Here is a 55,750-nt window from a genome sequence, read left to right on the forward strand (position 1 = left end):
CGGCGAAGGCCGTGGCGGGGAAGGCGAGGACCAGGACGGCGGCACCGGCTGCCCCGGTGAGCCATCTCCTGCGCGATGCGAACGGGCGTGACGACACTGCGTCCTCCTCTTGGGCGCAGCCGAACGGCTGTGGGGGAAAGGGAGGTTCAGCTTCCAGGCTGAACGCGTCCATGCCAAGAGGGGCGGGAGGTCCCAACGGTGAATCGCAGCCCAATAGTTGGGGCTTCCGGCGGCGATTCAGACCAGGTCGTCCGGGATGTCGGCGGCCGCCTCCTCCGGGGCCAGATCCGGCCGCAGCCGCAGCCAGGACGGCTGGCGCAGCAGCCCTTCCCGGGTGCGGGTGCTGTAGCGGACCTCGCCGACCAGCCGGGGCACGACCCAGTGCGCGCCCGGAGCGCGCGGAGCCGGCTCGAAGGGGCAGACGCCGGTGGCGGCGGCCGCCAGCAGCCCGGCCAGCTCCGTGCGCTCGGCCTCGCTCCAGCCGGTGCCCACGCTCCCGACGTAGCGCAGCCGTCCCGCGGCGCGCTGTCCGACCAGGACGGCGCCCGGCAGTCCGGTGAGCCGCCCCTTGCCGGGCTGCCAGCCGCCGACCAGGACGTCCTCGGTGCGCATGTTGCGGATCTTGATCCACGCCCGGGAGCGCACGCCCGGTTCGTACACCGAGTCGAGCCGCTTGCAGACCAGTCCCTCCAGCCCGTGCTCCCGGGTGGCGCGCAGCGCCTCGGCGCCGTGGCCGACGATCGCCGCGGGGGTCGACCAGGACGGTCCGGTGAGGCCCAGGTCCTCCAGCGCCGCGCGGCGCCGCGTATAGGGCAGGCGCAGCAGCGACCGGCCGGCCAGGTGCAGCACGTCGAACAGCACCAGGTGGGCCGGCACCTCCACGGCCCGCCGCGCGGCCCGGGCGGGGGCGTGGGCGAGGCCCATGCGGGACTGCAGCAACTGGAAGGACGCGCGGCCCTGCGCGTCCAGGGCCAGGACCTCCCCGTCCAGCACGGCGGGCGTGGAGCCGAGGGCGGTGCCCAGCGGCCGCAGTTCGGGATAGGCGCCGGTGATCTCGTCACCGGAGCGCGCCCGCAGCAGCACACTGCCGTCGCCGGGGAGGTAGACCACCACCCGCTGCCCGTCCTGTTTGGTCTCGTAGGCCCAGCGCGTGTCCTGGGCGGGAGGCGGCAGGGAACCGGAGGTCGCGAGCATGGGCGGGATCAGCGGCAGGTCCACGGGTTGACTTGTCGACGGCCCGGAACGCGATCACGCGCGGATGCGGCGTCTTTCCCCTGAACGGCGCCGACCGCGATCTGCCCGGCGGGCGGGACGCGACGGTGAACCGGCGGTCACGTGCGAGGGCTTCGCGCCCGGCCTCGCCGCTAGCTCCCCCGGCCGCGGCGGTCCGGAGCCGGCGGGCGTGCGCCCGGTCCCGACGCCTGCACCGAGGGCGCCGGTCCGCGGTGGTGGGACATCAGCGGCGGGCCGCCGGGGACCGGGGATCCGCCCGCCGGCCGGTCACGCCCCGCGGCGGCTCCGGCTCGCGCAGCCCGCACAGCAGCAGCCGCCCCAGCGCGGGCAGGGCGATCAACGGCAGCAGGGCCGTGTACAGGGAGGTCGCGTCCGCCAGCGCCCCGATCGCGGGAGCCGCCAGTCCGCCCGCACTGACCGCGAGGCCCAGCGTGACCCCGCTCGCGGTGCCCGTCCGCCGCGGCAGGAAGTCCTGGGCCAGGGTGATGTGCAGCGAGAACGGCACGTACAGGGCCGCCGACGTCAGCGCGGCGAACAGGTACACGGGCGGCCCGGGGACCAGCACCAGCCCCGCCACGGCCGGGACCGTCAGAGCGTACGACCGGCGGACCACGGTCATCCGCCCGTACCGCTCGGCCAGCCGGCCCCCGGCGAGCGTTCCCGCCGCACCCCCGGCGTAGAGGACGCACAGTGCCGCCGTGCCGGCCGCCTCGCCGCCGCCGGTGCGCTGGCGCACGTACAGCGAGATGAACGCGCCGAGGCCGACGAACACCACCGACCGGCACACCACGGCCCCCGACAGCCGCAGGAAGGACGCCAGGTCGTCCCGGCCGGCGGCGGCCCGCGGCCCCGCACCCCCGCCGCCGGGGCCGGCCCCGCGCACCGCCACCGCGCAGCACACGGCGCCGAGCACCGCCGGCACGGCCAGCAGGGGAGAGGCGCGCAGCCCGCCCGCCGCCACGACGGCGAGGACCAGCAGGGGCGCCAGCGCGAAACCGGCGTTGCCACCGAAGGAGAACCAGCTCATCCCCGTGTGCCGGCCGCCCGCCACCGCACGCGCCACCCGGGCGGCCTCCGGATGGTAGGCGGCCACTCCCACCCCCGACACCGCGACCACCGCCAGGGTCAGCGCGTAGGAGCCGGTCACCCCGCTCAGCGCGCTGCCCGCCCCGGACGTGAGGACGCTCAGCGGCAGCAGCCACGGCATCGCCCACCGGTCGGCCAGCGCCCCGAACAGCGGCTGCACCAGCGACGACAACAGAGACGCCGCCAGGACGACACCGGAGGCGGCGGCGTAGGAGTAAGCGCGCTCGGCGACGAAACAGGGCACCAGGGCGGCCACCATCCCCTGGTAGACGTCCACGCAGCCGTGGCCCAGGGACATCCAGAGGACGGGCCGGCGCGGTCGGCGGTTCTGTCGTGAAGTGCTCACCCGGCGATCGTGCTCCGTGTGCACCGCGGCGCGCTTCCGATAATCTGCCCGACTGTGTCGCACATCCGCCACGCCCCGGCGGCGCCGACCCGCGCCCAGCGGCTCACTTCCGGCGACCGCATCGACGCCCACCGGCACGACGACCACCAGATCGTCTACGCGGGCTCCGGCGTCGTCGAGGTCACCACCGACGCGGGCACCTGGTTCGCTCCCGGCACCCGTGCCCTGTGGATCCCGGCCGGCACCGTGCACGCCCACCGCGCCCACGGCCGCCTCGACCTGCGCCTGGTCGGGCTGCCCGCCGCCGCCAACCCCCTCGGCCTGGACCGGCCGGCCGTCCTCACCGTCAGCCCTCTGCTGCGGGAACTGATCCTCGCCCACACCCGCGACCCGGGCGACGACAGCCCCGCGCGGCGGCGCCTGCGGGCCGTGCTCTGCGACCAGCTGCGCCTGTCCCCACAGCAGCCGCTGCGGCTGCCGGTCCCCACCGACCCCCGGCTGGCCGCCGTCTGCGCACTCGTGCACGCCGATCCGGCCGACGTGCGCACCCTGGCCGCGCTCGGCGCCGCGACCGGCGTGGGGGAGCGGACCCTCAGCCGGCTCTTCCGCGCCGAGTTCGGCATGACCTTCCCGCAGTGGCGCACCCAGTCGCGGCTCTACCACGCCCTGCGGATGCTGGCCGACGGCCTGCCCGTCACGACCGTCGCCCACCGCTGCGGCTGGTCCTCCGCCAGCGCGTTCATCGACGTCTACCGCCGCTCCTTCGGCACCACCCCGGGTGCTCGGCACCGGCGTGCGCGGGGCCGGGAGAACTGACGGGCCTACCGTCCAGTAATATCGCGCGGCAGGCCCCCAGAGGAGGAACCGTGTCCCGGTCCGAACGCTCGCCCCTGCTGCTCGCCGGCCTGCTGGCCACCGCGGGCGCCGCCCACTTCGCCGCACCGCGCCCGTTCGACGCGATCGTCCCGAGCGCTCTGCCGGGCAGGCCCCGGACCTGGACGTACGTCAGCGGCGCCGCCGAGCTCGCCCTGGCCGCCGGCCTCGCCCTGCCGCGGACCCGCAGGACGGCCGCGCTGGCCACGGCCGCGTTCTTCGTCGGGGTGTTCCCCGCCAACGTGAAGATGGCCGCCGACTGGCGCCACCGCCCCACCCCGCAGAAGGCCGCCGCCTTCGGCCGGCTGCCCCTGCAGGTGCCCCTGGTGCTGTGGGCCCGCGCGGTGGCACGGGGCGCGGAGGGCCGGTCGTGACCGCCCGCGTCGAGGCGGGGGACAAGGTCGCAGACTTCGCCCTGCCCGACGAGACCGGCACCGAACGCACCCTGTCCGGGCTGCTCGCCGACGGGCCGGTCGTGCTCTTCTTCTACCCGGCCGCCCTCACGCCCGGCTGCACCGCCCAGGCCTGCCACTTCCGGGACCTCGCCGCCGAGTTCGCCGCCGTGGGCGCGCGCCCCGTCGGCGTCAGCGGGGACGACGTGGAGCGGCAGCAGGAGTTCGCCGGGCGGCACGCCCTCGGCATGCCGCTGCTCTCCGACGCCGACGGCACGGTCCGCGAGCGGTTCGGAGTGCAGCGCGGCTTCTCCCTGGCCCCCACCAGACGCACCACGTTCGTCATAGCGCAGGACTTCACCGTCCTGGAGGTCGTCCGCAGCGAACTGCGCATGAACGCGCACGCCGACCGGGCGCTCGCCGCGCTCAGGGCTCTGCGGGACTGACACCGTCACGCGGCCCCCGCCGTGATCATCGCGGCGGACGGTGCCGCCCCGGCGCGTCCGGGCCGACAGCCCCGGCTCAGTGACGCGCCGCGTCCGAGGCGACCTGGGCGAGGGTGCGGCCGGTCTTCGCGGACCGGGCCCGGCGCGGGTCCGGGGCGCCCTGTCCGCTGCCGCCGCCGGCCCGCTTCACCAGCAGCCACGCCTCCTCGCCGTCACCGCGCCGCTCGCCGCGGAACCGGGTCAGGGCGTACGCGCCGCGCAGCTTCGATCCGTTCAGGCGGAACGTGGCGTGCCCGCGCTCCAGCGACTCCGCGAAGCCGACCGGCCGCCCCTCGCGATCGTGGCTGAGCGGCTCGTACGTGCCGTGGTCCCAGACGATGACGGTGCCGCCGCCGTACTCGCCGCGGGCGATCACGCCCTCGAACTCCTCGTACTCCAGCGGATGGTCCTCGGTGGGCACGGCCAGCCGCTTGTCCTTCGGGTCGGCCGACGGGCCCTTGGGGACCGACCAGGACTTCAGCACGTCCCCGACCTGGAGCCGGAAGTCGAAGTGCATCGTGCTCGCGTCGTGGATCTGCACCACGAACCGGGGCCGGTCGCCGGAGGCGCCGTCACCGCCCCGGGGCTCGCCGGTCCGCCCGAAGTCGCGCTTGCCGCGGTGCTCCCGCAGCGGGTCCCGTCCGGCCACCTGCGGCTCCTTCCCTCCTCGCGCGCCCCGGGTACCCGTCAGAACTCCTCGTGCACCTCGGGGTCGCCGCCCACCCGCCGCCGCTCCCGGTCCGCGATCGCGGCCATCTCCTGCGCGCTCAGCTCGAAGCCGAACACGTCGAGGTTGGCGCGCTGCCGCTCGGGACTCGCCGACTTCGGGATGGGCACCGCGCCCAGCTGCGTGTGCCAGCGCAGCACGACCTGACCGGCGCTCACCCCGTGCGCCTCGGCGATGCGTGTCACCGCCGGGTCCCGGAGCAGGGGCGTGCCCCGGCCCAGCGGGCTCCAGCTCTCGGTGACGATGCCCTTGCCCGCGTGGAAGGCGCGCAGCTCGTCCTGCGGCAGGAACGGGTGCAGCTCGATCTGGTTCACGGAGGGCAGCACCCCGGTCTCCTTCTCCAGCCGCTCGATGTGCGCGGCCGTGAAGTTCGAGACGCCGATCGACCGCACGAGCCCGTCCTCGCGCAGCTTGATCATGGCCTTCCAGGAGTCGACGTACCGGTCCACGCGGGGCAGCGGCCAGTGGATGAGGTACAGGTCGACGTACTCCAGGCCGAGGCGGGCCCGGGACTCCTCGAAGGACGCGAGGGTCTCCGCGTAGCCGTGGTGGCGGCCCGGGAGCTTCGTCGTCACGACGATCTCCTCGCGCGGTACCACGCCGGAGGCCACGGCCCGGCCGACCCCCGTCTCGTTGCGGTAGTTCGCCGCCGTGTCGATCAGGCGGTAGCCCGCCTCCAGGGCCGTGAGGACGGCCTGCTGCGCCTCGTCGTCGCCGAGCGGCCAGGTGCCCAGGCCCAGGGCGGGGAGCGTCGTACCGTCGTTCAGGGTGTGTGTCGGGATGCTGATCACCGTGGGACCTTCCCGTTGACTGTGTCGTCCCTCCAGCGTCACGGATAGGGTGAGCAATGATCAACCGGACGGCTGGGGGACGAGGGCGGCGGACGGCATGGGCGGTGCCGAGGAGAAGACGGCGGCGGGACCGGGACGACCCACCTCACGGGACGTCGCCCGGCTCGCCGGCGTGTCGCACACCGCGGTGTCGTTCGTGTTCAACGGCCGGGCCGACGGCAACCTCTCGCCCGCCACCCAGGAGCGCATCCGCCAGGCCGCCGCCCGGCTCGGCTACCGGCCCGACCCCGTCGCGCGTGGCCTGCGCAGCCGCCGTACGGCCGTGATCGGCCTGGTCACCGACGAGATCGCCTCCTCGCCCTTCGCCGGGCGCCTGCTGCGCGGCGCCATGGACACCGCCTGGGCCGGCGAGCACCTGGTCCTCACCGTCGACTCCGGCGGCGACCCGGCCAAGGAGGACGCCGCCGTCGCCGAGCTCCTCGACCGGCGGGTCGACGGCATCATCTACGCGGCCATGTCCCTGCGCCGCGTCCGCGTCCCCGAGGGCCTGCACCGCACCCATTCCGTGCTGGCCAACTGCCTGCCCGAGGACGACTCGCTGCCCGCCGTCGTCCCCGCCGAACGGGCCGGGGGCCGGACGGCGGCCCGGCTGCTGCTCGAACAGGGGCACCGGCGGGTGGCCCTCGTCGGCGGGCAGGACGACATCGCCTCCGTGGAGCGGCTGCGCGGCTTCCGCGACGCGCTGCGCGCCGAGGGCATCACCGTGCCGAGGGACTGGGTGGTCCGCACGGGCGGGGAGATCTCCAGCGGCCACGAGGGCGCCACACGGCTGCTCGACAGGGCACCCGCCGAGCGGCGGCCCACCGGGATCTTCGCGTACAACGACCGGGTCGCGGCGGGCGTCCTGCACGCCGCGACCCGGCTCGGGATCTCCGTCCCGGGCGAGCTGTCGGTGGTGGGCTACGACGACCAGGAGCACATGGCCGCCCACCTCGCGCCGCCCCTGACCACCGTCGCCCTGCCCCACCGGGCGATGGGGGAGACCGCGGCGCGGCTGCTGCTGGACGCGATCGGCACCGGCCGGACGCCGCCCGCGACCGTGCGGCGCCTGGCCTGCCCGGTGATCAGCCGCGCGTCGGTGGGACCAGCTCCCACCCGGTGACGGCCGCGCCGGGCCCCGTCACGCCCAACTGCCTGACATCGTCGGCCCGCTGGTAGACGCGCTCGGTGACCGTGGCCCGGTCGCCGAGGAACAGCTCGTACAGGGAGCCGTCGACCAGGACGCGTACCGTCAGCTCCTCGCCCCGCGGCACGGGGACGACGACCGGCGCTCCGGCCTCCTGGCGGGGCCAGGCGTCCCGGTCCAGCGTCACCGTGCCCGCGACCGGGTCCAGCCGCACCGTCAGCTCGGCGCCCGAGGCCGAGCGCAGCAGGCTCACGGTGGTCTCGCCGCGCGCCGTCACCGTCAGGTCGTACGCCGCGGGCAGCGCCGCCCGGCCCGGCGCGGTGACGAACGGCTCACCGGCGCGCAACCGGTCGAGTTCCGGGGCCGGGCTGACCCGCAGCGCCCCGTCGGCGTGGACACCGACGACCCGGGGGGCGGTGAGGACGCCGGCCCAGTCCGTGCCGTCCTGCTCCCGGGCCTCCCAGGACCACCCCCACATCAGGGCGCGGTCCGGCTCCTGGAGCACGGCCGGGGCGTAGAAGTCACGGCCGTGGTCGAGGCGGCCGCCCGCGCGTGCCGAGAAGCGCATCTCCGCGTCCAGACGGCCCGTCAGGTACCCGGTGGTCCACGGACGGCCGTCCCACAGCGACAGCACCAGCACCCACGCGCCGTCGCCCGCGGCGTACAGCTGCGGGCACTCCCAGCCGGTGGCCCGGTCCCCGAACGCCGCCCGGGCGACCGGGTCACGGCCGTCCAGGAGCACCCCGGTGAACCGCCAGTCGGTCAGGTCGTCGCAGTCGTACAGCAGCACCGACGGGGTGCCGTCGGCGTGTCCCGCGCCCACCAGCGCCCGGCGCCGCCCCGCGTGCCGGAAGACGAACGGGTCGCGGAACATCACCACGTCCAGGCCCTCCGGCGGGCCCGTGACCACCGGCGTGGGCAGCGGGACCCACTCGGTCAGCAGCGGGTCGTCCGGGTCGGCCGCCCGGGCCAGGCAGATCGTGCCGAGCCCGGTGTGGTGCCGGTCGACGCCGGTGTAGACGGCCGTCGGCACGCCCCCGTCGTCGACCGTGCAGCCCGACCAGCAGCCCGCCTCGTCCGGGCCGCCCGGGGTCGGGGTGAGCGCGATCGGGTGGTGCTCCCAGTGCGCGAGGTCGGAGCTGGAGGCATGACCCCAGTGGACGTTGGCGTGCACCGGGGCGTCCGGGTTGTGCTGGTAGAAGAGGTGGTAGCGGCCGCGCCAGCGGAACGGCCCGTTGGGGTCGTTCATCCAGTGGGCGGGCGGGCGGACCCGGAAGCGCGGGGCGTGCGGGTCCTGCGGGGGAGCGGCGAGGCTCAACGGTTGACTCCAGCGGAGGTGATGCCCTCACGCAGAGGGCGCTGGCCGACGACGAACACGGCGACGGCGGGGATCATGGACAGGACGACACCGGCGAGGACGACGGAGATGGAGCCGGTGCCGAGGTTGCCCTGGAGGGAGACCAGCCCCAGCGGCAACGTGTAGTTCTGGCCCGACGTCTCCAGGATCAGCGGCCGGAAGAACTCGTTCCAGTGGTAGTTGAAGGCCAGGACGCCGACGATCGCGAGGCCGGGCGCGGCCAGCGGGGCGTACACGGACCGGAAGGTCCGCCAGGGCCCGGCCCCGTCCAGCATCGCCGCCTCGCCCAGGTCCTTGGGCATGCCGAGGAAGTACTGCCGCATCAGGAACGTGCCGAAGGCGGTGGGGAACGCCGGGATGATCAGACCGAGCAGGGTGTCGGTCAGGCTCATCGACTTCAGCACCAGGAACACCGGCACGATGGTGACCTGCAACGGCACCATCATCGTGGCCAGGACGAGGCCGAACAGCGGCTTCTTGAAGCGGAACTCCAGCCGCGCGAAGGCATATCCGGCCAGGCCCGCGGTGACCATCTGGCCGGCCGCGATCAGGCCGGTGACCAGCGTGGAGTTCAGCGCGAGCAGCCAGACGTCGATCTGGTCGAACACCCCGCGGTAGGCCTCGGCGGAGGGGTTGGCCGGGATGAGCTGCGGCGGCAGGTCGAACGCCTCGGCCGGCGTGCGCAGCGAGGTGGAGACCGTCCACACCACCGGGCCGAGCGTGAGCAGGGCGCACACGGCCAGCCCGGCGATCCGCGCCCAGGGCGCCAGTCCGTGCCGCAGGCGTCCGGAGGACAGGGTTGCTTGACTCATGACAGGACTCACCCGGCTCACTGGTAGTGGACGAAACGCCGGCTGAGCCGGAACTGGAGGGCGGTGACCGCCATGATCAGGACGAACAGCAGCACACCCACCGCGGACGCCTCGCCGAAGCGCAGCTGCTCGAAGGCGGTCTCGTAGATGACCATCACGACCGTGCGGGTGGAGTCGCCCGGGCCGCCGTTGGTGAGGACGTAGGGCTGCTCGAAGACCTGGAGCGCGTTGATGATGCCGACGACGGAGGCGACCAGCAGGGTCGGCGACAGCAGCGGCAGGGTGACGCTGAGGTGCTTGCGCAGGCCGGTCGCGCCGTCCAGGGCGGCGGCCTCGTGGATCTCCTTCGGGATGTTGTTCAGGCCGCCGACGAACAGCAGGAACGAGAAGCCGAACTGCTGCCAGACGTAGACCAGGACCACGGTCGCCATGGCCGCGTGCTCCGAGGTCAGCCAGGGCACCGGGGTGATGCCGACGAAGCCGAGCAGCCAGTTGATCACTCCGAAGTCCTGGTTGAACAGGTACTTCATCACCACCGAGATCGACGCCGCGGACAGCACCAGCGGGAAGAAGAAGGCCGAGCGGAACACCGACCGCAGCCACACCGGCATGCGCCCGTTCACGGCCAGCGCGAGCGTGAGCGCGACGAGCAGTTGCAGCGCCACGGCGAGCACCATGAACACCAGCGTGTTGCGGAAGGACACCAGCACGGTCTCGTCGCCGAACACGTCGCCGTAGTGGGAGAATCCCGCGTACGACGGGGAGTCGATCACGTTCCAGTGGAAGAGGCTCAGCACCACCGAGCCGGCGATCGGCACGACCGTGAAGACGACGATGCCGACGATCGTCGGGGCCAGGAACAGCGTGGCGAGCAGCCGGGTGCCGCGGTCGCGGGCCGGGGGTCGCCCCGGCGCCGGGGACGGGGACGGCCCGGGGCGCGCGGCCCGGGCGGGCGGGATCCGAGTGTTCGTCATACCTCACGCTCCATGGCCTTCTCCAGGTCGCCCTGCATCCGGCGCAGCGCCGGGCGCACCGAGCGCGGCGAGGCCAGCGCCGTGCCCGTGTGCTTCAGCAGCACCTGCTCGACCTCGGCGACCTGCGGCGGCGCCGGGATCGGCCCGGTGTCGGGGAAGCGGTCGAGGGTGTCGTAGAAGACCGGCCAGTGCGCCGGGCCGGTCTTCTCGTACCGGTCGGCGGTGAGCAGCGAGCGGCGGGCCGGGGTCGTCTGGTTCGTGGCGAACAGCCGCTCCAGGGTGTCCTTGCGGGCGGCGTACTTGATGAACTCCCACGCCTCGTCCTGCATCGTCGAGGTGCGCAGCAGCGCGTAGCCGGCCGCCCCGTACTGCATGCGCTGGGTGCGCCAGCGCGGGAAGTACTGCACGTCGAAGCCGTCGCGTTCCATGCCGGCCAGGTGCAGGCCGCCCGCCCAGAAGCCGCCCGCGGGGGTGACGCCGACCCGGCCGGTGGAGAACACGCCGATGAGGTTCTGGCCGTTGCCGCCCTCGGGGCGGGTGCACAGACCGTCCTGGATGAGCGAGGCCAGATAGTCGTAGACCTCCTCCACCCGGTCGTGCGTGGCCTGCGGGGTCGTCCAGCGGAAGCCGCCGCCGCGGCCCGCGCGCTGCCCGGCCGGGTAGAAGCCGTCCCACAGCCATCGGCCGCCGGGCGCCTTGGACTCGGCGAGCAGGTTGGTGTCGTTGGCGAACAGCCAGGGCACCACGCCGCCCCAGAGCCGGTTGGTCCAGAAGTACGGCGTGAAGCGCGCGCCGCCCGTCCTCTTCATGTCCCGCAGCAGCGCCGTGAAGTCGTCGCGGGTCCAGTCGGCCGGCGGGAACGCGGCGCCCGCCCGCTGCAGGACCTGCCGGTTGAAGTACATGTCGGCCGCGTTGAACTCCACCGGGAGCTGGTACAGGCTGCCCTCGTACATCATCGACTCCACCAGCGAGGGGTGGACGTCGGCGAAGTACTCCGTCAGCTCGGCCGCGTCCCGCTTCACCCACCTGTCCAGGGCCACACCGAGGCGCCGGGCGAACAGCTGCACGCCCTCGGTGGCGACGTAGACGAGGTCGGGGGCGGTACCGGCGGCGACCTGGGTGAGGATCTTCGCGAAGAAGTCCGACCAGTCGACGGCCTGGACCGCGTTGATCCGCAGCCGGATGTCGGGGTGGAGCTCGGCGAAGCCCTCCTGGAGCGTGCGGATGGCCTCCGGCCCGTAGGCGGGGCCCAGCGTGGCGACGACGAGGGAGCCGTCGTCCCGGCCGGGGATGTCGGCTCCGGTGAGCCGGTCCCAGTTCGCGGCGGTGCCGGCCAGGGCGGCGGCCCCCGCGCCGTAGGCGCCGTACCGCAACAGGGCGCGGCGGGTGAGGTGCGAGTCGGTCATCGTGTCAGGGGCCTAACTCGTGTTAGCCGTGGGGTGATGCCCCAGATGATGTGAGCGCGGCGAGGTGCTGTCAAGGCGCGCGACCGCTTGACCTTTAACGAGTTAGGTTCGAAAGTTCTGAACCCGTGAGCCACCGTTTCCGACGCGAGGAACTGAGGTGTGAGATGGGCGGGATCACCAGGAGAGCGCTGTTCGCCGGGTCGGCCGTGGGGGCCGCCGGAGCCCTGCTGCCCACGGCGGGCCCGGCCGCGGCCAAGCCCCGTACGGCCGGCGCGAGCTACCGCGCCGCGTACCACTTCACCGTCCCCGGCCAGTGGAAGAACGATCCGCAGCGCCCGGTGTGGATCGACGGGGAGTACCACTACTACTACCTGCACAACGCCGACTACCTCGCCGGTGAGATCGGCACCGCCTGGCGGCTGGCCACCAGCCGTGACCTGGTCTCCTTCACCGACCGGGGGATCGCCGTGCCCAAGGACACGACCCCCAACGGCGACGTCTGGTCGGGCTCGGCGGTGGTCGACAGCGGCGACACGGCGGGCTTCGGGGCGGGCGCGGTGGTGGTCCTGGCGACCATGTCCCCGCACGACGGTCCGGCCGACCAGGCCCAGTACCTGTACTACTCCACCGACGGCGGCCGCACGTTCGCCCCGCACGGCACCGACCCGGTGCTGCCCAACCCCGGCGTGCGCGACTTCCGCGACCCGAAGGTGATCCGCGACGAGGAACGCGGCCGGTGGGTGATGACCCTCGCCGAGAACGACAAGGTGGGCTTCTACCACTCCACCGACCTCAGGTCCTGGACGTACGTGAGCGGATTCGTGCGGCAGGGCATCGGGGTGCTGGAGTGCCCCGACCTGTTCCGCATCCGCGCCGCGGACGGCACGGTGAAGTGGGTGCTGGGCGTGAGCGCCAACGGCAAGGGCGCCGGGCTGCCGAACACCTACGCCTACTGGACGGGCACCTTCGACGGCACCGCCTTCACCGCCGACGCGGCCGAGCCCCAGTGGCTCGACCACGGCTGGGACTGGTACGGGGCCGTCACCTTCGAGAAGCACGCCGCCGACGGCACGGTGGACGAAGCAACGCGGTACGCGATCGGCTGGCTCAACAACTGGGACTACGCCCACATCACGCCCACCATCGACAGCGACGGCTTCAACGGCACGGACTCGATCGTCCGGGAGGTGACCCTGAAGCGCGGAAGCGACGGCACGTACCACCTCGCTTCCCGGCCGGTCGCCGCGCTCGACCGGTACGTGACGCGCACGGTGCGGCTCGGCGACCTGGCGGTGGAGGGCACCCGGCTCCTCGACCACCGCGGCACCGCCTACGAAGTGAGCTGCGAGATCACCTGGGACGCACTCGCGGGAGCCGGGCTGCAACTGCGGCGCTCCCCGGACGGGGTGCGGCACATCGACGCGGGCATCCACCGGGACTACGCGTTCCTCAACCGCCGCCCCTCGGTGTCCCCCGACATGACCGGCCGCTTCCAGGAGAGCCGCAGCCCCTTCGACCCGGCCCGGCGCGCGGTGCGGCTGCGGATCCTGGTGGACCGCACGTCGGTGGAGATGTTCGTGGACGACGGCCGGTACACGCACTCGTCGGCGGTCTTCCCCTACCTGGTGGACACCGGGCTCGCGCTGTTCACCACGGAGGGCCGGGCGGTGTTCCGGGACGTCGTGATCCGGGAGTTCACCGTGTGAGGCGGTGTCGCCACCGGCGGGGAACGCTGTCACGATCTCCGGGACGGACCTGGCACACGAGCAGCGGAGTGCGCATGACGACGGACAGCCGGACGACGGACGAGGCGGCGCGGGAGGCCGGGGTGGAGGTGAAGCCCGTCGCCGGGTACATCGGCGCCGAGATCCACGGCGTCGACCTGGCCGGCGAGCTCGACGACACCGTCGTCGCCGCGATCAGGGCGGCGGTGCTGCGGTGGAAGGTCGTGTTCTTCCGCGGCCAGCGGCTGGACCACGCCGGGCACGTGGCGTTCGCGCGGCGGTTCGGGGAGCCGGTGGTGCTGCCGCGCCGGGGCACGGCCTCGCCGCCGGACTTCCCGGAGATCGAGACGACCGCCGACCGGCTGGAGCTGGGCGGACGGTTCGGCATGGAGCACGACGAGTGGCTGCGGCGCCGCCGCCACACCCTGCTGCGCGGCTGGCACTGCGACCACGGCGCCCGCGTCGACCCGCCCGCCGCGACGATCCTGCGCGCCGAGACCGTCCCGCCCTACGGCGGCGACACCACCTGGGCGAACCTGGCGGCCGCGTACGCCGGACTCTCCGCGCCCCTGCGTGCGTTCGTCGACGGGCTGCGGGCCGAGCACCGGCTCGGCGTCGGCTACCAGCCCCGGCCCGGCGACGACGCCTACGTCCGTCACCTGCTGGACCGCCAGGTCGCCTCGCTGCACCCCCTGGTGCGCGTCCACCCCGAGACGGGCGAGCGGATCCTGTACGTCAACGGCTACTACGTCGAGCAGATCGCCGGCCTCTCCCGGCCCGAGAGCGGCGCGATCCTGGAGCTGCTGCTGGAGCAGGCGGTCCGGCCCGAGTACACCGTCCGGTTCCGGTGGGAGCCGGGCAGTGTGGCCTTCTGGGACAACCGCGCCACCATGCACCTGGCCCCCGGCGACACCGCCCACCTCGGCCATCCGCGGATCATGCACCGCGTGATGCTCGCCGGGGACGTGCCGGCCGGGGTGGACGGCACCCCGTCGGAGGCGATCACCGGGAGCGCGCCCGGGCGGTGGTGACGCGTCAGGCGGCGGGCCGCCAGCCCAGCGCCGGGCCCAGCTTCGTCGCCATGTCGGTGAGGATCTGCACGTAGTCCTCGTGCGCGAAGGTGAACGGCAGCGCGAACGCCACCTCGTCCACCTCACGGAACCCGGCGTGCGCGCGCAGCCGCTCGGCGATCTCCGCCGAGGTGCCCACCAGGTCCGGCGCGAACAACAGGCGCGCCGGGCCCTGCGGCTCGGCGGTGCGCGGGGTGCGCCGCGCGGCGCACTCCTCGTACCGGGCCCGCTGCCCGGGCGAGGCGGAGTCCGTCGGGATCACGACCAGGCCCTGCGAGACCCGGGCGGCCTCGCCGTCGGGGTGAGCGGCCCGGAAGGCGCGGATCTGGGCCGCCTGGATCTCCGCGAAGTCGTAGGGCCCCTCGGGCTCCTCCGCCTTCACGACGCTGCTGGTGAGGAGGTTCATGCCGTGCTCGCCCGCCCACCGGGCCGAGCGCAGGCTGCCGCCTCCGTACCAGAGGCGGCGGCCGAGGCCCGGGGAGTGCGGCTGCACCCGGTCCGAGAAGGTCTCGAAACCCTCCACGCCGCTGAAGTCCGTCGCCGGCTCGCCCCGCACGAAGTCCAGCAGCCGTTCCACCCGCCTGTAACCGAAGTCCTCGGCGTCGGCCGTGTCCGGATAGAGGGCGCCCTTGACCTGCTCGAAGTGCATCGGCGGGCCCACGCTCACGCCCGGGTTGAGACGGCCGCCGGACAGCAGGTCGACGGTGGCCAGGTCCTCCGCAAGCCGCAGCGGGTTCTCCCAGCCGAGGGGGATGACCGCCGTGCCCAGCTCGATGCGGCGGGTGCGCTGCGTCGCCGCGGCCAGGACGGCGACGGGGGAGGAGATGCCGTACTGGAGGTGGCGGTGGCGCACCCACGCGCTGTCGAAGCCGAGTCGCTCGCCCAGCTCGACGATCTCCAGCGTGGACTCGTGTCCCCGGCGCGGATCCGCCTCGTCGAACAGCCCGATGGTGAGGAAACCCAGCTTGCGCAGCGGTCGTGGAGTCGGTGGCACGAGCCCTCCATCATTGAAGCTTCAATGGCCTATGGCTGTGCCAACCCGGTGGCGGTCCGGGCTGTTCCCGCCTGTCAGCGCAGCGGGATCGTCACCTCGTCCTCGACCGGCGGGTCGATCTCCTGGGGCCGGTTGCCGGTGGCCGCGTAGCAGCGCAGCCGGACCGACTCGGGTGAGACGTCCAGCCGCAGGAAGCACTTGAAGAAGGGCGGGCTGTACGTGGCCGAACCCGGCGAGAACACCGACGTGTAGATCTTGCGCACGGGCAGCCGCAACCGCCGCACCCTGCCGGGACGGCTGCCGGTGCCGAGCAGCGCCGCGACCAGCCGGGCCCGCCGGGTGACGCGGACCGGTGTGCCCGGAGCGCGCGCGGGCCGGATGCCGAGCCGCTCGGCGATCACGGCCGTCGCCTCCGCCTCGGTGAGCGTGAAGAAGCGGCGCAGCCGCAGCCGGCGGCCGTAGAGACGGCTGTAGAAGGCGAGGGAGTCGCCGCGCAGCGGATAGCAGGGGAAGTCGTCCTCGGTGACGCCGGCGACATCGACGCGCGGGATGGTGTGGGTGGCGTGCATGAACGCCCCGCCGCCGCCCGCGACGACGTACTGGAGCGTGCGCCCGTCGTCCAGCCGGACGGGATAGCGCTGGTAGTTGTGGATGTCGCCGCCGATCGCCGCCACGTAGTGGTGCGCCGGGTCGCGGACGATGCCGTCGACGGTGCCGCCGCCCTCGATCGGGCACGGCTCGTGCCGGCCGTCCACGTACAGGGGCGAACCGGTGACCAGGATCTTCGGGCGTGGCCCCGCGGAGACCTCGCGCAGCCAGGCGCCCTGCTCGGCGTCGAGGGTGCCGAGCAGGCCGGTGTCGATGCCGACGATCCGCACCGGCCCGGCGTCGATCGCCCAGTACGGGCCCGGCTGGACGGCCTGCTGCGCGGGGTCGGACCGCAGCGCCCGCGCCGCGGCGAGATGCCGTCCGTCGTCCGGGCGCGGCCGGTGCCACAGCAGGGACCGCAGCCACGCCCGGGTCAGCGGCCGGGGCCGCGGCTCGGGCGGCAGGGGCGGGGCGTCGCCGCAGAAGACGCGCATGAAGCCGCCCAGGTCCTCGTACCAGTCGTGGTTGCCGGGTATCGCGTACACGGGCGCCCGGTAGTCGCGGTACGGGCGGAAGAACTTGTCGCCGTAGTCGTCCGCGCTGCCCACCGGATAGATCACGTCACTGGCCAGCACCGCGAAGCTCGTGTCCTGACCCGCCGTCAGCAGGCCCGGCACGACGGCGTACTGGGGATCGTCGCCCTCGCCGGTGTCGCCGATGACCAGGAACGAGAACCGGTCCGGGTCGTCGCGGCGGACGACCTTGCCGGCCGGCGCGCCGGCGGCCTCGCGCTGCGCCACCCAGCGGGCCCGGGTCCGGCCGGTGGGATCCCCCAACCAGGAGGCCAGCACACCGTTGCGGGCCGCCCACAGCATCCGGGGATCCAGCCAGGAGATCTTCTCGGTCCGCGGCGGCATCAGCCGCTGGTACGCGCCGCGTTCGGCAGCGCCCCAGCCGGCGCCCTCCGGGGTGTCGCGTGAGGAGTCGGGCACCGGTGCACCGTAACAACCGGACCGTGCCTGCACGGCGGGCGGGTCCTCACCGCCCGCCGGGCCCAAAGACGGCGAACGAGGTCAGAAGGTGCGCTTGAGCAGGTCCAGCAGCGCCGCCCAGTGCCGCCGGTCGCCCTCCTCGTGGTACGCCGCCGTGTCGGCCTGCGTGAACCCGTGGGGCGCGCCGGTGTACACCTCGCAGCGGTGCCGGACGCCCGCCGCGGTCAGGGCCTCCTCCAGGCGGTCGATCTGCTCCGGCGGCAGGGACGGGTCCTGGTCGGCGTGGCCGAAGTACAGCTCGGCCGTGACGGCACCGGCCACCAGGTGGGGGCTGTCCGGCGTGTCCGTCGCCAGCCGCGCGCCGTGGAAGCCGGCCGCGGCCGCGACCCGCTCCGGATAGGTGCCGGCGGTGAGCAACGACAGCCGAGCTCCCATGCAGTAGCCGGTCAGCGCCACCGGGCCGTCGACCGCCAGGGGCGACTCGGCCAGCCAGCGCAGATACGCGCCGGCGTCCCGCATCGCCACATCGTTCGTCAGGGCCCGCATGACCGGCGTGATCCGTTCGAAGAGCTCCGGACGCGCCCCCGGGTCGATGAAGTCGGGCAGGTCGAACAGCGGGGCGCGTCCGGCCCGGTGGAAGACGTTGGGCACCAGCACGGTGTAGCCCTCGCCGGCCAGCCGGTCCGCCATAGACCGCAGCCGCGGACGCAGACCGAAGGCGTCCATGAAGAACAGGACCGCCGGACGGGCGGTCCCGTCCGCCGGATGGGCCAGATAGGCGTCGGCGGTGCCGTCCCCGGTGGGGATGTCGACGGTGGTTCCCTGTACGGCGGTCATGGCTGGGCTGCCTTCCTGCGGGGGTCGGGGCCAGGAACCCGTCCGCGTCACCGGGCGGATCATGGTCATCGTGGCACGGCCGTCGCGGGGCACCGCCCCCGCCCCCGGCCCCGTGGCCCCACCGTGAACGGCCCTTGGGGCGCCCTTTACTCGAACCGTGACGTGTCGCCCGCGCCCCGCCGGACGATCTCGGCCTCCCCGCCGGAGAAGTCGATGACCGTCGTGGGCTCGGTGCCGCACTCACCGGAGTCGACCACCGCGTCCAGGACGTGGTCCAGCTCGTCCTTGATCTGCCAGCCCTGGGTCATCGGCTCGTCCTCGCCGGGCAGCAGCAGGGTGCTGGACAGCAGCGGCTCGCCCAGCTCCGCGAGCAGGGCCTGCGTGACCACGTGGTCGGGGATGCGCACCCCGACCGTCTTCTTCTTGGGGTGCTGCAGCATGCGCGGCACCTCCCGCGTCGCCGGCAGGATGAACGTGTAACTGCCGGGCGTCGACGCCTTGATCGCGCGGAACACGTCGTTGTCGATGCGCACGAACTGGCCGAGCTGCGCGAAGTCCTGGCACACCAGGGTGAAGTGGTGCCGGTCGTCCAGCTTGCGGATCGTGCGGATCCGGTCGATGCCGTCCCGGCTGCCCAGGCGGCAGCCCAGTGCGTAACAGGAGTCCGTGGGGTAGGCGACAAGGGCGTCCGCGCGGATGCTGTCGGCGATCTGGCCGATGGTGCGCGGCTGGGGGTTGTCGGGGTGCACGTCGTAGTACTTCGCCATCCGCCGAGCTTATGCCGCCCGGGCGGGGCGATGACGCAGGGCCGGGCGCCGGGACCGGGGGCGGCTGCCGCGCAAGGGCTGGGGTAACGTCCCCGACCGGTGCGCCGAAGGCGGTGCGAACAGGGAGGAAGGCCCAGGTGGGTGGCCGAGAGGACGGGAACCGGCAGCGGTGGACGCGGGCCGAGGCGAGCCCGGCGTGGGCGCGGGAACTGCTGGAACACCTGCGTCCGGCCGGCCGCGACATCCGCAGGGTCGTCGCCTGGCTCGCCCGCGCCGTCGACGGGATGGTGGCCCTGCAGGACGCCGGCGGGAACCTCGTCGCCGGAACCCGGCTGGACCTGGACGAGGACCTCGTCGCGGACATCACCGCCGGCCGCATCGCCTCCGCCGCGTGGGAGAGCCGGGAGCACCACCTGCGCCTGGTCCGGGTGGAACACCCCTACGACACCTGCGTCCTGGCCGTCTCCCGGCCCGCCCCGTTCGACCGGCGGGCCTTCGACGTCGTCACACACACCGCACAGGTCATCGAACTGCTGCTGACCGCCCGCGAGTCGACCGAGGCCGGGCACCGGCTCCGGCGCGCCACCTCCGACCTGCGCCTGGCCATCCTGCAGCTGCTGATGGTCGAGGACACCATCGCCGCCCGCCGCGTCGCCGCCGGACTCTGGCCCGGACTCCTCGACACCGAGACCGCCTGCGTGTACGTCGTCGAGTCCGACCCCGCCGCCCGGGACCGCATCATCGCGGACTGCCTCGACCGCACCAGGGACGACGCCCTGGTGGTGCGCTGCCCGGCCATGGACGGGCACGTGATCGTCGTCAGTCCCCGGGAGACCACCGGCGACGCCCTGAAGTCCCTCGTCGGGCGGCACCGGGACACCTACCTCGGCGGCAGCGTCCGGCAGAGCCTGGCCCGGACCGCCACCGCCTACGGGCAGGCCGTCAGCGCCCTCGCCGTCGCGCACCACCGGCCCGACAAGACGGCCGTCTACGCCGAGCGCACACACCCCGAACGCCTGATGGACCCGGCGGCGCTGCGCGCCTGGACGGCCCGCCTGCTGCGTCCGCTGGACACCCTGCCGCACCACACCCGCGCCGAACTGCTGGCCACCACCCGCCTCGGTCTGGAGTTCACCGCCGTCGCCACCGCCAAGGTCCTCGGCGTCAGCCGCAACACCGTCCGCGCCCGCATGGAACGCGTCGAAAGCCTGCTCGGCACCGACTTCACCGACCTCACCGTCCGGGCCGTGGTCCAGCTCGCGCTCAACACCCAGGTCGGTCTCGCCGACGCCCCGGCCCCGAGCGACACCCGCGACCCGGGCCCGGACCTCGCCGACCTGCTGTCCGGGCCCGCCCTGCGCACCTGGGCCGAGGGACTGCTGGGCCGCCTGGACGCGGACGCCAGGAACCCCCGCCGGACGCTGCGGGCCTGGATCGCCGCCGGCGGCAACGCCGAGCGGGCCGCGCAGAGCCTGGGCGTGCACGCCCAGACCGTGCGCGAACACGTCCGTAGCGCCGAACCCCTCCTGGAGCGCCAGCTGCTGGCCACCGGCGGTGACCTGTACGAAGTCGTGCTGGCCCACCTCGCCGTGGGCGACCTCGGCCTGCCGGTGCTGCGGCCCCGCCGGTGACGGGTTCGCCTCCGGGACAAACGGCCGGCCGTCCTCCGGGGGACGAACCAGGGTCATCCGGACTCGGCTGTGCACGGGTGAGCCCTGGTGAGCGCGCAGCGGGCATCGACGCGGTTCACAAGCCCGCGACCCTGGACGTAGGTTCAGGACATCGCGGGGGCACGACCGGAACGGGGGACCGGTCGCGCTCCCGCGCCCTGCCCGGCGCCCGGCCGCCCCGGCGCCCTCGGCCGGCCTCGCACGATGGACGGCGACTTCTCTCCGCACGTGACCGGTGACCGCCCGCATCCGGGGTGGGTGCCGGAATCGCCGTGCGCGTCAGGCGAGTTGGCGGCGTGCGGAGATCCGTCCGCTCGCACGTGACCGGAAAACCACCGCATGTGACGACCCCGGGCCGTGTGCCCCGCCGGAGGCCGGGTACCCGTCCGGCGCCCGAAGAGGTCCGCTCCACAGAGAAGGAGGTCCGAATGAGCAGCGAGACGGAGACCGGCGGCGCCACCGGCACGCAGGACAAGGACTACAACCTGATCTGGTACGTCGAGGCGTGCCTGAGCAACGCCCTTCGCCTGGAGGGTTACATCCAGGACGCGGAGCGCGCCAAGGACACCGAGGTCGCGGATCTGTTCCGCAAGGCCCAGGCGGACAGCCGCAAGGGCGCCGAACTGGGCAAGAACCTGCTGCGCGCCCGCCTCAGCGAGGGCTGAGAGCGCGCGCACGGACGGCCCGGACCCCGGCGGGGCCCGGGCCGTCGGCATGCCGGGACGGTTCAGCCCGCGTACACCCTGCCGTCCCTCACCACGTAGTGCGCGGGCTCCGAGCAGCCCAGGGACGGCGTGAGCAGCAGGCTCACCGTCAGCGGAGCGGGCTCGGTGCTCGCCGCGGAGAACTCGCAGACGGCACCCTTGCCGGTGAGCGGGTACCAGAACCAGCCGTCCACGTCGCCCACGGTGACCCGGTCGGACTCCTTCCAGGCGCCGCCGGACTGCGTGTAGACCTGCAGGCGCACGGAGGCGGCGTACTCGTCCTCCGTGGAACGCAGCGCGGTCAGCGTGATCCGGTAGTCGGACCCCAGGGTGGACGAGGCGATCTGCCGCGTCTGGGGCGCGGTGGTGCCGGCGCTCGACGCCCCGGCACCGGCGGCGCCCAGGGCGGCGGCCATCGCGACGGTCAGGGCCGCGGTCGCGGCGCGGCGCGTGCGGTTGCGGTTCAGGCTCATGTGTTCCCCCCGTTGGAACGAGTCTGTCGGAGTGATGTGTTCACCACGGTGGAGAAGACACGTCACGCCCGGCGGGGGTTGTACGCCGTCACAGACCGAACACCCCACCGACCCGCTCGGTGAGCCGCTCCACCGTCAGCGTGCCGTCGACGGCGAGGGAAGGCAGCCCCAGCCGCGCGGTCTCCTCCCGCAGCCGCGCCGTGAAGAGATCGTCCCGTACGGCGAGGTTGTGCCCGGCCCGTGCCGGATCACTGGTCCGCTCGGTGAAGCTCCCCCCGGGCACCGCCCGGCTCCGGAACGCGGCCCGGCGGAACCGAGGCGTGGGAAGCAGCCAGACCGCGTGTCCCGGCCCCGGGAGCAGCGGCTCCACCAGGTGCGGCAGCAGCCGGAACCCCTCGACGAGGACGCACGGCTCGCGCGGCATGCGCAGCAGGTCCTCGACGATCAGGCCGAATCCCTCACCGGCGAACCAGTGGAACGTCTCCAGCATGACCTCGGGGGAGCGGCGCACCCACCGCTCGTCCATGTCCATGGCCAGGAACGCGTGCAGCAGCGGAGCCTCCTCGGCGGTGCTCCGGCGCGCGTGGTCCGCCATGGCGTCGTCGGTCGAGTAGAGCCGCCAGCCGTGCCGGTCGGCGAGGCGCCGGGCGACCGTCGACTTGCCCGCGCCGCTGCCGCCCCCGATCCAGTAGACGTGCCGCACGCCTGGTCCTCCCTGTCCTCACGGCCCGGTTGTCAGTGGCGGGTGCCACGATGCCGGACGTCATGGAGTCGTCACCATGGCATCCGGCGGAGCGGAAGGGGGCGATCGTGCGCAGGCCGGTCGTGGGAGAAGCGTTCGTGCATTACGGCCAGATCTACGTCGAGAGCGACCCCGAGTCCTTCGGGCCGGACTTCCTGGAGGCGTTCGCCGGCCAGTCCGCGGGGCTGTGCGGGGCGGCCGTCCCGGGCGCGCTGTGGCTGCAGACCGGGCTGCACACCGGGGACGTCGGCTTCACCGTCGAGGTCCACGAACAGGCCCCGCCGCTCGACGCTGTCTGGGAGGACGTCGTGGAGGTGTCCTTCCGGCCCGTCTCGGCGGACAGCAGGCTGGTGCAGTGGGCGGGGGAGGCCGCCTGGCCGCTCGGCCTGGAGGAGCGGGACTACCGGGTGCGGTACTGCGCCCAGGGCATGGACCGGGCGCACCAGCAGGACACCCGGCCGGACGAGGTACCGCAGCTGGACCGCTACCTGCTCCTGTTCTGGCCGGCCCCGCCCGGGCCGGACCGTGTCCTGAAGCAGACCTCTGCCGTCGCCGCCCACTGGCATTCCTTCGCCCGCGAGCAGCCGCCTCCGCCCACGCCGGCCGAACGCGCCGAGGCCGAACGCCGGGAGCGGCTCGCCCGGGAGAAGGCCGAACGGGAGAGCCGGCTCGCCTTCGAACGGTGGCAGTGGGGTGGGCACACGCCGACCCCGGCCCTGCGTGAGGCCGAAGGCGACGTCCGCGGCCTGCGCGACTTCGACCCCGCGCTCCTCCTGGCCATCGACGCCGCGGGTCCCGCCGTCCAGCGTGCGGTGGCCGTGCTCGCGGCCCGACGGGCGTGCGAGGCGGCCGGGCTGGACGGTCTCGACTGGGTGGCCGACGGGCTGACGGCCCTGGCCCAGGGCGGCGAGCTGCCCCCGCCGTTCGACGACGACGCCCGCATGTGGGAGGCCCTGGCCCGCGACCCTCGCGTCCCGGACCGGACCGTCGGCAGGGCCGTCCCGCCGGAACGGCCGCCCTTCGAGTCGCCGTCCGCGGTCCCGGGCGACTTCACGTCATGCCCCCGGCGGGCGGAAACGGCCATCGTGGGCCCGGCCGGGGCCTTCGCCCGTGCGTCGAGCTCCTCGCCGGAGCCGGGCCACGAGGGGAGCGGTGTGCCGGCCGCGAGCGCTGCGTCCGACGCCCTGATCGTCACATGGGGCTCATTCGAGAGACTCGACCCGTCCCTGCGCATGTCCCAGCCGCACATGGCGCTGCCCGCCGTGCCGGCGGCCGCCGGGCCCGACCCGCTGCGGGCGGCCGCCGGCGCGGTGTACGCGGCGGTGACCGCGTACGGGGAGAACCACCGGGTCCTGCTCGACGAGATCAGGTCCACCGTGGAGGGGGCCGCCCCTGAGCACCCCTGAATCAGGGGCGCCCGCTGAATCAAGGTCGCCCGCCCCACCGGCCCGCCAGGGGCCGCGGTGACCCGCCGGGCCGGTGGTTCGCGTGGGCCGGACGGTGGGAACCCGGCGGGCTCGCGTGAGTGATCCCGTCCGGCCGGGTACCCGGACGTTCCGCCATGACCGGCCGGGCGGCCGCTCGTCGCGCCGCCGGCCGGCCGCCGGTTTCAGCCGAAGGAGCCCCTGCTTATGACGGACGTATCCGGTACCGGTCCCGCTCCGGGCGACGACCGCAAGGTCCTCACCAATCGCCAGGGCCATCCGGTCTACGACAACCAGAACCAGCGCACCGTCGGCGCCCGCGGCCCGGCCACGCTGGAGAACTACCAGTTCCTGGAGAAGATCAGCCACTTCGACCGCGAGCGCATCCCGGAGCGCGTCGTGCACGCCCGCGGCGTCACCGCCTACGGCCACTTCGAGGCCTACGGCACCTGGGGCGACGAGCCGATCAGCCGCTACACCCGGGCCAAGCTCTTCCAGGAGCGCGGCAAGCGCACCGACGTGGCCGTCCGCTTCTCCACCGTCATCGGTGGCCGGGACTCCTCCGAAGCCGCCCGCGACCCGCGTGGTTTCGCCGTGAAGTTCTACACCGAGGACGGCAACTGGGACCTGGTCGGCAACAACCTGGGTGTCTTCTTCATCCGCGACGCCATCAAGTTCCCGGACGTCATCCACGCCCTCAAGCCCGACCCGGTGACCTTCGAGCAGAAGCCCAACCGCATCTTCGACTTCATGTCGCAGACGCCCGAGGCCATGCACATGCTGGTCAACCTGTTCAGCCCGCGCGGCATCCCCGCCGACTACCGCCACATGCAGGGCTTCGGCGTCAACACCTACAAGTGGGTCAACGCCGAGGGCGAGACCAAGCTGGTCAAGTACCACTGGATGCCCAAGCAGGGCGTGCGCAGCATGACCGAGGAGGACGCGGCCAACGTCCAGGCCGACACCCTCGGCCACGCCACCAAGGACCTGTACGAGGCGGTCGAGCGCGGTGAGTACCCCGAGTGGGAACTGCTCGTGCAGATGATGGACGACCACGACCACCCCGAGCTCGACTTCGACCCGCTGGACGACACCAAGACCTGGCCCGAGCAGGACTTCCCGCCGAAGCCGGTGGGCCGGATGGTGCTGGACCGCATGCCGAAGGACTTCTTCGCGGAGAACGAGCAGATCTCCTTCGGCACCGGCGTCCTCGTCGACGGCCTGGACTTCTCCGACGACAAGATGCTCGTCGGCCGGACCTTCTCCTACAGCGACACCCAGCGCTACCGGGTCGGCCCGAACTACCTCCAGCTCCCCGTCAACCAGGCCAAGAACGCCGACGTGCGGACCAACCAGCGCGACGGCCAGATGGCCTACCGCCAGGACGGCGGCGGCGAGAACCCGCACGTCAACTACGAGCCGTCGATCACCGGCGGCCTGCGCGAGGCCCAGTACCCCACGCACGACGAGCAGGGTCCCGAGATCACCGGCCGGCTCACCCGCAAGCGCATCCCGCGCACCAACGACTACCTGCAGGCCGGTCAGCGGTACCTGCTGATGGAGGACTGGGAGCGCGACGACCTGGTGAAGAACTTCGTCGGCCAGCTGTCGCAGTGCGACCGGGCCATCCAGGAGCGCATGGTCTGGCACTTCCTGCTGGTCGAGAACGACCTCGGCCTCAGGGTCGGCGAGGGGCTCGGCATCGCCCCGGAGGACGTGGCGGACCTGGAGCCGCTGGCGAGCCAGGACCTCACGGACGAGGACCGCGAACGCCTGTCCAGGCTGGGCAAGAACCAGCCGCGCGACGTGGAGGGCCTCACCATGACCCACTGCGTCCCCGACGAGCGGCACGTGGTGACGCGCTGACCGGTCACCCCGCCAGCGCCGAGCGGGCCACGGACAGGGCCTGCTCGGCGTAGCTCCGCCCGAACAGCACGGCGTGCACCAGCAGCGGGAACAGCTGGTGCACGCCGACGCGTTCCGTCCAGCCCTCGGCGAGCGGCGCCACCTGCTGGTAGCCGTCCAGCACCGCCTCCAGGTGGGGGCAGCCGAACAGGCGCAGCATCGCCAGATCGGTCTCGCGGTGCCCGCCGTGGGCGGCCGGGTCGATCAGCCGGACGTCCCCGTCCGCCCCCCACAGCACGTTGCCGCTCCACAGGTCGCCGTGGAGCCGGGCCGGCGGCTCGGCGGGCCCCGCCAGCTCCGGCAGCCGCTCGCACACCCGTTCCACGACAGTCGCCTCCCCGGCGCCCACCGTGCCCTGGTCGACCGCCCGGCGCAGATACGGCAGCACGCGCTGCCCGGCGTACCAGCCCGGCCAGTGCGCACCGGGCTCGTTGCGCATCGGGGCGAGCCCGATGTACGCGTCCGCCGGCCCGCCCGGCGGCGGCGCCCCGAACGCGGGCGCCCCGGCGGCGTGCAGCCCGGCCAGGTCCCGCCCGAACCGCTCCGCCGCCTCCCGCCCCGGCCGCCCTTCCGGGACCCGGTCGAGCACCAGCCTGCCCTCGTCGTGCCCGTGGACGACCGGCACCCGCACGGTCCCGGCCTCGGTCAGCCACCGCAGCCCCGCCGCCTCGGCCCGCGCCGCCCCCGGCCGCCCGGACCGCTTGACGACCACGACCCGCCCGTCGTCGAGCGTGACCTCGGAGAGAGTGCCGGACAGGGCCCTCTCCCCGGTGACCGTCCGCCCGGTGAACCGGGCCGCGACTTCGGAACAGGCGGTCATGCGTCCTCCCTCTCCCGCGGGCCTGACCGTCCCTCAGGCTACGACCAGGTGCCCGCGCGGCCCGGCCCGGGCGTCACGCGGGACGGTGAAATCCCGCCCCGCGCCGACAGAACGGGAGCCCGCGGGGGGAGCAGTCGGGTCATGACGACTTCACCGTTCCAGCGCACGATCGCCCTGCCCGCCCCGGTGTGCGAACAGGCCGCGGAGCACCTGGAGCAGGCCGCGCACCGGTCCATCGACGGGGCCGCCGTCCCCCTGAAGGCGTTCCGGGCGGCCGCCGACAGCGACTTCACGCTGCCCGTGACGGTGGTGGAGCAGGCGGCGGCGTGTCTGCTGGTCCTGGCCACCGAGACGGCCCAGACCGTACGTCCCTCCGCGCTGCGCGCCACCATCAGCGTCGCCCTGCGGCTGCGCGACGCCGTGGAACTGGCACACCAGCCCGCCCTCAGCAGCCGCTTCTGGTAGACCGGGCCGCGGCCCCGTACGTCGTGTCGTCCCCGGCTCCCTGGCTCACCGGCTCCGTCACGCCGCTGCTCCCGGCGTGCGCCGGTCCGGCGCCACCGCCACATGGGTGGTGACACGGACCAGGCAGGGACGGCGGGGCGTCGAGCCGGCCCCGAAGCGCACCGGGGGCTCGACGGGCGTCAGGGCGCCCAGGTCGCGGCCGTCGCGGACGACCGTGGCGGAGGTGACCGGGTGCAGGTCCCGGGCGCCGTACCACTGGTGGCGGCCCGACCGGGCGCCGGCGTGGGTGCGGGCGCCGAGCAGCACACGGGCCGGCCGGTCCCACAGCGCGAGCCAGCCCGGGCCGGTGGCGAGCCGGCCGGGCACGGTCCGCAGCGCGAGGCCCGTCAGACTTCTGCGGCCGGTGCGGAACCGCAGCTCCAGCGGCGGGGCCGAGACCGACCAGTCCCGGCGTCCGGTGACGCGGACCCGCACCGGTACGACCCGCACCTCGTCGAAGACGTAGGTGGCGGCGACGAAGTCCGCCGTCTCCCGCGTCGGTGCCAGCAGCACGCGGTGCCCGTCGGCCTCCTCGACCATCAGGTCGCTGAACGGCCCGAACGGCGACCTCGGCCAGTGCCCGAGCACCACGCGGGTGCCGGACGCCGTGCCGATCCCGGCGATCCAGCCGTCGAAGCGCAGGACACGGACCGGCGACCCGGACCCCGCGGGGCGGGCCGAGCCGGTGTGTCCGGAGCCGGTGTGTCCGGATCCTCGGCGCAGCACACGGCCCGGGTGCCCGCCCGGTTCGGCCGCGAAACGATCCCGGACACCGGCCCGCCACCCGCCGGCCCTGTCTCCCTGCCCGTGCGGCCCGCCTGCCGCGCGGCCCCATGAGCGTGCGTCCCCGCTCGCCGCGCGGCCCCTGCGTCCCCGTCTGCCGCGCGTCCCTGCGGCCCCGCGAGCCGCGCGTCCCCGCCGCCGCGTGCCCCTGAGGCCCCGTGAGCCGCGCGTCCCTGCCTGCCGCGTGCCCCTGCGGCCCCCGCCTGCCACGGCACCCCTGCGGCCTCGACCGCTTCGCGCGCCCGCCTGTCAGGGCACTCGTGCGGCCTCGTCCGCTTCGCGCGCCCGCCTGCCGCGCACGCCCGCGCGCTCCCGGCCCGCACTTCCCCGGGGGAAACGCGGTGTGGCCGAGGCCACGTCGCGGACGAGGTTCCCGTCACGTCCGGGGCCGGGGCGCGGCGGTTACCGTCTACGACCAGACCCCGCCCCCTCCCCTCGGACGGCCCGGCAGTGCAAGCAGATCTCTCCCCGGTCATAGCGGCCACCGCCCAGTGGCTGACGCGCGCCTTCCCCGCCGCCGGCGGTGCGCTGGCCTCCGCCCTGTGCGAGGTGCAGGCCCGGCAGGCGGTGACCGTCGCGGCGTGGCTGAGGTATCCGACGGCGACGGACGCCGCCCTGCTCGGCATCGTGGGCCCCGGGGGCTCCGCGCGGCTCGACTGGGTCACCGGCGCCGGCCCGGACCCGGGCGACGGGGGACACGACGGGGACCCGGGCGACGACGGGGACCCGCACGCCTGGCGTACGTGGGTCGACGAGGTCGTGGCCAGCTGGGCGGCGAGTCTGCTCGGCGACCCCGGGCTGGCCGCCCGGGCCGTGGCCGCACTCGCCGACGGCGCTCACGGCACCTGCTCGCCGGCCGGGTTCCGCCGGCTCGTGGCGCCCGACGACGGCGACCGGAGCGCCGCGGCGCTCCTGCGCCACCCGGACCTGCTCGCCCCCGTCGCGGACCTGCACCGCCACCAGCTGCTCGACCGTCTCAGCCCGGGCCGCACCCTGATCGCCTGACGCGGCGTCCCGGGCGCTGCGCCGGGCCCTCCACCTGCGCGGACGCTCCGCCGCGCCCCCTCCCTCACGCCTCCCTCACCCAGCGTGACTCACCGGTTTGCCGTAAGCGACCGTGCCCCGCCTTCCCCGTCGGCGGACCCTGAGCGTGGGCTCGACGGCCTCCGGCCAGCTTCGGCGGCCCGGGGTTTCCCCACCGTCGCGCCGTGCCGTGACGCCGCTGACGGAGGAGAGACCGACATGACCACCGACTTCTCACGGAGCTGGGAACACGCCGTCGTCACCGGCGGTGCCGGGTTCGTCGGCTCCCACCTGTGCGCCGCCCTGCTGGACGCGGGCGCGGCCGTCACATGCGTGGACGACTTCAGCACGGGACGGCCGGAGAACATCGCGCCGCTCCTGGAACGCCCCGGCTTCACGCTCGTGCAGGCCAACGTCGCCGAGCCGCTGCGCATCAAGCGCCCGCCGGACCTCGTCCTGCACTTCGCCTCCCCGGCCTCCCCGGCGGACTACCTGCGCCTGCCGCTGCACACCATGGAGGCGGGCAGCCTCGGCACCCGCAACGCCCTGGAACTGGCGCACTCCGCCCGCGCCCGCTTCGTCCTGGCCTCCACCTCCGAGGTCTACGGCGACCCGCAGCAGAACCCCCAGGACGAGCGCTACTGGGGCAACGTCAACCCCGTCGGACCGCGCAGCGTCTACGACGAGGCCAAACGCTTCGGCGAGGCGCTGACCACCGCCCACGCCGAGACCCACGGCACCGACACCTGCATCGTGCGGCTGTTCAACACCTACGGCCCGCGGATGCGGGGCCACGACGGACGCGCGGTGCCGACCTTCGTCCGGCAGGCCCTGGACGGCGAACCCCTCACCGTCACCGGCGACGGCCGTCAGACCCGGTCGCTGTGCTACATCGACGACACCGTCCGCGGCATCCTCGCCGCGGCCGCCCACGGCATGCGGGGACCGGTCAACATCGGCAACCCGGCCGAGATCACCATGCTCGACCTGGCCCGCCTGGTCGTCGAACTCGCCGGGTCCCCCTCGGACATCCGCTTCATCGAACGCCCCGTGGACGACCCCGCCGTGCGCTGCCCGGACATCACCCTGGCCCGCGACAAGCTCGGCTGGGAGCCGCAGGTGCGCGCCGAGGAGGGCCTGCGGCGCACCATCGCCTGGTTCCGCGAGGAGGGGACGGACGACTGAGCCCGTCCCGGCCTCCCCGCGCAGCGCCTCGCCCGGTCCCGCCCCCACCGCCGAAAGGCCCGCACCTCATGCGCATCCTCGGAATCAACGCCCTCTTCCACGACCCGGCCGCCGCCGTCGTCGTCGACGGACGGACCGTCGCCGCGGCCGAGGAGGAGCGGTTCTCACGGCGCAAGCACGGCAAGCGCCCCCTGCCCTTCTCCGCCTGGGAGCTGCCCGAGAAGGCCGCCGCCTGGTGCCTGGAACGGGCCGGGCTGCGACCGCAGGACCTCGACGCGGTCACCTATTCCTTCGACCCGGAACTCGCCCGGCCCGCCGACGCCATGGGCCTGGACGACCCGTGGGACCACCTGCGGCTCACCTACGCCCGTGAGGCCCCCGGCTTCCTGGCCGCCGCCCTGCCCGGCCTCGACCCGGGCATCGTCCGCTTCGTGCCGCACCACATGGCCCACGCCGCCTCCGGAGCCTTCGCCGCACCGGACGCCGGCGACTCCTCCGTCCTGGTCCTCGACGGCCGCGGGGAACGCGCCTCCCACCTGGCCGCACGCCGTGTCGGCGACCGGCTGGAGGCCCTGCACAGCCAGGAGCTGCCGCACTCGCTCGGCCTGGTCTACGAGGAACTCACCGCGCACCTCGGCTTCCTGCGCTCCTCCGACGAGTTCAAGGTGATGGCCCTCGCCTCCCACGGCACGCCGCGCATGCTCGCCGAACTGCGCCGCCATGTGTACCCCACCGGCGACGGCGGCTTCCACGCCACCGCGGTGCCCTGGCACGAGCTGTGCGCGCCGCGCGGGGCCGACGAGCCGTGGACGCAGGACCACGCCGACGTCGCCGCCAGCGCCCAGGCCGTGCTGGAGGAGACCCTGCTCGACCTGGTGCGCTGGCTGCACGGCCGAACCCACGACAGCGTGCTCACCCTCGCCGGCGGCGTCGCCCTCAACTGCGTCGCCAACTCCCGCATCGCCCGCGAGGGCCCCTTCTCCCGGGTGTGGGTGCAGCCCGCCGCGGGCGACGCGGGCACCGCCCTCGGCGGTGCCCTGCTGCTGTCCGCGGTGCAGGGCGACCAGCCCGAGCCCATGACCGGCGCCGACCTCGGCCGGGACTGGTCCGACGCGGAGCTCGGCGCCTGGCTGAAGACGGCGGCCGTCCCCTTCGAACGGCCCGCCGACATCGCCGAGACCGTCGCCCGGGCCCTCGCCGACAACGCGATCGTCGCCTGGTTCCAGGGCCGCTCCGAGTACGGCCCGCGCGCCCTCGGCCACCGGTCCCTGCTCGCGCATCCCGGGCACGCCGGCAACCTGGAACGCCTCAACGACGTCAAGGGACGCGAGCAGTTCCGGCCGGTCGCGCCCATGGTCCTCGCCGACCGCGCCGCCGAGATCTTCGACGGACCGCTGCCCAGCCCGTACATGCTGTTCGTGCACGACGTGGCCCCGGCCTGGCGGGATCGCATCCCGGCCGTCGTGCACGTCGACGGCACCGCCCGCATCCAGACCGTCGACCCGGGCCGCGAACCCCTGGTGGCCCGCATGCTCGGCGCGTTCGAGCGGTTCACGGGACTGCCCGTGGTGGTCAACACCAGCCTCAACACGGCCGGCCGGCCCATGGTCGACGATCCGCGCGACGCCCTGGAGTGCTTCGGCTCGTCGCCCGTCGACCTGCTGGCCATCGGCCCGTACGCCATCCGCCGCGGCGACCTCTTCCGCACCGGCGGCCCGGACGGCCTCCGCGACGGCGCGGCCGGGGGCTCGCGATGACCGCCCCGGGCACGGGCGCACGGGACGCCGAGTACGCCGTCGTGATCCCCACCCTCGGCCGGCCCAGCCTGCGCACCTGCCTGCACGCCCTGGCCGAGACGGCCGGACCCGGGCCGGTGCGCGTCGTCCTCGTCGACGACCGGCCCGACCCGGCCGGGATCACCCTCACCGCCGACGTCCCGCCGTCCCTGCGCGCCCGCACCGTCGTCGTGCCCGGCGGCGCACGCGGCCCCGCGGCGGCCCGCAACCTCGGCTGGCGCGCGGCCGGTGACGTCCCCTGGGTCGTCTTCCTCGACGACGACGTCGTCCCCGGGCCGACCTGGGGCGACGACCTCACCCTCGACCTGACGGCCGCGTCGGACCGGACGGCCGGGATCACCGCCCGCATCGAGGTGCCCCTGCCGCGCGACCGCCGCCCGACCGACTGGGAGCGCAACACGGCCGGACTCGCCGGCGCCCACTGGATCACCGCGGACATGGCCTACCGGCGCGCGGCACTCGTGGCGGTCGGCGGCTTCGACGAGCGCTTCCGGCGGGCCTTCCGCGAGGACGCCGACCTCGCGCTGCGCATGCTCGACGCCGGCTGGACGCTCACCACGGGACGGCGCACCACCACCCATCCCGTCCGGCCCGCCGGACGCTGGATCTCCGTCCGCCTCCAGGCCGGCAACGCCGACGACGTCCTGATGACCCGGCTGCACGGCCGGCACTGGTGGCGCCGGGCGGGCGCGTCGCGCGGGCGGCTGCCCGCGCACCTCGCGGTCACCGGGGCCGGGGTGACGGCCGTCGGCTGTGCCCTCCTCGGCCGGCACCGCCTCGCCGGGGCGTGCGCGGCCGCCTGGCTGGCCGGGACCGCCGAGTTCGCCCTGGCCCGCATCCTGCCCGGTCCGCGCACCCGCGACGAAGTGCTCACCATGGCGGTGACCAGCGCGCTCGTCCCGCCCGCCGCGACCTGGCACTGGCTGCGCGGCCGGCTGGCCCACCGCACGGCCCGCCCGCACACCGCGCCGGCAGCAGCGGAGCCGGCGACCGCGCCCCAGCCGCCGGTCAGGGAACGGCTGCGGTCATGAACCAGGCCACCGGCCCCCGGCGGCTTCCCGGGGCGTACGCACCCGGCGGCACACCGCCCGCCCCGTCTCCGGCAGCCGCCCCCGTCGGCCCCGCCTCGCCCGGCGCGCGGGGGCGACGCCACCCGCGGCCACCGGCCGGCCCGCGCCCGGACACGCGCGTCCGGTGCCGGGTGACGCCGGGCGTGGGATCCGGGCCCGCCCTGTGCCGGCCCGCCACCCCGCGCCCGGCCACCACCCCGCACCGGCCCCTGCCCCTGCCCCGGGGAGGCCGGCGATGAAGTCGTTCCGTTCCCGTCGCCGTGCGCCCCGCACGCTCGTCGTCCGCCTCGACAGCGCCGGAGACGTGCTGCTGGCCGGCCCCGCCGTGCGGGCCGTCGCGGCCGGGTCCTCGTACACCGCGCTGCTGTGCGGACCGCAGGGCGCGGCGGCCGGGCGCCTGCTGCCCGGCGTGGACGACGTGCTGACCTTCGACGCCCCCTGGGTCGGTCTGGAGCCCGCGCCGGTGACGCGGGCGGCCACCCGGCGGCTGATGGCGACGCTCGCGACGGGCCGCTTCGACCGGGCGCTGGTGCTCGTGTCGTACCACCAGAGCCCGCTGCCGGTCGCCCTGCTGCTGAAGCTGGCCGGAGTGTCCCGCGTCGCGGCCGACAGCGAGGACTACCCGGGCGCACTGCTGGACCTGCGGCACCGCAGGCTCCCGCACCGCCACGAGGCCCTGGCCGCCCTCGACCTCGCCCGCGCCGCCGGGTTCGCCCTGCCGTCCGGCGACGACGGCCGGCTGCGCGTCACCCCGCCCCCGCGCACGGCCCACCTCACCGGCCCCGGCCCCTATGTCGTCGTCCACCCGGGCGCCGCCGTCCCCGCTCGCGCCTGGAGCCCGGGCCGGGCGGCGCGGGCGGTGGCAGCGCTGTCCGCCGAGGGGTACCGGGTCGTCGTCACGGGCGGGCGGGGCGAGCGCGAGCTGACCGCGCGCGTCGCCGGGCGGCACGCCCTCGACCTGGGCGGCGCCACCGACCTGCCGCACCTGGCCGGAGTCCTCGCCGGGGCCCGGGCGGTGGTGGCCGGGAACACCGGACCGGCGCATCTCGCCGCCGCCGTCGGCACCCCCGTCGTCAGCCTCTTCGCGCCTGTCGTGCCGGCCGAGCGGTGGGCCCCCTACGGCGTCCCCCACCTCCTGCTCGGCGACCCGCACGCCGCGTGCGCGGACACCAGGGCACGGCACTGCCCGGTACCGGGACACCCCTGCCTGGACGGAGTCGCCGACGCCGAGGTGCTCGCCGCCGTGGCGGCCCTCACCGGCGACGCGGCGGACCAGGGAGAACAGACGGAGCGAGGAGCGACCGTATGAACATCCTGCTGTGGCACGTGCACGGTTCCTGGACGACCGCGTTCGTCCAGGGGCCCCACACCTACCTGGTCCCCGTCACCCCGGGCCGCGACCCGGACGGGCTCGGCCGCGCCCGCACCTTCTCCTGGCCGGACTCGGTCCGCGAGGTCACGCCCGAGGAGCTCCGCGACACGCCCGTCGACCTGGTGCTGCTGCAACGGCCGCACGAGCCCGAGCTGGCCGAGCGCTGGCTCGGCGGGCGCCGCCCGGGCCGGGACGTGCCCGCCGTGTACCTGGAGCACAACGCGCCCGACGGCGACGTACCGGACACCCGGCACCCCTGCGCCGACCGCGCCGATCTGACGCTCGTGCACGTCACGCACTTCAACCGGCTGTTCTGGGACAACGGCAGCACCCGCACCGCGGTGATCGAGCACGGCGTGGTCGACCCGGGCCACCGCTACACCGGCCGCCTGGCCCGCGCCGCCGTCGTCGTCAACGAACCCGTGCGCCGCGCCCGCTACACCGGCACCGACCTGCTGCCGGCCCTCGCCGACGCGGTGCCGCTGGACGTGTTCGGCATGGGCACCGAGGGCCTGGCCGGGCACCTCGGCCTGCCGCCCGACCGGTGCCGCACGGCCGACCTGCCGCAGGGCGAGCTGCACACGGCGATGGCCGAACGCCGCATGTACCTGCACCCGGTGCGCTGGACCTCCCTGGGCCTGTCCCTGCTGGAGGCCATGCACCTCGGCATGCCCGTGCTGGCGCTCGCCACCACCGAGGCGGTCGAGGCCGTGCCGCCGGGCGCGGGCACCCTCTCCACCCGCCCCGACGTCCTGGCCCGCGTGGCCCGCCGCTACCTGCACGAACCGGAGGCGGCGGCCGCGGACGGAGCCCGGGCCCGGCAGGCGGCCCTCGAACGCTACGGGCTCAAGCGCTTCCTGGCCGACTGGGAGCGCCTGCTCACGGAGGTGTGCTCATGACCCCGTCCCTCAGCCCCTTCCCTGCCGGGCCGCTCGGCGGCGGCCCGCGTGACCCGGGCGTCCTCGACATCGCGCTCGTCTCCGAGCACGCGAGCCCCCTCGCCACCCTCGGCGGGGTCGACGCCGGCGGGCAGAACGTGCACGTCGCCTGCCTCGCCGCGGCCCTCGCCGACCGCGGTCACCGCGTCACCGTCCACACCCGGCGCGACGCCCCCGACCTGCCCGCCCGCGTGGCCCTGCGCGACGGCGTCGAGGTCCACCACGTGCCCGCCGGGCCGGCCGGGCCGCTCCCCAAGGACGCCCTCCTGCCCCACATGGGCGAGTTCGGCCGCCACCTGGCCCGCGCCTGGCGCACCCGGCCCCCCGACCTCGTCCATTCCCACTACTGGATGTCGGGCCTGGCCGCGCTGCGCGCGACCCGCGCGCGGGGGCTGCCCCTGCTGCACACCTACCACGCCCTCGGCACGGTCAAGAAGCGGCACCAGCAGCTCGCCGACACCAGCCCGCCGGAGCGGATACCCGGCGAGATCGAGGTCGGCCTCGGGTGCGACCGGGTCGTCGCCACCTGCCGGGACGAGGTCGCCGAACTGGCCCGCATGGGCGTCCCCGCGCACAAGGTGGTCATCGTGCCCTGCGGCGTCGACCCCGACCGGTTCACCCCGAACGGCCCGGCCGCGCCGCGCGGCCCGTACCCGCACCGGCTGCTCCAGCTGGGCCGGCTCGTGCCGCGCAAGGGCGCGGCGGTCACCATCGCGGCCCTGGCCGCCCTGCCCGGCACCGAACTCGTCGTGGCCGGCGGCCCGCCCGCCGACCGGCTCGACGAGGATCCGGAGGTCCGCAGGCTGCGCGGGCTCGCCCGGGACGCGGGCGTGGCCGAGCGGGTCCGTTTCACCGGCGCCGTGCCCGGTGAGGAGATCCCGGCGCTGCTGCGCTCCGCCGACGTGGTGGTGTGCCCCGCCGACTACGAGCCCTTCGGCATCGTCCCGCTCGAAGCCATGGCCTGCGGCGTTCCGGTCGTGGCCAGCGCCGTCGGCGGACAGCTCGACACCGTCGCCGACCCCGGCACCGGGCGGCTCGTGCCGCCCCGTGACCCTCAGGCGCTGGCCCGGGCCGTGGCCGGGCTGCTCGCCGACCCGGCGGCCCGCGCGGCGTGCGGCGCCGCCGGCCGCCGCCGGGTGCTGAGCCGCTACGGCTGGGACCGGGTCGCCGCCGCCACCGAGGCGGCCTACTGCGCGGTCCTCGACGCCGAGCCCGCCGCGACCGGCGCCGGCTGAACCGGCCCGCCCGCCCAGAGCCCGAAGGAGGTGTGGGCCCGCCGCCCCCTGCGGCGGCACGCCCGAACCGCATGAGCGAAGTCCCCGCGCACCCCGCCCTCGACGCCGCGCGTCTGCACTGCGAGTCACTGGAGGAGGCCCTCGGCCGGTTCCGCCGGGGGCCCGGCCTGGACCGTATCGCGGACTGGGGCACCCGGCTCGCCGGCGTCCTCTCCGACGGCGGTCGGCTGCTCGCCGCGGGCAACGGCGGCAGCGCCGCCCAGGCCCAGCACCTCACCGCCGAACTCGTCGGCCGCTACCGCCGCGAACGCCGCGCCTACTCGGCGATCGCCCTGCACGCCGAGACCTCCAGCGTGACCGCGATCGGCAACGACTACGGCTTCGACCACGTCTACGCCCGTCAGGTCACCGCCCACGGCCGCCCCGGCGACGTCCTCGTGCTGCTGTCCACCTCCGGGCGCAGCGCCAACCTGGTCGCGGCCGCCGTCACCGCCCGGCAGGCGGGCCTGCGCGTCTGGGCCCTCACCGGACGCGGCCCGAACCCCCTGGCGGAAGCCGCCCACGAGGCCCTGTGCGTGGACGCGGACAGCACCGCCACCGTCCAGGAGACCCACCTCGTCGCCGTCCACCTGCTGTGCGAGTGCTTCGACACGGCCGTCGCCGCGCCCCTCGCACGGCGCACCGTCCTCACACGGGGGAGCAGCTCATGACCGGTCCGCGGCCGATCGCCGTCGTCGGGGACGTCCTCCTCGACGAGGACATCGAAGGCGTCTCCACCCGGCTCGCGCCGGACGCCCCCGCCCCCGTCGTCGACGTCACCGCCGACCGGCGGCACCCCGGAGGAGCGGGGCTCGCCGCCGCCCTCGCGGCCCGGGGCGGCCGGGACGTGGTCCTGGTGACCGCGCTCGGCGACGACGAGGCCAGCGAGGCCGTACGGCGCGACCTGCGCGGCCGGGTGCGGCTGCTGGAGATCCCGCTGAACGGCACCCTGCCCGTGAAGACCCGCGTCCTGGCCGGCGGCCGGCCCGTCGTCCGGATCGACCGGGGCGGCGGCACCCCCGGCGAACCCGACGACGAGGTCCGCAGCGCACTGGCCGGAGCCGGCGCGATCCTGGTGGCCGACTACGGCCGCCACACCGCGGGCGCCCTGCGGCCGTACCTGGAGGACGCCGCCCGGCGCACCCCGCTGGTGTGGGACCCGCACCCGAAGGGCGACCCGCCCGTGCCCGGGGCGCGTCTGGTCACGCCCAACGCGGCGGAGGCCCGCGCCCTGCACCCCGGAGCCGGTGAGACGTCCCTGGGCGCGTACGCCGAGCGGGCCGCACGGCTCGCGGAGCGCTGGCGTGCGGCGGGCGTCGCCGTCACGCTCGGCGAACGCGGGGTGCTGCTGGCCCGGCCGGGCGCCGGGACGCCGATGCTGGTGCCGGTGCCGTACCGGGCCGCCGGCGACCCGTGCGGCGCGGGGGACTGCTTCGCTGCGACGACGACGGCGGCCCTCGCCGACGGCCTGCTGCCGGAGGAGGCGCTGCAACGGGCCGTCGCCGAGGCGGCCGCGTTCGTCGCGGCGGGAGGCGCGGGCAACCCCGGCCTGTGGCGCACCGCACCGGCACCCGGACCGGCGGACGACGCCGCCACCGACGCGTTCGCCCTGGCGGAGAGCGTCCGGGCCCGGGGCGGCACGGTGGTCGCCACCGGCGGCTGCTTCGACCTGGTGCACGCCGGTCACGTCGGGCTGCTGGAGAGCGCCCGGCGCATCGGCGACTGCCTCATCGTGTGCCTGAACTCCGACGCCTCCGTCACCCGGCGCAAGGGCCCGGGCCGCCCGCTCAACCCGGCGGCGGACCGCGCCCGCGTCCTCGCCGCGCTCGGCAGCGTGGACGCCGTGGTCGTCTTCGAGGAGGACACCCCCGAGGCGGTCCTGTCCCGGCTGAGGCCGGACGTGTGGGTCAAGGGCGGCGACTACTCCGTCCAGGACCTGCCCGAGGCCGAGGCCCTGCGCACCTGGGGCGGCCAGGCGGTGGTCCTGCCCTACCTGGACGGCCGCTCCACGACCCTGCTGACCCGCAGGGCGGCGAAGGCGGCGGTGGGGGCCCTGCGCCGGCCGGGATCCTGACGGACCGCGGCCGGCCGGCCCGCCTGAACGGTCCCGCCCGAGGGCTGCCGCGCCGGGGCGGACCGAGTGGTCCGTGACGGCCGGGGCACGATGCCGGGGCACACCTCCGCCCGCGCCGACGGCCGCCGGCTTGGCGGGTTGTCGGGGGGAGTCGCGTGGTGGGCGTGTCCGGGCCGATGGCTTCCGGCTTGGCAGGCTGTTGGGGGGGAGTGGCGTGGTGGGTGTGTCCGGGCTGACGGTTCCCGGCTTGGCGGGCTGTTGGCGGGAACCGCGCGGCGGGCAGGTCCGGGCCGTCGGCTTCCGTCCCCGGACGGGCCGTCGGCTTCCGTCCCCGGACGGGCCGTCGGCTTCCGTCCCCGGACGGGCCGTCGGCTTCCGTCCCCGGACGGGCCGTCGGCTCCCGCCCCCCCGACGGGTCATCGGCTCCCGCCCCCGGACAGGCCGCCGGCTCCCGCCCCCGGACAGGCCGACAGCTCCCGCCCCTGGGGTGGGGCCGACGGCTCCTGCCCGGGCGTGCCGTCGGCGTTCCGTGCGCGGAAGCGGGCTCCGGGCGGGTCGGACCGCCCCGCAAGGCCCCGTTCAGGCCGCCGTGCTCAGGGCCGGACGGCCCGGTACCTCGCCCTTGTCCGCGCGGAGCAGGACGGGTGCCGGGACGCGGCGGCGGTGCAGCAGGTGGCCCGCTCCGATCGCGCCCGCGATGAGCAGTCCGCCGGTGACCAGGGCGCCGCGAGGCCCGGCGGTCTCCATCAGCAGGCCGAGCGCGGGCGGGCCGCCCAGGCTCCACACCGTGCCGACGCTGCCCCACACCCCCAGCACCCGGCCCCGCAGGTGCGCGGGCGGGTCGGTCTGCAGGACGGCCGTCCCGGCGGTGTCGGAGACGGACTCGACCACGGCCATCGGCAGCACCAGGGCGATCAGCACCAGCAGCGACGGGGACAGGCCCGCCACCACCTGGAGCAGCCCTCCGGCCGCGGCCAGCGCGCCCACGAGCCGCACGGACGGGCGGCGCAGCCGGGCGCCGAGCACCGCGCCGAGGATGCCGCCGATCGCGAGCACGGTCGACACCGTGCCGAAGGAACCGGCCCCGCCCGCGAGCGGCCCGGTGACCAGCACGGCGAGGGTGAGCCCGTAGTTGCGCCCGAACACCGCGCTGATCCCCGTCACGCCGGCGAGCGCCATCAGCCGCGGCCGGCGGGCGAAGAAGGCCAGCCCCTCCCGCACGGACAGCTCCGCACCGGTCCGCTCGTCCTTCGCCGTCTCATGCCGCACCGCTCCCGCCGCGGGACGCAGGAACGGGATGACCGAGGCCACGAACAGGAACGACAGCCCGTTCCCGACGTACGCGGCGGCCGTGCCGAGGAAGGCGACGGTCACTCCGGCGAGAGCCGCTCCGACGAGCCGGCCCGCCTGGTGGACCAGGGCACCGACCCCGATGGCCGAGGGCACGTCCTCAGCCGGGACGAGATCGTTGCCCAGCAGCGCGCACGCCGGGTTGTCGACGGTGGCGACGACACCCGTGACGGCGGCCAGCACCAGCAGCGAGGTCATGTCGAGCCGGTCCAGCGCCACCAGCACGGCCGTCGTGAAGGCGATCAGGCCGAGCAGCGCCTGGCTCACGGCGGCCGTCAGCCTCCGGGGCCACCGGTCGACGGCGGCCCCGCCCAGCACGCTCATCAGCAGGGCGGGCGCCGCCTGCACGGACATGGAAAGACCCGTCGCAGCGGCGGACCCGGTGATCTGGAGGACCAGCAGGTTCTGCACGGTCAGCTGCATCCACGTGCCGGCGTTCGACACGAAGTTGGCGACGGACCACCAGCGCATGCTGCGGTACCTCAGCGCGCGCCAGGGCGAGCGGGAGGCGGGCTGGGCAGGGGAGGGCGCGGAAGACACAGGGCAGTACTCGCAAGACGAGTCGGGGGACTCAGCAGGAGGGGGAGGCGAGGAGGGCGAGAAGCACCGGGCTGCGCTGCGCGGTGGCTCCCCTCGCCGGGTCAGGCGCCGACCATCGTGACAGAGCTGCTCCCCGAGTCCTCGCCTCGCGTCCTTCGCCCACCTCCGGGTGGTTCGCCAAGACCCTTGGCGCTCCGGTCATTTGCTCCCGCGAGTGGGGTTGATCACAGCTGCCGGCCATGGTCCCGGCCGGGGCCGCGACGGGTGACGGCGGCCACAGGGCGCGGCCCGGACACGTCGAAGGGCCCGTCGCCCCGGCGACGGGCCCTTCCTCTCTCACGGCGGCGTCAGTCGACCTTGCCGCGGCCGGACAGCGCGTCACGCAGCCGGTCGACCATGCCGGTGCCCGGAGCCAGCAGCTTGTTGGCCGGGGGCTTGTCCGGGGCCGCCGGGTGCGGACGGGTCGGGGCCGTCTTCTTCGCCCGGCGGACCTTGTCGCCGAGTTCGTTCAGCGTGTCCACCGGGCAGGCCTGGCGCAGCCGCGGGAAGAGGTTGCCCTCCTCGTCGGCGATGTGCGAGCGGATCTCGCTCATCAGCATGCCCGCGAGCCGGTCGAAGTCGGCGTCGCCCGCGTCGCAGCCCTCCAGGTCCTTCATGATCCGCTCGGCCGTGGCGTGGTCGCGCAGTTCCTGGTCGGCGAGGGCGTCCCCGCCCGCGACGTGCTCGCGCACGGCCGGGTAGAGGTAGGCCTCCTCGGCCACCGAGTGCCGGACGAGTTCCATGGTGACCTGGTCGGCGTACACCTTGCGGTCCCGGTGACCGGACGGCAGCGCCTCGATCCTGCCGAACATCTCCTCGACCTCGCGGTGATCGGTCACCAGCTCGTCGATGACGTTTCCTCCGTGTCCCATGTCCTTCACCTCCCAGCGCCCGGGTCCCCCCGGGCCCTGTGCGGCTAACGCGCGGTCGCGACGGTCCGGCCGTGCCTCAGGCGGGCAGCTTCGCCCGGACCCGTCCCGCCGCGGCGGCCGGGCGCGCGGTGGCCCGCACCGAACGCCGCATCAGACCGGCGTCACGGCGCACGCTGCGGGCGGCGTGGGAGCCGCGCCACAGCAGGGAGGGGCGGGAGCCGGTGTCGTCGGCGGCGATGAGCAGCCCGCCGAGCATGGACATGTTCTTGAGGAAGTGGATGCGCTGCTGGGCCCGCTCCTCCGGGTCCTCCGCCTCCCAGAAGCGGTGGCCCGCGAGCGTCGTGGGCACCAGGGTGGCGGCGATGGCCAGCGCGGCCGGGCGGGGCATGCGCCCTGTGGCCAGCATCAAGCCCGCCACGACCTGTACCGCGCCGTTGAGCCGCACGGCCTGCTCGGTGCGGTCGGGCAGGCCCGGGACGCGTTCGGTGACGGGCTGGACGACAGGCTCGGCGGCGTCGGCGACCTGCTTCGGGTCGCGGACGGAGTTCATGCCGCCCGAGAGGAACATCGAGGCGAGCAGGGGGCGGCCGAGCACACGCAACAGACTCATGGCCCTCTCCAGGGGTAGTCGGGTCCGGTGCCCGCCGGGTTCCCCGGCAGCGGCCGATGCAGTCACGCCGCCCGGTGCCGTGCCCACGCCTGCTCGCGCAGTTCGCCGCAGAGCAGGACGTCGGCGGCGGTGCAGGCGAGGGCCTGGGCCGCGGCGACCAGCACCTCGCGGGCCCGCGGGGAGGCGGCCGCGGCGGCGAACTCCGGGGTGTGGTCCGAGCCGTCCTCGCCGGCGATCGCCACGAACGGGTGGATGGCGGGCACCCGCGTGCTGACGTTCCCGATGTCGGACGAGCCCAGGTACACGCCCGGCGTGGGCGGGGACAGCGGGATCCCGGCCCGGGCCAGGTGTGCGGCGAACCGGTCGGAGAGCACCTCGCTGTCCCGGAAGTGCTCGTAGCGTACGGCCGCGCGCTCCACCTCGGCGGTGGTGCCCGTGGCCCGCGCCACGCCGTCCGCGCAGACGCGCAGCCGCTCAGTGAGTTCCTCCAGCGCCCCGGTCGTCGCCGCGCGCAGGCCGAACAGGCCCTCGGCGTACTCGGGGACGATGTTCGTCGCCGTGCCGCCCTGCGTGACGATGCCCTGCACGTGCGAGCCCTCCGGCAGCCGCCGCCCGAGCACGGCCAGCACGTTGAACAGCTCGACCAGGGCGGCGAGCGCGTCGATGCCCTCGGCCGGGTTGCCGGTGGGGTGCGCGGCCCGGCCGTGGAAGGCCACCCGGTACTGGACCTGAGCCGTCAGCGGCGCCCGGGCCCAGCTGTACACGCCCGGGTGGAACATCAGCGCCGCGTCGACGTCGTCGAAGACCCCGGCCTCCACCTCCAGCGCCTTGCCGCCACCGCCCTCCTCGGCGGGAGTGCCGACCGCCAGGACCGATCCGGTGGACAGTCCGGGCACGGCGGCCAGGGCCAGGGCGGCCCCCAGCCCAGCCGCCGCGATGAGGTTGTGGCCGCACGCGTGGCCGAGGCCGGGCAGGGCGTCGTACTCCATCAGCAGGGCCACGGCCGGCCGGCCGTGGCCCGACCGGCCGGTGAACGCGGTCGGCATCCCGGCCACGCCGCGCCGCACGGCGAACCCGGCGCGCTCCAGCTCGCCGGAGAGCAGCGCCGCCGCGCGGTGCTCGGCGAAGGCGTACTCGGGGTCGGCGTGCAGCCGCAGGGCCACGCCCCACAGCGCGTCGGCCCGTGCGGCCACCTCCTCACGAAGGGCGAGGTGTACGTCGTCGCGGATCAGGGCCACGGGGCCTCCTCGTCGTCGGTCCGGAGCGGCAAGTGCCGTCGGCCGGGTTCCCGTTGCGGACGGATCGTCGCCGGGAGGCCGCAGATTCGCTCACGCGCGAGATGTTGAAAATGTTACTGAAGTGAATTCTGAGAAATTTGGCATGCTTTGTCCGATTCCGGAGATCCGAAGAAGTGAAGGTACTCGCTTCCGCTCAAGGAGATGGTGCTATGCCTTCCAACGAAAAGGTCATCGAGGAACTGACCGGTGTTCCGAGCGTCGACATCGAGGCGGCACTCGACCCGGCCGAACTGGACGGTGTCTACCGCGACAGCCGCGAGTGCGCAGCGCTGGCGCTGTCCTCCGGGGCTGGAAAGCTCCTGCTGTCGCCGCCGACCCCGCGTCCCAAGAAGGGCTAGTGATCGACGGGAGCAGTCAATGGAGCAGTCAGGCACTTCGACCCTCCTGCAGGGCGCGGTGCATGACCTCGCATCCAGTGTGGTCTCCGCCCTCCGGGGCGGAGACCACGCGCGAGTGTCCGCCCCCGGGGCGGTCGACTCGGACGCGGGGGGCATCGCACTCGCGGCCGTACGCGTGCTCGGATCCGACGCGCTGCTGCCGTCCGTCCTGCTGGGCACCCCACCCGACCCCGACGAACTCGCCGTGTTCCGCAAGGCCGTGGAGTCCTTCCCGCCTCGCGCCGACGCGGCCCCCACCGTGCTGTGGAGCCACTGGGCCATGGCACGCACCCTGCGACGGCTCGACCCGTCCTCGGCCGCCGGAGCCGGCGGCGAGGCCGATCCCGGCGCCGGCTGGCTGGACGGCGCGAGCTGGCAGGTCCTGACCCACCAACTGGCCGTGCTGGCCCCCCTCGCCCTGCCCGGCGAGGAGAGCGCGGTCAGCCGCGCGGCCGGCCGGCGTCCCGTCGACGTCGCCCGCGGTTTCGTCCGGGCCGTGCGCCGCCGCGACTGGCGGCAGGCGGCCGGCGCGGGCCGCTGGCTCGCCCTGCTGGACGGTGTCCCCGCCACCCTGGGCCTCGAAGCGGGCCTGGACTTCGTGGAACTGATGGGCGGCCAGGACCCGCAGGTGGAACTCCAGGTGCGGGCGGCACGCCTGCTGCGCGCCGGAGCGCCGGTGTGAGCGCACCGGCCCCGGAGGTCCGCGACGTGGCGCGCGCTGCCCTGGCCTGGGCCTCCGGCCACCGCGCCGGCTTCGTCCTCGGCGAGGACGCGCTGGCCCCCGACGGCCAGGTCGACCGCAGCTGGAAGCCGCTCGGCGAACTGGCCCAGGTCTGCGCCACCGTCACGCGCCGCACACCTCCCGGCGACCCCCTGCACCGCCACGCCGCCGACCTGCTCGCCTTCGCCTGGCGGCAGACCGGCGAGGGCGAGCTGTTCCTCCGGCTGCAACGGCTGGAGCCCTTTGCCACCTACCCGCTGGAGGTCTACGCCGCCCTGGCCGCCGCCGGGTTCCGGCACCCCGCCTACGAAGCCGCCGCCGCCACGGTCGCCCGCACCCGCGGCTGGCGGCTCACCGAGCAGGATCCGACCCGCCGCCTCGGCGTGCTCATGGCCGAGGAACACGGCCGGATCCACCGGGACGAGCCGGCGGACCGGGCGCTGCGCCGCACCTGGCTGGGCGGCCTGCCGGAGCCGTGGACCTTCGAACGCTCCGCCGGATACGCCCTCACCCACGTCGTCTTCCACCTGACCGACTGGGGACGCGGCGGCGCTGGAGTCCCGGACGACCTCACCGCCTACCTGGCCCACTGGCTGCCGCCCTGGATCGACACCTGCCTGGACGCGCGGATGTGGGACCTCGCCTGCGAACTGCTGGCCGTCGCCGCGAGCGTGCCCGGCCTGCCGGACGACACCGTCCCGGGCGACGCCTGGCAGCGGACCGCCGCGGCCCGGGACGCCTCGGGCGCGCTCCCCGAGGAGGGCGACGCGGGCGACCCGGGGGACTCCGGCGCCTACTTCGCGCACCACTACCACTCCACCCTCATGGCGGCCTTCGCGGCGGTACTGACCGCCGGACAAGGAGTACCGGTATGACCGACACGCGCCTGATACACACCGTCGGGGTGGGCGCCATCGAATGGCTGTGGGCCCATCGCGACGGCTTCCGTCTGGAGCCCGACGTCGACCCCGAGATCGGCTTCCTCGAGCGCTTCAAGCCCGTCGGTGAACTGGCCCTGATCTGCAAGGTGCTGTTCCGGGAGGGAGTGGCCGGCTCGCGCCAGGCCGCACTGGCCCGCAAACTGCTCGACCACGCCTGGCGCGAGACCCTGGACGGCGGCTCCATGCTGGTGCGCGGACAGCGCACGGAGCCCATCTCGCCCATCCCCTTCGAGGTGTACCTGCCGTTCAAGGAACTGGGCTACAGCCACCCGGAGGTGGAGCGGGCCGCCGTGCTCAACCACCGCCTCGACAGCTGGGTCGCCTTCGAGGTCACCCCGACCCGCCGGCTCGGCCTGTCCGCGTTCCAGCGCCGCTTCGGCCTCACGCCCCGCCCGCCGGAGGCCGATCTGGTGGGCGGGACCTGGCTGGCCCGCACCCCGGAACCCTGGACCGTCGAGGGCCACATCGGCTACGACATCACCCACACGGTGTTCCACCTCACCGACTGGGGGGAGAACCCGGGCGGCCTGCCCCCGCACATCGCCGACTACCTCGCCACCTGGCTGCCGGTCTGGATCGACGACTGGCTGGATCTGGAGCGCTGGGACCTGCTCGGCGAACTGCTCGTCGTCGACGCCTGCCTGCCCCGCCCCACCCTGGACGAACGCGCCTGGCGGGCCCTCGCCGCCGCGCAGCAGCCCGACGGAGCCGTGCCGGCGATCCGCACGATGCCCGAGGGCACGCCCGACGAGGTCTTCGACATCGTCTACCACCCCACCCTGGTCGCCGCGTTCGCGTCGGTCCTGGCCACCTCCCGGGCCCTGTCCGCCCTGGCGGAAGCCTCATGACGGCACTCCCGCCCGCCCCGTGGCCGGGCACCCGGCCCGACGACGCGCGACGGCCCGCGCCCGCCGCACCACCGGGACGGACCCCCGGGCCCGGCGGCGTACCGGCCCCGCCGCCGGACGACGCCCTGCTCGCGGACGCCGTCGCGGCCGCCGACGCGCCCGACGTCGTCTTCGCCCTCTCCCGCCACGGCCACCGCACCCTGTGCGGGGGCGGCACGGCCCCTGCTCCGCCGCTGCCCCGCGCGGACCTGCGCTACGAGATCGGCTCGGCCACCAAGACGTTCACCGGGCTGCTGCTGGCCGGTCTCGTCCACGCCGGCGAGCTCACCGGCGGCGAACCGGCCGCCACCCTCCTGGACCGGCGGCGGCCCGCCGGGACGGACCCGGTGACGCTGGCCCACCTGATCACGCACACCTCCGGACTGCCCGCCCTGCCGGCCGGCTTCTTCCTGCGGGGCCTGCCCGCCTGGCACACCAACCCCTACGCCCGCTTCCCGGCCGACCGGGTCGTCGGCGCCTTCCTGCGCCACCGGTCCCGCCGCCGCCCTGGCACGCGCTGGTGCTACTCCAACTACGGCGTCGCCGTGCTGGGGCACGCCCTGGCCGCCGCCACCGGCACCCCCTGGGAGGACCTGCTCACCGAGCGGGTCCTGCGCCCGCTCGGCCTGACCGGCACGGCCCTGCACCCGCACGCCCCGGGTCCCGGCGGTTCCGGCCCCGACGCCCCCGGGCATGCCAAGGACGGCGTGTCACCCGTGCCCGCCTTCGACGCCGGCGGCTTCCAGGCCGCGGGCGCCGTCCGCGCCACCCCGCACGACCTGCTCACCTTCCTCGAGGCCCACCTGGACCCGGCCGCCGCACCCCCGGCCCTGGCCCCCGCGCTGCGCGCGGTGCGCGTCCCCGTGCTGCGCCGCGGCCTGACCCACCGGCACGTGCACACCCTCGCCTGGTTCCGTCACCCCACCGACGGCGGACCCATGTACTTCCACAGCGGCGCGACCCTCGGCCAGCAGGCGTTCCTCGGTTTCCGCCCCGACACCGGCACCGCCCTGGCCGCTGTGTGCACCCGCCGCTTCCGCGCCCACGACCCGTTCGTGGCCACCGCGTACGCGGTGCTCGCCGGGGAGTTCCCGGGCGCGTCCGGCGCCGGCGGCACAGGCCGCGACGGCGCCGGACAGCCCTGACCGCTCGTCACACCCGGTGCCACAGGGCCGGGGTGCGGGTGGGAGCCCAGGGGCCCTGCGCCTGGTGCGTCTGCAGGCACTGGTAGCGCACCCCCGCGTGGGTCACCGTGGCGCCCGCCTCGTACACCCGGCCCGCGGCCCAGCTCTGCGCCACGTTGCCCTGCGGCTGCGGGGCCTCGGCCTCCGCCGTCTTCAGCGTCAGCCCGAAGTCGCCGAGCAGCGGATTGATCGGCTGGTAGAACGTCGTACCGCCGTTCTTGCAGTCACCGGTGCCGCCCGACGTCACTCCCTGGGCCTGGACGCCCGCGACGTACGGGCCGCCCGAGTCGCCCGGCTCGGCGCACACCGTCGTCTGGGTCAGCCCGTCCACCTTGCCCTCGGCGTAGCTGACGCTGGTGTCGTGCTGCTCGACCTTGCCGCAGTGCCACCCGGTGGTGGAGCCCGAGCGGCAGACGGCGGCTCCCACGAGCGCCTGGACCGAGCCGGTGATCTCCACCTTCTGCTCGCCCTCGCCCTTCACGTTCGGCGTGGCCGTCCACTTGTCGTTGACGGCCACCCAGGACATGTCCTTGGCGGGGAACGTGGATCCCTGGAAGGTGCCCTGCTCGGCCTTGTCGAACCCGGTCGTCTTGGCGCCCTGCTTGCCGCAGTGCCCCGCCGAGGCGAAGCCCTGCTGCTCGCCCTTGGTGACGGAGAAGCCGACGGAGCAGCGCGCCGTGCCCTCGATGTAGTAGGCGTCCCCGCCGGTGACCTCCGCCATCAGGCGCGGCTTGTTCGCCGTCACCTTCACGGCCACGCTCTTGGCGTCCAGCCCCGCCGCCTTGACGAACGCGGCCGCCGCGGCCTTGGTGCCGGCCTCCACCACGACCCGGTTCGCCGGGATGTCGACGTACCACAGCGGCGTCTCGCGTGTGCTGACCTTCGCCGCCGCCGCGTCCAGCTTCTCCTTCGCGGCCCGCAGGTCGCGCAGCGGCTTCTTCACGACGGCCGCCTTGGCGCCCTGGGCCTTGATCGCGGGCACGTCCGCCGCGTCGGTGGTCGCCACCACGAGCTCCTGCGACGTCGTACCGCGCAGCCAGGCCCCCGCGAAGCGGTCGCCGAGGGCGTTGCGCAGCAGCCCCGCCCGGGTGCCCGCCTCCGCCTCGTTGACCAGCCGCCGGGACGCCTGGGCCCGGGTCAGCCCGAGGTCGCGCTGCAGGGCGCGCAGCACCGGAGCCGACGGCCGGTCGGCGCCCAGGGTCTGCGCGGCCGTGGGCAGCGGGCCGGCCGCGGGCGTCGGCTCGGCCGCCGCCGCGGCGGGGAGCCCGGCGGCGGCGAGCGCGCCGAGCGCGGTGAGGGCCGCCCGGCGACCGGTCAGGGCAGTTCTGTGGACCATTCGTTGTGTCTCCTTCGGTCACGCTGTCCGATGCGGGTGCCGATCACGTGAAGCGCCCGCGAGAGGCCTTGCCGGAACGGCCCGGCGTGATGTCACCGGCCGCCCCGGTTCGCGCTTTGGTGCCGGGAAGGGCGCCATGTGCAGTACCGGCACAGGGCGTCAGGCGGACTTCAGCCCGGGCGAGCCCACCTCCGTGACGAAGGACGCGGTCGTCGCGATGGTGCCGCCGGGCTTGGTGATGGCCGAGACGGTCCGGAAGTCGACCTGGGCGTTCTCCTGGCCGAGCTCGACGCGGACGTAACCGCGCCGCCCGTCGAAGTACTTCATGTGCGGGTTGGCCTTCATGTACGTCTCCCAGTCGGACGGCTTCTCGGTGCCGTCGCCGCCGCTGGCGATGGAGGTGCAGGTGAACTCCGTGCCGACCGTCCTGGACGCCGGGTCGTCGAAGTCCTCCTTGATGTCGAAGGCGTAGCCGACGTGGACGTCGCCGGTGAGGACCATCCAGTTCGCGACGCCCGCCGCCTTCGCGCCGGCCATCACCCGGGCCCGGGAGGCGCGGTAGCCGTCCCAGGCGTCCATGGAGACCCGGGCGGGCGCGGTCAGGTCGAACTTGCGCTGGGAGAAGCACACCTGCTGGGGCATCACCTTCCACAGCGCGCCGGAGGCGCGCCAGCCGTCCAGCAGCCAGCGCTCCTGCGCTTCGCCCGTGAGCGTGCGCGCCGGATCGTCCGACTCGGCGCCCGGCGCGTGCGGCCGGTCGTTGTAGGCCTGGTCGGTGCGGTACTGGCGGGTGTCGAGGATGTCGAACTGGGCGAGCGAGCCCCACGCGAGACGGCGGTAGAGCCGGGCGTCCGGACCCTGCGGCAACTGCTCGGCGCGCAGCGGCTGGTTCTCCCAGTAGGCCCGGTAGGCGGCGGCCCGGCGCACCAGGAACTGGTCCTGGGCACCCCCTTTCTCGTCGATGGCGCCCGCGTAGTTGTTCTCCACCTCGTGGTCGTCCCAGGTGACGACGAAGGGGTGCTGGGCGTGGGCCGCCTGCAGGTCGGGGTCCGTCTTGTAGAGCGAGTAGCGCAATCGGTAGTCCGCCAGGGTGGTCGTCTCGCGGTTGAACACGTCGGGCAGTTTGCGGTCGGTGTAGCGGCGGGCCCCGCCCGCGGAGTCCACGGCGTACTCGTAGAGGTAGTCCCCGAGGTGGAAGACGACGTGCACGTCCTCCTCCGCCAGGTGCCGGTACGCGGTGTAGTAGCCGTCCTGGTAGGCCTGGCAGGCGACCGCGGCCAGCCGCATGCCGTCGGTGTTGCTGTCCGCGGCCGGTGCCGTGCGGGTCCGCCCGGTCGGACTGATCCAGGCACCCACGCGGAAGCGGTAGTAGTACTCGCTGTCCGGCGTCAGACCCTTGACGTCGACATGGACGCTGTGCGCGTACTCGGGGTGGGCCGTCGCCACGCCCCGGTGCTCGACGAAGCCGAACCACTCGTCCAGGGCTACTTCCCAGTAGACGACGACCCGTTGCTGCCCCAGACCGCCGTCCTCCGCGAACGGCTGCGGGGCCAGCCGGGTCCACAGCAGCACCGAGTCGGGCAGCGGGTCCCCGGAGGCCACCCCGAGCGTGAACGGGTCGTCGGTGATCCGGGCCGCGTCGAGCTCCGGGGCGGCGGTGGCGCCGCGGGCGGGCCGGTTGGTGGAGAACGCGAGCAGCGCGGCCGCGGCTGTGACGGTCAGGAAGCGACGGCGGGCGACGTGCGGGGCGGCGGAGCGCAGTACGGCGTCGTGCGGGGAGAAGGCATGGTCGGACGGTGGTCTTTGACGGCCCGTCAGCGCCATCTGAGGTCCTCTCGTACGGGGCAGTTGCGCCCCGGGCGGACGCGTGGGGACATCGCCGACGTGCGGAGCGCGGAGCTCGCATGCTAAGCAGACAAAATGCCTGAAACCGGCGCGACGTGCGGGGGGTTCACACCACAGGCGGTACGAGAGGGGCCAACGGCTCCGGGCACGGAAAAAGCCGCCGGCGTCGGCCGGCGGCTGTGGGGGAGGGGAGAGGGGGAGTCGGCCTAATGGGCCGCGTGCGCGACGGCCCCGGAGGCCGCACGGTCACGGACCGGGAGGTGGTAGACGTGGAAGGCGCGACCGATGACCGGCTGGGCGACGTTGCGCACCTTCACGCCCCCGCTCGTCATGCCGTGCTCGGTGCCGGCGTGCGCGTGCCCGTGCACCGCGAGGTCGGCCCCGGCCGTGTCGATCGCCTCGGCCAGCAGGTAGCTGCCGAGGAACGGGTAGATCTCCAGCGGCTCGCCGGCCAGGGTGTCCGCGACGGGGGAGTAGTGGGTCAGCGCGATCCGCGCGTCGCACCCCTCCTCGCCCAGCCGCTCCAGGGACGTACGCAGACCGTCCGCGGACCGGCGCGAGTAGCGGACGAACTCCTTCATCACCGGCTCGCCGAACTCCCCGGCGCAGCGGCCCACGAAACCACCGCCGAAGCCCTTCGTGCCGGCCACGCCGATCCGCGCCCCGCCGGCCTCCACGATGGTGTGCTCCCCCTCCAGGACGTGGGTGCCGGCGTCCCGGAGGATGGCCGACACCTCGTCGGGACGGTCGTCGTGGTGGTCGTGGTTGCCCAGCACGGCCACGACCGGAACACCGAGGTCGTGGACCTCCCGGGCGACCACCCGCATCTCCTCGGGCGTGCCGTGCCGGGTCAGGTCGCCGGCCAGCAGCAGGAGGTCGGCGCACTCGGGCAGGGTCTCGAAGGCCGGGCGGAGCACGCCCTGGCTGTCGGGCCCCAGGTGGATGTCGCCGACGGCTGCGATGCGGATCATGCGAGCTCCTCCGCGTGGTCGGGGCAGGACGCCTCGGTCACCACCAGGTCGCTGTGCACCGGGACCCCGGCCAGCTCCTCGTGGACCGTGCGCAGGATCTCGTCGCGGCAGGGGGCCGAGGGCACGGTGCCGGTGAGCAGCACCACCTGACCGCGGGCCTCGACCCGCACGCCGAGTTCGCCGAGCTCACCCGAGGCGAGGCGGTCCTGCAGATGGGCGATGCGGTAGTCCAGGTTCTCCGCCGGCCCGCCGCCGGCGTCCTGGGAACCGTGGGTGCTCATGGGTGCTCCTTCAGATGACGTTCAGGCGCTCCAGCAGGAAGAAGAAGGCCGCGGGCATGGGCTCGTCCCCGCACTCGCGCCGCACGTGCTCCCAGTCGACCTTCTCGCGCAGGGCCCGGGCGATCGGCAGCGCCGCGCCGAAGTCGCAGTGGTGCTCGGAGAACGCGGCGGTCAGGCTCCACAGCAGGTCGGTCGGGGCCAGCACGGGCATGCGCACCGAGTCCACCGACAGCTCCTCCGCCCGCTCCAGCATGTCCGAGCCGACCGGGCGGTGCGCCAGCTCGAAGATGATGTCCACCGGCTGGCCGAAACACGTCGCCTTGATCAGCCAGTCCTCCGGCGGTGTGTACACCGTCAGTCCCGCGTCGCGCAGTGTGGCCGCCACCGCGTCCGCGTCCTCGGGCCGGATGGCGAAGTCCACGTCGTGCTGGAGGTTCTTCTCGCCGCCGTGCGCGTACGCGGCGACGCTTCCGGCCAGCGCGAAGAGGTGCCCCTTGCGCTTGAGCAGCGCCCCGACCTGCTTGGCCGCCTCCAGGATCGCCTGGTTACGGTCCAGGGGCAGTTCCTGCGGCGGCTCGTCGGCCCGCAGGTCCCGCGGCGGCGCGGGCTCGTCCGGCTCCGGCGCCGTCCTGAGGTCGGGAACCCCCGGCTGCCGCACGAGCGTCGCGTCGTCCCCGTTCTGCGTCATGACCACTCCCATTCACCGGACCGGACCATCCGCTCCCGCGCGGTGTCCGGACCCGAAACGGCCTGCGTGTGTGTCAGCACTGAGTACCCGGCGCGCCCGCGCCGACACGGAAGGCTCCGGCCGTCTCTCGCGGGCGTTCCCCCCACCCGCGGCCGCGCCGCCCCGCCCCCCGGATCCCCCTCCCCGGGTGGCGGGTCCGGCGCCGCATGACGACGCTGGGACCGCACCCCGTGCCGGCCCACCCGTCCGAAGGAGTCCGCGTGCGCACGTCGCCATTGATCATCATCTCCGCCGTGGGCAAGGGCTCCGAGACCCGGACCAAGCGCTGCAGGGGCGGGATCCACGACGGCCGGACCGTCGTGTGACTCCCGGGCGCCACGCCCCGGGTGTATCCGGCAAGCGCCCGCCGCACCGAAGACGGAAGATGGGCAAAGAGGCGGAAAATCGGTTGAAACCGCCGAACAACGTGCTGCGGAGGTCGCCATGAACCAGGAGACACCACGTTCGTCCGATCTTCCCCAGCCGCTGCGGGCCGTCGCCTCGGGCCTGCGGCACCTGCCCGGCGCCGACCAGGTCGGCAAGGTCGCCGGCGGCGCCCTCGACAGGATCGGCGCGGTCTCGCCGCGCGGGCGCCGGATGGCCGTATACGCCGGTGCCGGCGTGCTCGGTGTGGCCGGGGTCGTCGAGTGGCCCGTGGCGCTGACCGGGGCCGCCGTCGCCTGGCTCACCCAGCCACGGCCCGGACAGCGCCCCGACGGCACGCCGGCCGACGGCGGCGCCGCGGCGGGCGGGAGGTCCGCGACCGGGGGCGAGGAAGAGCCGGACACCTCCGAGTACGGCCCCGGTGCCCGTCTCGCCGCGTCGCACTACCGGCACGACCGGCCGGAACAGCACGTGCACGAACAGCCCGCGAAGGTGGGCGACACGGCCACCGCCTCCGCCCTGAAGCACATCGCCGAGGCCACCGCGCACCACGGCGCGCCACCGCACAACGGCGACGGGGCCGCCGGGCACGGACACGACAGCCACCCCACCGGCTGAACCGGGAAGCAGGAGATGCTCACACGCTTCGACGTCGCCCCGCTCGTCGGGGCCGTGGCCGGGGCGGCCGCCGGGGCCGCCCGCGGCACCGCCCAGGGAGTGACGTCCGTCTACGACACCACCCGACGCGTCCGCAACGTCGCGCGCAACGCGCTCACCGGCGGCCGCCACTGGACGGCCGGCCGGCGCGTCCACCTCGCCCTGCGGCACCCGGCCGGGGACACCGGCGCGCTCGCCCGCGAGCTGGCCGGGGAACTCGCCGACCACCCCGACGTGCTGGCCGCCCACTGGGACGAGGGCCTGGCCCGGGTGGTGGTCACCCTGGCCGAGGACGCCGCCACCGACCGCGTCACCGAACGGGCCACCGCGCTCGCCACCCGCCTCGGCCTCGCCGAGGACGCCGACCCGGAGGCCCTGGAGACCGCGCACCCCGGCGACCCCGGCGAGGTGCGCGTCGCCTCCGCGGCGATCCTGATGGACGCCGCCGGAGCGGCCGGCGCCCTGGCCGGCCGCTCCTTGCGCCTGCCCCCCACCTCACGCATCGTCACCGCGACCGTCACCCTGCTGCGCGAGAACCCGCGCTTCCGTGCCGTGCTCCGCCGGCGGCTCGGCGCCTCCGGCATGGAACTCGTCCTCGCCGCCGCCAACGCCGCCGCGCACGGCGTCGGCCAGACCCCGCTGGCGCTCGTCCTCGACGGAGTCCTGCGGGGCACCCAGCTCACCGAAGCCGTGGCCAGGGCCGCGGCCTTCGAGGCACTGCACGACGACGTCTGCCGCCCCGGGCGCCCCAGCCTGCCCTGCCCCACGGACACCCGGCCGCCCCTGAAGGTGACACCCGCCCAGGAGTACGCCTCGCACGCCAGCACCGGAAGCCTCGCCGGCGCCGCCGCCACCCTCCTCGTCACCCACAACGCCGCCGACGCCGCCGAAGCGGTCCTCGCCGGCTCCCCGAAGGCGGCCCGCTACGGACCGGCCGCCTTCAGCGCGACGCTCGGCGCCTTCCTCGCCCACGCCGGCATCCTCATCCGCAGCGGCGAGCGGCTGCGGCAGCTGGAGATCGCCGACGCGCTCGTCCTGCACGCCGACGCCCTGCGCAACGGACCCGTGGCCGACGGCGACCCCGACGGCCCGGACGACGACCCGGTGCACCCCTTCGCCGAGGCCGTCCTCGACGCCGCCCGCCGCGCGGGCCTGCACGTGGTCGTCGCGGGCGGCTCCGACCTGAAGGACATCACCCGGCTCGCCGACGAGGTCGCCCCGAGCGGCAGGCCGTTCGGCGACGTCGTACGGGCCCTGCAGGACGAGGGGCACGTCGTGGTGACCGTCGCCCGGCCGCACGGGAGCGGCGAGGGGCACGTGGTGGCCGGGCTGCCGGCGGGTGACGTCGCCATCGCCCTCACCGACGGCCGCGCGGCCGTCTCCTGGGGCGCCGACGCACTGGTCCCCGGCGGCCTCAAGGACGTCTGGCGGCTGCTCACGGCCATCCCCGCCGCCCGGCGCGTCGGACGGCGCTCCCAGACGCTCGCCCGGGCCGGCGCGGCCCTGTCGGGCCTGCTCGTGGCCCGCGGCGGACAGCCCCCGGGCCGCCGGCTGCTGTGGCCGCTGACCCGGCACGCGCCCGTCAACATCGCCGCCGCCAACGCCCTGCTCACCGGCTGGCTCGAAGCCACCCGGGTGGCCCGGGCCACCCCGCCCCAGCCCCGGCTGCACGTTCCCTGGCACGCCCTGGAACCGCACGAGGCCCGCGACCGGCTGAGCCGGTCCCACCGCGACGAGGAGCCCCGCGGGCTCGCCCTGCTCGCCGACCGCTCACGGCGGCAGGCCGCCCGCGTGGCCCGGCATCCCGCCGCCACCCCGGCCCGCTGGACGTGGCAGGCGGCCGGCGCCGTCCGCCGCGAGCTCGACGACCCGCTCACCCCCGTCCTCGCCACGGGCGCCGTCGCCTCGGCGCTGCTGGGCTCGCTCGTCGACGCCCTGCTGGTCGTCGGCGCGATGGACCTCAACGCCGTCACCGGCGGGCTGCAGCGGATGCGCGCCGAACAGGCCCTCGCACGGCTCGCGGCCCGGCAGCAGCCGAAGGCCCGCAGGCAGGACGGCCGCAAACGCACCGTGACCGTCGACGCCACCCGGCTGCACCCCGGCGACGAGATCACCCTCGGCGCCGGAGACGTCGTGCCCGCCGACGCGCGGCTGCTGGACGCCGACGGCCTGGAGGTCGACGAGTCCGCGCTCACCGGCGAGTCCCTGCCCGTGGGCAAGTCCGTCGAGGCCACCCCGGGCGCCCCGGTGGCCCAGCGCAGCTGCATGGTGTTCGAGGGCACCACCGTCGTGGCGGGACGGGCCACCGCGCTCGTCGTCGACACCGGCGACCG

The 55,750-nt window shown here is 75.0% G+C and carries 53 protein-coding genes (2 of these 53 running past the window's edge); 27 read left to right on the forward strand and 26 right to left on the reverse strand.

Translation table 11 applies throughout. From position 1 onward, the window contains the following. The 3 genes from ACF07N_RS03195 to ACF07N_RS03205 all read right to left on the reverse strand — a co-directional run. Nucleotides 1-97 carry the start of an NPP1 family protein gene (locus tag ACF07N_RS03195; protein ID WP_392107649.1) on the reverse strand. 677 nt of this gene lie to the left of the window's left edge, so 97 of the gene's 774 nt are visible here — the first part of the coding sequence; the start codon lies at nucleotides 95-97; the stop codon falls past the left edge of the window. 140 nt (nucleotides 98-237) lie between these two features. After that, nucleotides 238-1,218, reverse strand: coding sequence for a non-homologous end-joining DNA ligase (gene ligD / locus ACF07N_RS03200; RefSeq protein ID WP_392107652.1), 981 nt, complete (start codon nucleotides 1,216-1,218; stop codon nucleotides 238-240). Between the two features lie 238 nt (nucleotides 1,219-1,456). Then, nucleotides 1,457-2,617: an MFS transporter gene (locus tag ACF07N_RS03205; protein ID WP_392108763.1), complete on the reverse strand. Its 1,161-nt coding sequence runs from the start codon at nucleotides 2,615-2,617 to the stop codon at nucleotides 1,457-1,459. Nucleotides 2,618-2,719: 102 nt separating this feature from the next. Between ACF07N_RS03205 and ACF07N_RS03210 the strand changes: the two genes are divergently transcribed. Genes ACF07N_RS03210 through ACF07N_RS03220 form a run of 3 tightly spaced genes read left to right on the forward strand, consistent with a single transcriptional unit; the run spans nucleotide 2,720 to nucleotide 4,376 of the window. Then, nucleotides 2,720-3,481 (forward strand): AraC family transcriptional regulator, encoded by a 762-nt coding sequence (locus ACF07N_RS03210; RefSeq protein WP_392107655.1) that lies wholly within the window; start codon nucleotides 2,720-2,722, stop codon nucleotides 3,479-3,481. A gap of 50 nt (nucleotides 3,482-3,531) precedes the next feature. Next, the gene (locus ACF07N_RS03215; RefSeq protein WP_383335752.1) at nucleotides 3,532-3,912 is read left to right on the forward strand and encodes a DoxX family protein; all 381 of its coding nucleotides are present in this window, start codon (nucleotides 3,532-3,534) and stop codon (nucleotides 3,910-3,912) included. Then, complete coding sequence (locus ACF07N_RS03220) at nucleotides 3,909-4,376, forward strand: peroxiredoxin (protein WP_392107658.1); 468 nt, start codon at nucleotides 3,909-3,911, stop codon at nucleotides 4,374-4,376. The genes ACF07N_RS03215 and ACF07N_RS03220 overlap by 4 nt, the downstream gene beginning before the upstream one ends. A gap of 76 nt (nucleotides 4,377-4,452) precedes the next feature. Here ACF07N_RS03220 and ACF07N_RS03225 read toward each other — a convergent pair whose 3' ends face one another. Together ACF07N_RS03225 and ACF07N_RS03230 are read right to left on the reverse strand one after the other, a co-directional pair. After that, nucleotides 4,453-5,064: a DNA polymerase ligase N-terminal domain-containing protein gene (locus ACF07N_RS03225; RefSeq protein WP_392107661.1), complete on the reverse strand. Its 612-nt coding sequence runs from the start codon at nucleotides 5,062-5,064 to the stop codon at nucleotides 4,453-4,455. 38 nt (nucleotides 5,065-5,102) lie between these two features. Further along, on the reverse strand, nucleotides 5,103-5,933 hold the full coding sequence (locus ACF07N_RS03230; protein WP_392107664.1) for an aldo/keto reductase: 831 nt from the start codon (nucleotides 5,931-5,933) through the stop codon (nucleotides 5,103-5,105). 97 nt (nucleotides 5,934-6,030) lie between these two features. Here ACF07N_RS03230 and ACF07N_RS03235 point away from each other — a divergent pair, with 97 nt between their 5' ends. Then, nucleotides 6,031-7,095, forward strand: coding sequence for a LacI family DNA-binding transcriptional regulator (locus ACF07N_RS03235; RefSeq protein WP_392108766.1), 1,065 nt, complete (start codon nucleotides 6,031-6,033; stop codon nucleotides 7,093-7,095). Here ACF07N_RS03235 and ACF07N_RS03240 read toward each other — a convergent pair. The 4 genes from ACF07N_RS03240 to ACF07N_RS03255 are packed head-to-tail and all read right to left on the reverse strand — an operon-like array spanning nucleotide 7,058 to nucleotide 11,668. Beyond that, nucleotides 7,058-8,437: a glycoside hydrolase family 32 protein gene (locus ACF07N_RS03240; protein WP_392107667.1), complete on the reverse strand. Its 1,380-nt coding sequence runs from the start codon at nucleotides 8,435-8,437 to the stop codon at nucleotides 7,058-7,060. The two genes, ACF07N_RS03235 and ACF07N_RS03240, sit on opposite strands and share 38 nt — an antisense overlap. After that, nucleotides 8,434-9,288 (reverse strand): carbohydrate ABC transporter permease, encoded by an 855-nt coding sequence (locus ACF07N_RS03245; RefSeq protein ID WP_383585489.1) that lies wholly within the window; start codon nucleotides 9,286-9,288, stop codon nucleotides 8,434-8,436. The genes ACF07N_RS03240 and ACF07N_RS03245 overlap by 4 nt, the downstream gene beginning before the upstream one ends. A gap of 17 nt (nucleotides 9,289-9,305) precedes the next feature. Further along, nucleotides 9,306-10,262 carry a carbohydrate ABC transporter permease gene (locus ACF07N_RS03250; protein WP_392107671.1) on the reverse strand — a complete coding sequence of 319 codons (957 nt, stop codon included), beginning with the start codon at nucleotides 10,260-10,262 and terminating at the stop codon, nucleotides 9,306-9,308. Continuing rightward, nucleotides 10,259-11,668 (reverse strand): extracellular solute-binding protein, encoded by a 1,410-nt coding sequence (locus tag ACF07N_RS03255; RefSeq protein WP_392107674.1) that lies wholly within the window; start codon nucleotides 11,666-11,668, stop codon nucleotides 10,259-10,261. The genes ACF07N_RS03250 and ACF07N_RS03255 overlap by 4 nt, the downstream gene beginning before the upstream one ends. A gap of 164 nt (nucleotides 11,669-11,832) precedes the next feature. Between ACF07N_RS03255 and ACF07N_RS03260 the strand changes: the two genes are divergently transcribed. Together ACF07N_RS03260 and ACF07N_RS03265 are read left to right on the forward strand one after the other, a co-directional pair. Beyond that, complete coding sequence (locus ACF07N_RS03260; RefSeq protein ID WP_392107677.1) at nucleotides 11,833-13,374, forward strand: glycoside hydrolase family 32 protein; 1,542 nt, start codon at nucleotides 11,833-11,835, stop codon at nucleotides 13,372-13,374. Nucleotides 13,375-13,448: 74 nt separating this feature from the next. After that, on the forward strand, nucleotides 13,449-14,423 hold the full coding sequence (locus tag ACF07N_RS03265) for a TauD/TfdA dioxygenase family protein (RefSeq protein ID WP_383585498.1): 975 nt from the start codon (nucleotides 13,449-13,451) through the stop codon (nucleotides 14,421-14,423). A 4-nt stretch (nucleotides 14,424-14,427) separates the two neighbouring features. Here the strand turns inward: ACF07N_RS03265 and ACF07N_RS03270 are convergent, their stop codons facing one another. The 4 genes from ACF07N_RS03270 to ACF07N_RS03285 all read right to left on the reverse strand — a co-directional run bounded on the left by ACF07N_RS03270 (nucleotide 14,428) and on the right by ACF07N_RS03285 (nucleotide 18,640). After that, the gene (locus ACF07N_RS03270) at nucleotides 14,428-15,456 is read right to left on the reverse strand and encodes an LLM class flavin-dependent oxidoreductase (protein WP_392107680.1); all 1,029 of its coding nucleotides are present in this window, start codon (nucleotides 15,454-15,456) and stop codon (nucleotides 14,428-14,430) included. A gap of 74 nt (nucleotides 15,457-15,530) precedes the next feature. Beyond that, nucleotides 15,531-17,036, reverse strand: coding sequence for a metallophosphoesterase family protein (locus tag ACF07N_RS03275; protein WP_392107683.1), 1,506 nt, complete (start codon nucleotides 17,034-17,036; stop codon nucleotides 15,531-15,533). An 81-nt stretch (nucleotides 17,037-17,117) separates the two neighbouring features. Next, nucleotides 17,118-17,873: a dienelactone hydrolase family protein gene (locus ACF07N_RS03280; protein ID WP_392107686.1), complete on the reverse strand. Its 756-nt coding sequence runs from the start codon at nucleotides 17,871-17,873 to the stop codon at nucleotides 17,118-17,120. 146 nt (nucleotides 17,874-18,019) lie between these two features. Beyond that, nucleotides 18,020-18,640, reverse strand: a complete 621-nt coding sequence (locus tag ACF07N_RS03285) for an L-threonylcarbamoyladenylate synthase (protein WP_383335765.1) — start codon at nucleotides 18,638-18,640, stop codon at nucleotides 18,020-18,022. 137 nt (nucleotides 18,641-18,777) lie between these two features. On the opposite strand from ACF07N_RS03285, the gene ACF07N_RS03290 reads away from it, so the two are divergent. Together ACF07N_RS03290 and ACF07N_RS03295 are read left to right on the forward strand one after the other, a co-directional pair. Next, entirely contained in the window at nucleotides 18,778-20,271 is a 1,494-nt protein-coding gene (locus tag ACF07N_RS03290; RefSeq protein ID WP_392107689.1) for a helix-turn-helix domain-containing protein, read from the forward strand. Between the two features lie 467 nt (nucleotides 20,272-20,738). Next, nucleotides 20,739-20,975: a hypothetical protein gene (locus ACF07N_RS03295; RefSeq protein ID WP_383335767.1), complete on the forward strand. Its 237-nt coding sequence runs from the start codon at nucleotides 20,739-20,741 to the stop codon at nucleotides 20,973-20,975. A 62-nt stretch (nucleotides 20,976-21,037) separates the two neighbouring features. Here the strand turns inward: ACF07N_RS03295 and ACF07N_RS03300 are convergent, their stop codons facing one another. Then, nucleotides 21,038-21,487 (reverse strand): hypothetical protein, encoded by a 450-nt coding sequence (locus tag ACF07N_RS03300; protein ID WP_392107692.1) that lies wholly within the window; start codon nucleotides 21,485-21,487, stop codon nucleotides 21,038-21,040. A gap of 88 nt (nucleotides 21,488-21,575) precedes the next feature. Beyond that, a complete protein-coding gene (locus tag ACF07N_RS03305) occupies nucleotides 21,576-22,190 on the reverse strand; it encodes a hypothetical protein (RefSeq protein WP_392107695.1) in 615 nt (204 codons plus the stop codon). A 62-nt stretch (nucleotides 22,191-22,252) separates the two neighbouring features. On the opposite strand from ACF07N_RS03305, the gene ACF07N_RS03310 reads away from it, so the two are divergent. Both ACF07N_RS03310 and ACF07N_RS03315 read left to right on the forward strand, forming a co-directional pair. Continuing rightward, complete coding sequence (locus ACF07N_RS03310; protein ID WP_392107698.1) at nucleotides 22,253-23,635, forward strand: hypothetical protein; 1,383 nt, start codon at nucleotides 22,253-22,255, stop codon at nucleotides 23,633-23,635. A gap of 225 nt (nucleotides 23,636-23,860) precedes the next feature. Beyond that, the gene (locus ACF07N_RS03315) at nucleotides 23,861-25,519 is read left to right on the forward strand and encodes a catalase (RefSeq protein WP_392107701.1); all 1,659 of its coding nucleotides are present in this window, start codon (nucleotides 23,861-23,863) and stop codon (nucleotides 25,517-25,519) included. Nucleotides 25,520-25,523: 4 nt separating this feature from the next. Here the strand turns inward: ACF07N_RS03315 and ACF07N_RS03320 are convergent, their stop codons facing one another. Beyond that, a complete protein-coding gene (locus ACF07N_RS03320; RefSeq protein ID WP_392107704.1) occupies nucleotides 25,524-26,378 on the reverse strand; it encodes a fructosamine kinase family protein in 855 nt (284 codons plus the stop codon). A 141-nt stretch (nucleotides 26,379-26,519) separates the two neighbouring features. Here ACF07N_RS03320 and ACF07N_RS03325 point away from each other — a divergent pair, with 141 nt between their 5' ends. Next, entirely contained in the window at nucleotides 26,520-26,843 is a 324-nt protein-coding gene (locus ACF07N_RS03325; RefSeq protein ID WP_383335773.1) for a hypothetical protein, read from the forward strand. A 57-nt stretch (nucleotides 26,844-26,900) separates the two neighbouring features. Here ACF07N_RS03325 and ACF07N_RS03330 read toward each other — a convergent pair whose 3' ends face one another. Beyond that, entirely contained in the window at nucleotides 26,901-27,524 is a 624-nt protein-coding gene (locus tag ACF07N_RS03330; RefSeq protein ID WP_392108769.1) for a hypothetical protein, read from the reverse strand. 591 nt (nucleotides 27,525-28,115) lie between these two features. On the opposite strand from ACF07N_RS03330, the gene ACF07N_RS03335 reads away from it, so the two are divergent. The 9 genes from ACF07N_RS03335 (at nucleotide 28,116) to rfaE2 (ending at nucleotide 38,397) form a co-directional block, all read left to right on the forward strand. Next, on the forward strand, nucleotides 28,116-28,670 hold the full coding sequence (locus ACF07N_RS03335) for a hypothetical protein (RefSeq protein WP_392107707.1): 555 nt from the start codon (nucleotides 28,116-28,118) through the stop codon (nucleotides 28,668-28,670). 237 nt (nucleotides 28,671-28,907) lie between these two features. Further along, the gene (locus ACF07N_RS03340; protein WP_383335775.1) at nucleotides 28,908-29,873 is read left to right on the forward strand and encodes an NAD-dependent epimerase/dehydratase family protein; all 966 of its coding nucleotides are present in this window, start codon (nucleotides 28,908-28,910) and stop codon (nucleotides 29,871-29,873) included. 68 nt (nucleotides 29,874-29,941) lie between these two features. Then, nucleotides 29,942-31,630, forward strand: a complete 1,689-nt coding sequence (locus tag ACF07N_RS03345) for a carbamoyltransferase (protein WP_392107710.1) — start codon at nucleotides 29,942-29,944, stop codon at nucleotides 31,628-31,630. After that, complete coding sequence (locus ACF07N_RS03350; protein ID WP_383586561.1) at nucleotides 31,627-32,700, forward strand: glycosyltransferase family 2 protein; 1,074 nt, start codon at nucleotides 31,627-31,629, stop codon at nucleotides 32,698-32,700. The genes ACF07N_RS03345 and ACF07N_RS03350 overlap by 4 nt, the downstream gene beginning before the upstream one ends. Nucleotides 32,701-32,974: 274 nt before the next feature. Continuing rightward, nucleotides 32,975-34,048, forward strand: a complete 1,074-nt coding sequence (locus ACF07N_RS03355; RefSeq protein WP_392107713.1) for a glycosyltransferase family 9 protein — start codon at nucleotides 32,975-32,977, stop codon at nucleotides 34,046-34,048. Continuing rightward, nucleotides 34,045-35,010: a glycosyltransferase gene (locus ACF07N_RS03360; protein WP_383342363.1), complete on the forward strand. Its 966-nt coding sequence runs from the start codon at nucleotides 34,045-34,047 to the stop codon at nucleotides 35,008-35,010. The genes ACF07N_RS03355 and ACF07N_RS03360 overlap by 4 nt, the downstream gene beginning before the upstream one ends. Continuing rightward, a complete protein-coding gene (locus ACF07N_RS03365; RefSeq protein WP_392107716.1) occupies nucleotides 35,007-36,284 on the forward strand; it encodes a glycosyltransferase in 1,278 nt (425 codons plus the stop codon). The genes ACF07N_RS03360 and ACF07N_RS03365 overlap by 4 nt, the downstream gene beginning before the upstream one ends. A 71-nt stretch (nucleotides 36,285-36,355) precedes the next feature. Then, the gene (locus ACF07N_RS03370; RefSeq protein ID WP_383586567.1) at nucleotides 36,356-36,994 is read left to right on the forward strand and encodes an SIS domain-containing protein; all 639 of its coding nucleotides are present in this window, start codon (nucleotides 36,356-36,358) and stop codon (nucleotides 36,992-36,994) included. Further along, nucleotides 36,991-38,397 (forward strand): D-glycero-beta-D-manno-heptose 1-phosphate adenylyltransferase, encoded by a 1,407-nt coding sequence (gene rfaE2 / locus ACF07N_RS03375; RefSeq protein WP_392107719.1) that lies wholly within the window; start codon nucleotides 36,991-36,993, stop codon nucleotides 38,395-38,397. Before ACF07N_RS03370 ends, rfaE2 begins: the two co-directional genes overlap by 4 nt. A 579-nt stretch (nucleotides 38,398-38,976) precedes the next feature. Here rfaE2 and ACF07N_RS03380 read toward each other — a convergent pair. The 4 genes from ACF07N_RS03380 to ACF07N_RS03395 form a co-directional block, all read right to left on the reverse strand. Continuing rightward, the gene (locus tag ACF07N_RS03380; RefSeq protein ID WP_383335783.1) at nucleotides 38,977-40,218 is read right to left on the reverse strand and encodes an MFS transporter; all 1,242 of its coding nucleotides are present in this window, start codon (nucleotides 40,216-40,218) and stop codon (nucleotides 38,977-38,979) included. Between the two features lie 416 nt (nucleotides 40,219-40,634). Further along, the gene (locus ACF07N_RS03385) at nucleotides 40,635-41,198 is read right to left on the reverse strand and encodes a hemerythrin domain-containing protein (protein WP_392107723.1); all 564 of its coding nucleotides are present in this window, start codon (nucleotides 41,196-41,198) and stop codon (nucleotides 40,635-40,637) included. Nucleotides 41,199-41,274: 76 nt separating this feature from the next. After that, nucleotides 41,275-41,808, reverse strand: coding sequence for a DoxX family protein (locus ACF07N_RS03390; protein WP_392107726.1), 534 nt, complete (start codon nucleotides 41,806-41,808; stop codon nucleotides 41,275-41,277). 62 nt (nucleotides 41,809-41,870) lie between these two features. Then, entirely contained in the window at nucleotides 41,871-43,046 is a 1,176-nt protein-coding gene (locus ACF07N_RS03395) for an amidohydrolase (RefSeq protein ID WP_392107729.1), read from the reverse strand. A 209-nt stretch (nucleotides 43,047-43,255) separates the two neighbouring features. Here ACF07N_RS03395 and ACF07N_RS03400 point away from each other — a divergent pair, with 209 nt between their 5' ends. The 5 genes from ACF07N_RS03400 to ACF07N_RS03420 are packed head-to-tail and all read left to right on the forward strand — an operon-like array spanning nucleotide 43,256 to nucleotide 47,177. After that, on the forward strand, nucleotides 43,256-43,444 hold the full coding sequence (locus ACF07N_RS03400; RefSeq protein ID WP_383335787.1) for a hypothetical protein: 189 nt from the start codon (nucleotides 43,256-43,258) through the stop codon (nucleotides 43,442-43,444). 19 nt (nucleotides 43,445-43,463) lie between these two features. Next, a complete protein-coding gene (locus ACF07N_RS03405) occupies nucleotides 43,464-44,165 on the forward strand; it encodes a hypothetical protein (RefSeq protein ID WP_392107732.1) in 702 nt (233 codons plus the stop codon). Next, nucleotides 44,162-45,079, forward strand: coding sequence for a DUF6895 family protein (locus tag ACF07N_RS03410; RefSeq protein ID WP_392107735.1), 918 nt, complete (start codon nucleotides 44,162-44,164; stop codon nucleotides 45,077-45,079). The genes ACF07N_RS03405 and ACF07N_RS03410 overlap by 4 nt, the downstream gene beginning before the upstream one ends. Further along, complete coding sequence (locus ACF07N_RS03415) at nucleotides 45,076-45,993, forward strand: DUF6895 family protein (RefSeq protein ID WP_383588533.1); 918 nt, start codon at nucleotides 45,076-45,078, stop codon at nucleotides 45,991-45,993. The genes ACF07N_RS03410 and ACF07N_RS03415 overlap by 4 nt, the downstream gene beginning before the upstream one ends. Next, the gene (locus ACF07N_RS03420) at nucleotides 45,990-47,177 is read left to right on the forward strand and encodes a serine hydrolase domain-containing protein (RefSeq protein WP_392107738.1); all 1,188 of its coding nucleotides are present in this window, start codon (nucleotides 45,990-45,992) and stop codon (nucleotides 47,175-47,177) included. The genes ACF07N_RS03415 and ACF07N_RS03420 overlap by 4 nt, the downstream gene beginning before the upstream one ends. Nucleotides 47,178-47,184: 7 nt before the next feature. On the opposite strand, the gene ACF07N_RS03425 is transcribed toward ACF07N_RS03420, so the two are convergent. From ACF07N_RS03425 to ACF07N_RS03445, 5 genes are all read right to left on the reverse strand, one after another. Continuing rightward, nucleotides 47,185-48,552, reverse strand: coding sequence for an alpha-lytic protease prodomain-containing protein (locus ACF07N_RS03425; RefSeq protein WP_383335792.1), 1,368 nt, complete (start codon nucleotides 48,550-48,552; stop codon nucleotides 47,185-47,187). Between the two features lie 159 nt (nucleotides 48,553-48,711). Then, a complete protein-coding gene (locus ACF07N_RS03430; protein WP_392107741.1) occupies nucleotides 48,712-50,376 on the reverse strand; it encodes an alkaline phosphatase D family protein in 1,665 nt (554 codons plus the stop codon). A gap of 227 nt (nucleotides 50,377-50,603) precedes the next feature. Beyond that, nucleotides 50,604-51,368, reverse strand: a complete 765-nt coding sequence (locus ACF07N_RS03435) for a metallophosphoesterase (RefSeq protein WP_392107744.1) — start codon at nucleotides 51,366-51,368, stop codon at nucleotides 50,604-50,606. Next, nucleotides 51,365-51,649 carry a BON domain-containing protein gene (locus tag ACF07N_RS03440; RefSeq protein ID WP_383342328.1) on the reverse strand — a complete coding sequence of 95 codons (285 nt, stop codon included), beginning with the start codon at nucleotides 51,647-51,649 and terminating at the stop codon, nucleotides 51,365-51,367. Before ACF07N_RS03440 ends, ACF07N_RS03435 begins: the two co-directional genes overlap by 4 nt. 10 nt (nucleotides 51,650-51,659) lie before the next feature. Further along, nucleotides 51,660-52,337 (reverse strand): nucleotidyltransferase family protein, encoded by a 678-nt coding sequence (locus ACF07N_RS03445; protein WP_383335796.1) that lies wholly within the window; start codon nucleotides 52,335-52,337, stop codon nucleotides 51,660-51,662. 483 nt (nucleotides 52,338-52,820) lie between these two features. Here ACF07N_RS03445 and ACF07N_RS03450 point away from each other — a divergent pair, with 483 nt between their 5' ends. Together ACF07N_RS03450 and ACF07N_RS03455 are read left to right on the forward strand one after the other, a co-directional pair. Then, entirely contained in the window at nucleotides 52,821-53,378 is a 558-nt protein-coding gene (locus tag ACF07N_RS03450) for a hypothetical protein (RefSeq protein ID WP_392107748.1), read from the forward strand. Between the two features lie 15 nt (nucleotides 53,379-53,393). Next, nucleotides 53,394-55,750, forward strand: the 5' portion of a protein-coding gene (locus tag ACF07N_RS03455) for a cation-translocating P-type ATPase (protein ID WP_392107751.1). It continues 1,975 nt past the right edge of the window; 2,357 of the gene's 4,332 nt are visible here — the first part of the coding sequence; the start codon lies at nucleotides 53,394-53,396; the stop codon falls past the right edge of the window.

It is taken from the genome of Streptomyces sp. NPDC015242, assembly GCF_043079125.1.
Taxonomy (GTDB): domain Bacteria; phylum Actinomycetota; class Actinomycetes; order Streptomycetales; family Streptomycetaceae; genus Streptomyces.

Coding starts and splice junctions, on each gene's coding strand:
- ACF07N_RS03205 (WP_392108763.1), bottom strand. CDS start 2,617: ATGTCCCTGGGCCACGGCTGCGTGGACGTCTACCAGGGGATGGTGGCC.
- ACF07N_RS03235 (WP_392108766.1), top strand. CDS start 6,031: ATGGGCGGTGCCGAGGAGAAGACGGCGGCGGGACCGGGACGACCCACC.
- ACF07N_RS03245 (WP_383585489.1), bottom strand. CDS start 9,288: ATGAGTCAAGCAACCCTGTCCTCCGGACGCCTGCGGCACGGACTGGCG.
- ACF07N_RS03250 (WP_392107671.1), bottom strand. CDS start 10,262: ATGACGAACACTCGGATCCCGCCCGCCCGGGCCGCGCGCCCCGGGCCG.
- ACF07N_RS03255 (WP_392107674.1), bottom strand. CDS start 11,668: ATGACCGACTCGCACCTCACCCGCCGCGCCCTGTTGCGGTACGGCGCC.
- ACF07N_RS03260 (WP_392107677.1), top strand. CDS start 11,833: ATGGGCGGGATCACCAGGAGAGCGCTGTTCGCCGGGTCGGCCGTGGGG.
- ACF07N_RS03265 (WP_383585498.1), top strand. CDS start 13,449: ATGACGACGGACAGCCGGACGACGGACGAGGCGGCGCGGGAGGCCGGG.
- ACF07N_RS03280 (WP_392107686.1), bottom strand. CDS start 17,873: ATGACCGCCGTACAGGGAACCACCGTCGACATCCCCACCGGGGACGGC.
- ACF07N_RS03285 (WP_383335765.1), bottom strand. CDS start 18,640: ATGGCGAAGTACTACGACGTGCACCCCGACAACCCCCAGCCGCGCACC.
- ACF07N_RS03295 (WP_383335767.1), top strand. CDS start 20,739: ATGAGCAGCGAGACGGAGACCGGCGGCGCCACCGGCACGCAGGACAAG.
- ACF07N_RS03300 (WP_392107692.1), bottom strand. CDS start 21,487: ATGAGCCTGAACCGCAACCGCACGCGCCGCGCCGCGACCGCGGCCCTG.
- ACF07N_RS03310 (WP_392107698.1), top strand. CDS start 22,253: ATGGAGTCGTCACCATGGCATCCGGCGGAGCGGAAGGGGGCGATCGTG.
- ACF07N_RS03315 (WP_392107701.1), top strand. CDS start 23,861: ATGACGGACGTATCCGGTACCGGTCCCGCTCCGGGCGACGACCGCAAG.
- ACF07N_RS03320 (WP_392107704.1), bottom strand. CDS start 26,378: ATGACCGCCTGTTCCGAAGTCGCGGCCCGGTTCACCGGGCGGACGGTC.
- ACF07N_RS03325 (WP_383335773.1), top strand. CDS start 26,520: ATGACGACTTCACCGTTCCAGCGCACGATCGCCCTGCCCGCCCCGGTG.
- ACF07N_RS03340 (WP_383335775.1), top strand. CDS start 28,908: ATGACCACCGACTTCTCACGGAGCTGGGAACACGCCGTCGTCACCGGC.
- ACF07N_RS03345 (WP_392107710.1), top strand. CDS start 29,942: ATGCGCATCCTCGGAATCAACGCCCTCTTCCACGACCCGGCCGCCGCC.
- ACF07N_RS03350 (WP_383586561.1), top strand. CDS start 31,627: ATGACCGCCCCGGGCACGGGCGCACGGGACGCCGAGTACGCCGTCGTG.
- ACF07N_RS03355 (WP_392107713.1), top strand. CDS start 32,975: ATGAAGTCGTTCCGTTCCCGTCGCCGTGCGCCCCGCACGCTCGTCGTC.
- ACF07N_RS03360 (WP_383342363.1), top strand. CDS start 34,045: ATGAACATCCTGCTGTGGCACGTGCACGGTTCCTGGACGACCGCGTTC.
- ACF07N_RS03365 (WP_392107716.1), top strand. CDS start 35,007: ATGACCCCGTCCCTCAGCCCCTTCCCTGCCGGGCCGCTCGGCGGCGGC.
- ACF07N_RS03370 (WP_383586567.1), top strand. CDS start 36,356: ATGAGCGAAGTCCCCGCGCACCCCGCCCTCGACGCCGCGCGTCTGCAC.
- rfaE2 (WP_392107719.1), top strand. CDS start 36,991: ATGACCGGTCCGCGGCCGATCGCCGTCGTCGGGGACGTCCTCCTCGAC.
- ACF07N_RS03380 (WP_383335783.1), bottom strand. CDS start 40,218: ATGCGCTGGTGGTCCGTCGCCAACTTCGTGTCGAACGCCGGCACGTGG.
- ACF07N_RS03385 (WP_392107723.1), bottom strand. CDS start 41,198: ATGGGACACGGAGGAAACGTCATCGACGAGCTGGTGACCGATCACCGC.
- ACF07N_RS03390 (WP_392107726.1), bottom strand. CDS start 41,808: ATGAGTCTGTTGCGTGTGCTCGGCCGCCCCCTGCTCGCCTCGATGTTC.
- ACF07N_RS03400 (WP_383335787.1), top strand. CDS start 43,256: ATGCCTTCCAACGAAAAGGTCATCGAGGAACTGACCGGTGTTCCGAGC.
- ACF07N_RS03405 (WP_392107732.1), top strand. CDS start 43,464: ATGGAGCAGTCAGGCACTTCGACCCTCCTGCAGGGCGCGGTGCATGAC.
- ACF07N_RS03415 (WP_383588533.1), top strand. CDS start 45,076: ATGACCGACACGCGCCTGATACACACCGTCGGGGTGGGCGCCATCGAA.
- ACF07N_RS03420 (WP_392107738.1), top strand. CDS start 45,990: ATGACGGCACTCCCGCCCGCCCCGTGGCCGGGCACCCGGCCCGACGAC.
- ACF07N_RS03425 (WP_383335792.1), bottom strand. CDS start 48,552: ATGGTCCACAGAACTGCCCTGACCGGTCGCCGGGCGGCCCTCACCGCG.
- ACF07N_RS03430 (WP_392107741.1), bottom strand. CDS start 50,376: ATGGCGCTGACGGGCCGTCAAAGACCACCGTCCGACCATGCCTTCTCC.
- ACF07N_RS03435 (WP_392107744.1), bottom strand. CDS start 51,368: ATGATCCGCATCGCAGCCGTCGGCGACATCCACCTGGGGCCCGACAGC.
- ACF07N_RS03440 (WP_383342328.1), bottom strand. CDS start 51,649: ATGAGCACCCACGGTTCCCAGGACGCCGGCGGCGGGCCGGCGGAGAAC.
- ACF07N_RS03445 (WP_383335796.1), bottom strand. CDS start 52,337: ATGACGCAGAACGGGGACGACGCGACGCTCGTGCGGCAGCCGGGGGTT.
- ACF07N_RS03450 (WP_392107748.1), top strand. CDS start 52,821: ATGAACCAGGAGACACCACGTTCGTCCGATCTTCCCCAGCCGCTGCGG.